Annotated in this window: 65 protein-coding genes (2 of these 65 running past the window's edge); 27 read left to right on the forward strand and 38 right to left on the reverse strand. The window is 45.6% G+C overall.

Annotated features, from left to right (window positions below; all coding sequences use genetic code 11):
- Both ICN34_RS07735 and cls read left to right on the forward strand, forming a co-directional pair.
- A protein-coding gene (locus ICN34_RS07735; protein WP_072583182.1) for an endonuclease/exonuclease/phosphatase family protein crosses the window boundary here: on the forward strand, window positions 1-227 show its end. 526 nt of this gene lie to the left of the window's left edge; 227 of the gene's 753 nt are visible here — the last part of the coding sequence; the start codon falls outside the window, past its left edge; its stop codon occupies window positions 225-227.
- The gene (cls, locus tag ICN34_RS07740; RefSeq protein ID WP_072582981.1) at window positions 224-1,702 is read left to right on the forward strand and encodes a cardiolipin synthase; all 1,479 of its coding nucleotides are present in this window, start codon (window positions 224-226) and stop codon (window positions 1,700-1,702) included. The genes ICN34_RS07735 and cls overlap by 4 nt, the downstream gene beginning before the upstream one ends.
- On the opposite strand, the gene ICN34_RS07745 is transcribed toward cls, so the two are convergent.
- Window positions 1,699-2,883, reverse strand: coding sequence for a CaiB/BaiF CoA-transferase family protein (locus ICN34_RS07745; protein ID WP_216121837.1), 1,185 nt, complete (start codon window positions 2,881-2,883; stop codon window positions 1,699-1,701). The two genes, cls and ICN34_RS07745, sit on opposite strands and share 4 nt — an antisense overlap.
- Before the next feature lie 12 nt (window positions 2,884-2,895).
- Window positions 2,896-4,065, reverse strand: a complete 1,170-nt coding sequence (locus ICN34_RS07750) for an acyl-CoA dehydrogenase family protein (RefSeq protein ID WP_072582979.1) — start codon at window positions 4,063-4,065, stop codon at window positions 2,896-2,898.
- Between the two features lie 156 nt (window positions 4,066-4,221).
- On the opposite strand from ICN34_RS07750, the gene ICN34_RS07755 reads away from it, so the two are divergent.
- Window positions 4,222-4,725, forward strand: a complete 504-nt coding sequence (locus ICN34_RS07755; RefSeq protein ID WP_072583181.1) for a YqaA family protein — start codon at window positions 4,222-4,224, stop codon at window positions 4,723-4,725.
- Here ICN34_RS07755 and ICN34_RS07760 read toward each other — a convergent pair.
- The 8 genes from ICN34_RS07760 to ICN34_RS07795 all read right to left on the reverse strand — a co-directional run bounded on the left by ICN34_RS07760 (window position 4,722) and on the right by ICN34_RS07795 (window position 11,868).
- Window positions 4,722-5,426 (reverse strand): ABC transporter ATP-binding protein, encoded by a 705-nt coding sequence (locus ICN34_RS07760; RefSeq protein ID WP_072582978.1) that lies wholly within the window; start codon window positions 5,424-5,426, stop codon window positions 4,722-4,724. The genes ICN34_RS07755 and ICN34_RS07760 overlap by 4 nt on opposite strands.
- 14 nt (window positions 5,427-5,440) lie before the next feature.
- Entirely contained in the window at window positions 5,441-6,196 is a 756-nt protein-coding gene (locus ICN34_RS07765; protein WP_072582977.1) for an ABC transporter ATP-binding protein, read from the reverse strand.
- A complete protein-coding gene (locus tag ICN34_RS07770) occupies window positions 6,196-7,155 on the reverse strand; it encodes a branched-chain amino acid ABC transporter permease (protein ID WP_072582976.1) in 960 nt (319 codons plus the stop codon). Before ICN34_RS07770 ends, ICN34_RS07765 begins: the two co-directional genes overlap by 1 nt.
- Before the next feature lie 14 nt (window positions 7,156-7,169).
- Window positions 7,170-8,024, reverse strand: coding sequence for a branched-chain amino acid ABC transporter permease (locus tag ICN34_RS07775; protein WP_237767747.1), 855 nt, complete (start codon window positions 8,022-8,024; stop codon window positions 7,170-7,172).
- Window positions 8,025-8,141: 117 nt separating this feature from the next.
- A complete protein-coding gene (locus tag ICN34_RS07780; RefSeq protein WP_072582974.1) occupies window positions 8,142-9,377 on the reverse strand; it encodes an ABC transporter substrate-binding protein in 1,236 nt (411 codons plus the stop codon).
- Window positions 9,378-9,451: 74 nt separating this feature from the next.
- Window positions 9,452-10,693, reverse strand: a complete 1,242-nt coding sequence (locus tag ICN34_RS07785) for an FAD binding domain-containing protein (RefSeq protein ID WP_215292726.1) — start codon at window positions 10,691-10,693, stop codon at window positions 9,452-9,454.
- 9 nt (window positions 10,694-10,702) lie between these two features.
- Window positions 10,703-11,161: a glyoxalase gene (locus tag ICN34_RS07790; protein WP_216121839.1), complete on the reverse strand. Its 459-nt coding sequence runs from the start codon at window positions 11,159-11,161 to the stop codon at window positions 10,703-10,705.
- A gap of 14 nt (window positions 11,162-11,175) precedes the next feature.
- Entirely contained in the window at window positions 11,176-11,868 is a 693-nt protein-coding gene (locus tag ICN34_RS07795; RefSeq protein ID WP_216862554.1) for a TetR/AcrR family transcriptional regulator, read from the reverse strand.
- Window positions 11,869-11,980: 112 nt separating this feature from the next.
- Between ICN34_RS07795 and ICN34_RS07800 the strand changes: the two genes are divergently transcribed.
- The 7 genes from ICN34_RS07800 to ICN34_RS07830 all read left to right on the forward strand — a co-directional run bounded on the left by ICN34_RS07800 (window position 11,981) and on the right by ICN34_RS07830 (window position 18,602).
- Entirely contained in the window at window positions 11,981-12,457 is a 477-nt protein-coding gene (locus ICN34_RS07800; protein ID WP_216121841.1) for a CoxG family protein, read from the forward strand.
- A gap of 76 nt (window positions 12,458-12,533) precedes the next feature.
- Window positions 12,534-13,388 (forward strand): xanthine dehydrogenase family protein subunit M, encoded by an 855-nt coding sequence (locus tag ICN34_RS07805; RefSeq protein ID WP_215292724.1) that lies wholly within the window; start codon window positions 12,534-12,536, stop codon window positions 13,386-13,388.
- Window positions 13,389-13,430: 42 nt separating this feature from the next.
- Window positions 13,431-13,940, forward strand: a complete 510-nt coding sequence (locus ICN34_RS07810) for a (2Fe-2S)-binding protein (protein ID WP_072582968.1) — start codon at window positions 13,431-13,433, stop codon at window positions 13,938-13,940.
- A 20-nt stretch (window positions 13,941-13,960) separates the two neighbouring features.
- Window positions 13,961-16,357 carry a xanthine dehydrogenase family protein molybdopterin-binding subunit gene (locus tag ICN34_RS07815; RefSeq protein WP_072582967.1) on the forward strand — a complete coding sequence of 799 codons (2,397 nt, stop codon included), beginning with the start codon at window positions 13,961-13,963 and terminating at the stop codon, window positions 16,355-16,357.
- A gap of 127 nt (window positions 16,358-16,484) precedes the next feature.
- The gene (locus ICN34_RS07820) at window positions 16,485-17,261 is read left to right on the forward strand and encodes a 3-hydroxybutyrate dehydrogenase (protein ID WP_072582966.1); all 777 of its coding nucleotides are present in this window, start codon (window positions 16,485-16,487) and stop codon (window positions 17,259-17,261) included.
- 140 nt (window positions 17,262-17,401) lie between these two features.
- Entirely contained in the window at window positions 17,402-17,980 is a 579-nt protein-coding gene (locus ICN34_RS07825) for a superoxide dismutase (protein ID WP_216121844.1), read from the forward strand.
- A gap of 28 nt (window positions 17,981-18,008) precedes the next feature.
- Window positions 18,009-18,602, forward strand: coding sequence for a urate hydroxylase PuuD (locus ICN34_RS07830; RefSeq protein WP_072582964.1), 594 nt, complete (start codon window positions 18,009-18,011; stop codon window positions 18,600-18,602).
- A gap of 76 nt (window positions 18,603-18,678) precedes the next feature.
- Here ICN34_RS07830 and ICN34_RS07835 read toward each other — a convergent pair whose 3' ends face one another.
- The 3 genes from ICN34_RS07835 to ICN34_RS07845 all read right to left on the reverse strand — a co-directional run bounded on the left by ICN34_RS07835 (window position 18,679) and on the right by ICN34_RS07845 (window position 20,680).
- Window positions 18,679-19,848: an NAD(P)/FAD-dependent oxidoreductase gene (locus ICN34_RS07835; RefSeq protein WP_216121846.1), complete on the reverse strand. Its 1,170-nt coding sequence runs from the start codon at window positions 19,846-19,848 to the stop codon at window positions 18,679-18,681.
- Window positions 19,849-19,905: 57 nt separating this feature from the next.
- On the reverse strand, window positions 19,906-20,073 hold the full coding sequence (locus ICN34_RS07840) for a rubredoxin (RefSeq protein ID WP_068321654.1): 168 nt from the start codon (window positions 20,071-20,073) through the stop codon (window positions 19,906-19,908).
- Window positions 20,074-20,134: 61 nt separating this feature from the next.
- Window positions 20,135-20,680: a rubrerythrin family protein gene (locus ICN34_RS07845; RefSeq protein ID WP_255538610.1), complete on the reverse strand. Its 546-nt coding sequence runs from the start codon at window positions 20,678-20,680 to the stop codon at window positions 20,135-20,137.
- 85 nt (window positions 20,681-20,765) lie between these two features.
- Here ICN34_RS07845 and ICN34_RS07850 point away from each other — a divergent pair, with 85 nt between their 5' ends.
- Together ICN34_RS07850 and ICN34_RS07855 are read left to right on the forward strand one after the other, a co-directional pair.
- Window positions 20,766-21,671, forward strand: coding sequence for a hydrogen peroxide-inducible genes activator (locus ICN34_RS07850; protein WP_216121848.1), 906 nt, complete (start codon window positions 20,766-20,768; stop codon window positions 21,669-21,671).
- A gap of 71 nt (window positions 21,672-21,742) precedes the next feature.
- On the forward strand, window positions 21,743-22,843 hold the full coding sequence (locus ICN34_RS07855) for an alkene reductase (protein ID WP_072582960.1): 1,101 nt from the start codon (window positions 21,743-21,745) through the stop codon (window positions 22,841-22,843).
- A 55-nt stretch (window positions 22,844-22,898) separates the two neighbouring features.
- On the opposite strand, the gene ICN34_RS07860 is transcribed toward ICN34_RS07855, so the two are convergent.
- The 5 genes from ICN34_RS07860 to ICN34_RS07880 form a co-directional block, all read right to left on the reverse strand.
- Window positions 22,899-23,084 carry a hypothetical protein gene (locus ICN34_RS07860; protein ID WP_072582959.1) on the reverse strand — a complete coding sequence of 62 codons (186 nt, stop codon included), beginning with the start codon at window positions 23,082-23,084 and terminating at the stop codon, window positions 22,899-22,901.
- Window positions 23,077-23,613: a cytochrome b gene (locus ICN34_RS07865; protein ID WP_216121850.1), complete on the reverse strand. Its 537-nt coding sequence runs from the start codon at window positions 23,611-23,613 to the stop codon at window positions 23,077-23,079. Before ICN34_RS07865 ends, ICN34_RS07860 begins: the two co-directional genes overlap by 8 nt.
- A gap of 97 nt (window positions 23,614-23,710) precedes the next feature.
- Window positions 23,711-23,902 carry a hypothetical protein gene (locus tag ICN34_RS07870; RefSeq protein ID WP_216121852.1) on the reverse strand — a complete coding sequence of 64 codons (192 nt, stop codon included), beginning with the start codon at window positions 23,900-23,902 and terminating at the stop codon, window positions 23,711-23,713.
- Window positions 23,903-23,925: 23 nt separating this feature from the next.
- Entirely contained in the window at window positions 23,926-24,534 is a 609-nt protein-coding gene (locus ICN34_RS07875; protein ID WP_255538611.1) for a hypothetical protein, read from the reverse strand.
- 192 nt (window positions 24,535-24,726) lie between these two features.
- A complete protein-coding gene (locus tag ICN34_RS07880; protein ID WP_216121854.1) occupies window positions 24,727-25,872 on the reverse strand; it encodes an L-lactate dehydrogenase in 1,146 nt (381 codons plus the stop codon).
- 148 nt (window positions 25,873-26,020) lie between these two features.
- On the opposite strand from ICN34_RS07880, the gene ICN34_RS07885 reads away from it, so the two are divergent.
- The gene (locus tag ICN34_RS07885; RefSeq protein ID WP_072582954.1) at window positions 26,021-26,923 is read left to right on the forward strand and encodes a DMT family transporter; all 903 of its coding nucleotides are present in this window, start codon (window positions 26,021-26,023) and stop codon (window positions 26,921-26,923) included.
- Between the two features lie 115 nt (window positions 26,924-27,038).
- On the forward strand, window positions 27,039-28,187 hold the full coding sequence (locus ICN34_RS07890) for an aminotransferase class V-fold PLP-dependent enzyme (protein WP_072582953.1): 1,149 nt from the start codon (window positions 27,039-27,041) through the stop codon (window positions 28,185-28,187).
- Between the two features lie 78 nt (window positions 28,188-28,265).
- Here ICN34_RS07890 and ICN34_RS07895 read toward each other — a convergent pair whose 3' ends face one another.
- Window positions 28,266-28,895, reverse strand: coding sequence for an FABP family protein (locus ICN34_RS07895; RefSeq protein WP_216121855.1), 630 nt, complete (start codon window positions 28,893-28,895; stop codon window positions 28,266-28,268).
- Window positions 28,896-28,976: 81 nt separating this feature from the next.
- Between ICN34_RS07895 and ICN34_RS07900 the strand changes: the two genes are divergently transcribed.
- Entirely contained in the window at window positions 28,977-29,255 is a 279-nt protein-coding gene (locus ICN34_RS07900) for a protein tyrosine phosphatase (protein ID WP_216121857.1), read from the forward strand.
- Window positions 29,256-29,275: 20 nt separating this feature from the next.
- Here ICN34_RS07900 and ICN34_RS07905 read toward each other — a convergent pair whose 3' ends face one another.
- From ICN34_RS07905 to ICN34_RS07920, 4 genes are all read right to left on the reverse strand, one after another.
- On the reverse strand, window positions 29,276-30,253 hold the full coding sequence (locus ICN34_RS07905) for a DMT family transporter (protein ID WP_216121859.1): 978 nt from the start codon (window positions 30,251-30,253) through the stop codon (window positions 29,276-29,278).
- 6 nt (window positions 30,254-30,259) lie between these two features.
- The gene (locus tag ICN34_RS07910; protein WP_216121861.1) at window positions 30,260-31,141 is read right to left on the reverse strand and encodes an NAD(P)H-hydrate dehydratase; all 882 of its coding nucleotides are present in this window, start codon (window positions 31,139-31,141) and stop codon (window positions 30,260-30,262) included.
- Between the two features lie 60 nt (window positions 31,142-31,201).
- On the reverse strand, window positions 31,202-31,942 hold the full coding sequence (locus tag ICN34_RS07915) for an ABC transporter substrate-binding protein (RefSeq protein ID WP_216121863.1): 741 nt from the start codon (window positions 31,940-31,942) through the stop codon (window positions 31,202-31,204).
- 139 nt (window positions 31,943-32,081) lie between these two features.
- Complete coding sequence (locus ICN34_RS07920) at window positions 32,082-32,285, reverse strand: hypothetical protein (RefSeq protein WP_072582947.1); 204 nt, start codon at window positions 32,283-32,285, stop codon at window positions 32,082-32,084.
- A gap of 166 nt (window positions 32,286-32,451) precedes the next feature.
- Between ICN34_RS07920 and ICN34_RS07925 the strand changes: the two genes are divergently transcribed.
- Genes ICN34_RS07925 through ICN34_RS07935 form a run of 3 tightly spaced genes read left to right on the forward strand, consistent with a single transcriptional unit; the run spans window position 32,452 to window position 35,069 of the window.
- Complete coding sequence (locus tag ICN34_RS07925; protein ID WP_216121865.1) at window positions 32,452-33,309, forward strand: LOG family protein; 858 nt, start codon at window positions 32,452-32,454, stop codon at window positions 33,307-33,309.
- Between the two features lie 26 nt (window positions 33,310-33,335).
- Complete coding sequence (locus ICN34_RS07930) at window positions 33,336-33,848, forward strand: hypothetical protein (RefSeq protein WP_215359697.1); 513 nt, start codon at window positions 33,336-33,338, stop codon at window positions 33,846-33,848.
- A gap of 3 nt (window positions 33,849-33,851) precedes the next feature.
- On the forward strand, window positions 33,852-35,069 hold the full coding sequence (locus tag ICN34_RS07935; protein ID WP_216121866.1) for an aminoacetone oxidase family FAD-binding enzyme: 1,218 nt from the start codon (window positions 33,852-33,854) through the stop codon (window positions 35,067-35,069).
- Between the two features lie 20 nt (window positions 35,070-35,089).
- On the opposite strand, the gene ICN34_RS07940 is transcribed toward ICN34_RS07935, so the two are convergent.
- Window positions 35,090-35,851, reverse strand: coding sequence for a TerC family protein (locus ICN34_RS07940; protein ID WP_202816828.1), 762 nt, complete (start codon window positions 35,849-35,851; stop codon window positions 35,090-35,092).
- 80 nt (window positions 35,852-35,931) lie between these two features.
- A complete protein-coding gene (locus ICN34_RS07945) occupies window positions 35,932-36,321 on the reverse strand; it encodes a group II truncated hemoglobin (RefSeq protein WP_072582943.1) in 390 nt (129 codons plus the stop codon).
- Window positions 36,322-36,425: 104 nt separating this feature from the next.
- Between ICN34_RS07945 and ICN34_RS07950 the strand changes: the two genes are divergently transcribed.
- Window positions 36,426-36,953 (forward strand): phasin family protein, encoded by a 528-nt coding sequence (locus ICN34_RS07950; protein WP_072582942.1) that lies wholly within the window; start codon window positions 36,426-36,428, stop codon window positions 36,951-36,953.
- 48 nt (window positions 36,954-37,001) lie between these two features.
- On the opposite strand, the gene ICN34_RS07955 is transcribed toward ICN34_RS07950, so the two are convergent.
- Window positions 37,002-37,223, reverse strand: a complete 222-nt coding sequence (locus ICN34_RS07955; RefSeq protein WP_072582941.1) for a TIGR02450 family Trp-rich protein — start codon at window positions 37,221-37,223, stop codon at window positions 37,002-37,004.
- 473 nt (window positions 37,224-37,696) lie between these two features.
- Between ICN34_RS07955 and ICN34_RS07960 the strand changes: the two genes are divergently transcribed.
- On the forward strand, window positions 37,697-38,746 hold the full coding sequence (locus tag ICN34_RS07960; protein WP_072582939.1) for a fumarylacetoacetate hydrolase family protein: 1,050 nt from the start codon (window positions 37,697-37,699) through the stop codon (window positions 38,744-38,746).
- Between the two features lie 39 nt (window positions 38,747-38,785).
- Here the strand turns inward: ICN34_RS07960 and ICN34_RS07965 are convergent, their stop codons facing one another.
- Window positions 38,786-40,375: a rhodanese homology domain-containing protein gene (locus ICN34_RS07965; protein WP_216121868.1), complete on the reverse strand. Its 1,590-nt coding sequence runs from the start codon at window positions 40,373-40,375 to the stop codon at window positions 38,786-38,788.
- A gap of 359 nt (window positions 40,376-40,734) precedes the next feature.
- On the opposite strand from ICN34_RS07965, the gene ICN34_RS07970 reads away from it, so the two are divergent.
- The 3 genes from ICN34_RS07970 to mmsB all read left to right on the forward strand — a co-directional run bounded on the left by ICN34_RS07970 (window position 40,735) and on the right by mmsB (window position 42,338).
- A complete protein-coding gene (locus ICN34_RS07970) occupies window positions 40,735-40,923 on the forward strand; it encodes a hypothetical protein (protein WP_072582937.1) in 189 nt (62 codons plus the stop codon).
- Window positions 40,924-41,164: 241 nt separating this feature from the next.
- Window positions 41,165-41,434: a cupin gene (locus tag ICN34_RS07975; RefSeq protein ID WP_216121870.1), complete on the forward strand. Its 270-nt coding sequence runs from the start codon at window positions 41,165-41,167 to the stop codon at window positions 41,432-41,434.
- A gap of 25 nt (window positions 41,435-41,459) precedes the next feature.
- Window positions 41,460-42,338 (forward strand): 3-hydroxyisobutyrate dehydrogenase, encoded by an 879-nt coding sequence (gene mmsB / locus ICN34_RS07980; protein WP_072582935.1) that lies wholly within the window; start codon window positions 41,460-41,462, stop codon window positions 42,336-42,338.
- 13 nt (window positions 42,339-42,351) lie between these two features.
- Here the strand turns inward: mmsB and selD are convergent, their stop codons facing one another.
- From selD to ICN34_RS08015, 7 genes are all read right to left on the reverse strand, one after another.
- A complete protein-coding gene (selD, locus tag ICN34_RS07985) occupies window positions 42,352-43,422 on the reverse strand; it encodes a selenide, water dikinase SelD (protein ID WP_216121871.1) in 1,071 nt (356 codons plus the stop codon).
- Window positions 43,423-43,456: 34 nt separating this feature from the next.
- Window positions 43,457-44,008 (reverse strand): TlpA disulfide reductase family protein, encoded by a 552-nt coding sequence (locus ICN34_RS07990; RefSeq protein ID WP_216121873.1) that lies wholly within the window; start codon window positions 44,006-44,008, stop codon window positions 43,457-43,459.
- A gap of 19 nt (window positions 44,009-44,027) precedes the next feature.
- Window positions 44,028-45,137 (reverse strand): transglutaminase family protein, encoded by a 1,110-nt coding sequence (locus ICN34_RS07995; RefSeq protein ID WP_216121875.1) that lies wholly within the window; start codon window positions 45,135-45,137, stop codon window positions 44,028-44,030.
- A 53-nt stretch (window positions 45,138-45,190) separates the two neighbouring features.
- Entirely contained in the window at window positions 45,191-46,471 is a 1,281-nt protein-coding gene (locus tag ICN34_RS08000; protein ID WP_216121877.1) for a DEAD/DEAH box helicase, read from the reverse strand.
- A gap of 135 nt (window positions 46,472-46,606) precedes the next feature.
- Window positions 46,607-47,185, reverse strand: a complete 579-nt coding sequence (locus ICN34_RS08005; protein ID WP_216121879.1) for a hypothetical protein — start codon at window positions 47,183-47,185, stop codon at window positions 46,607-46,609.
- A gap of 20 nt (window positions 47,186-47,205) precedes the next feature.
- Window positions 47,206-47,640 carry a YbgC/FadM family acyl-CoA thioesterase gene (locus tag ICN34_RS08010; protein WP_072582931.1) on the reverse strand — a complete coding sequence of 145 codons (435 nt, stop codon included), beginning with the start codon at window positions 47,638-47,640 and terminating at the stop codon, window positions 47,206-47,208.
- Between the two features lie 11 nt (window positions 47,641-47,651).
- Window positions 47,652-48,083, reverse strand: a complete 432-nt coding sequence (locus tag ICN34_RS08015) for a GNAT family N-acetyltransferase (RefSeq protein WP_237767745.1) — start codon at window positions 48,081-48,083, stop codon at window positions 47,652-47,654.
- 163 nt (window positions 48,084-48,246) lie between these two features.
- Between ICN34_RS08015 and ICN34_RS08020 the strand changes: the two genes are divergently transcribed.
- A complete protein-coding gene (locus ICN34_RS08020) occupies window positions 48,247-48,828 on the forward strand; it encodes a hypothetical protein (protein WP_072582930.1) in 582 nt (193 codons plus the stop codon).
- A gap of 84 nt (window positions 48,829-48,912) precedes the next feature.
- On the opposite strand, the gene ICN34_RS08025 is transcribed toward ICN34_RS08020, so the two are convergent.
- Window positions 48,913-49,737: a substrate-binding domain-containing protein gene (locus tag ICN34_RS08025; protein ID WP_072582929.1), complete on the reverse strand. Its 825-nt coding sequence runs from the start codon at window positions 49,735-49,737 to the stop codon at window positions 48,913-48,915.
- Between the two features lie 89 nt (window positions 49,738-49,826).
- On the opposite strand from ICN34_RS08025, the gene modA reads away from it, so the two are divergent.
- Window positions 49,827-50,585: a molybdate ABC transporter substrate-binding protein gene (modA, locus tag ICN34_RS08030; RefSeq protein WP_216121881.1), complete on the forward strand. Its 759-nt coding sequence runs from the start codon at window positions 49,827-49,829 to the stop codon at window positions 50,583-50,585.
- 7 nt (window positions 50,586-50,592) lie between these two features.
- Here modA and ICN34_RS08035 read toward each other — a convergent pair whose 3' ends face one another.
- From ICN34_RS08035 to ICN34_RS08045, 3 genes are all read right to left on the reverse strand, one after another.
- Window positions 50,593-51,219, reverse strand: coding sequence for an FMN-binding negative transcriptional regulator (locus ICN34_RS08035; RefSeq protein WP_216121883.1), 627 nt, complete (start codon window positions 51,217-51,219; stop codon window positions 50,593-50,595).
- Window positions 51,220-51,287: 68 nt separating this feature from the next.
- Window positions 51,288-52,052: a hypothetical protein gene (locus tag ICN34_RS08040; RefSeq protein ID WP_202816827.1), complete on the reverse strand. Its 765-nt coding sequence runs from the start codon at window positions 52,050-52,052 to the stop codon at window positions 51,288-51,290.
- Complete coding sequence (locus tag ICN34_RS08045) at window positions 52,049-52,390, reverse strand: cupredoxin domain-containing protein (RefSeq protein WP_072582927.1); 342 nt, start codon at window positions 52,388-52,390, stop codon at window positions 52,049-52,051. The genes ICN34_RS08040 and ICN34_RS08045 overlap by 4 nt, the downstream gene beginning before the upstream one ends.
- Before the next feature lie 91 nt (window positions 52,391-52,481).
- Between ICN34_RS08045 and ICN34_RS08050 the strand changes: the two genes are divergently transcribed.
- Both ICN34_RS08050 and ICN34_RS08055 read left to right on the forward strand, forming a co-directional pair.
- Entirely contained in the window at window positions 52,482-52,727 is a 246-nt protein-coding gene (locus ICN34_RS08050) for a FeoA family protein (RefSeq protein WP_072582926.1), read from the forward strand.
- Window positions 52,720-54,166 carry the 5' portion of a ferrous iron transporter B gene (locus ICN34_RS08055; protein ID WP_216121885.1) on the forward strand. The gene runs 467 nt beyond the window's last position, so 1,447 of the gene's 1,914 nt are visible here — the first part of the coding sequence; its start codon is at window positions 52,720-52,722; the stop codon falls past the right edge of the window. Before ICN34_RS08050 ends, ICN34_RS08055 begins: the two co-directional genes overlap by 8 nt.

Consider the following 54,166-nt stretch of genomic DNA (forward strand, 5'->3'; position numbering starts at 1 on the left):
ATGATTGGCGCAATCGGGTAAGCGCCCCCATGAAGGCTGCTGGCTTCGATGAGGTGTTTGAATTACTGACCGGCTCCCCGGCAAAAACATTTCCTAGTGTGAAGCCGTTGCTTGCAATGGATAGAATTTATGTTCGAGGAATAAAAGTACATTCAGCAGAAATTTTGCATGAATGGTTAACGTTATCAGATCACCTAGGTATTACTGCTGAATTGGAGCTTGAATGAATGATTTATTAGGCATTTTTATTAATACACAATCTCCTTTTAATTTGAGATTGATTTTATTAATCCATTTCTTATTGGTAACGTATTTTATTCTCCTTATTATTTCTGTAAGAAGGCCTGTTGGCGTAGCTTTTGCATGGATATTTATTGTGATGACGTTCCCGCTGCTGGGAATAGGTTTGTATATTTTGATTGGTGAGCGCCCGGTTGGAAGAGCCTTGACTCGAAAAATTATTCGCATGAATCGTGAATACCAGGAAACCACTGAGCTAATGAGGAAGCAATTTATTGGCGATAGAGAGGAATTACCCCTGGAAGGAAAGGCCTTGAGTCTGCTTGCTGAATCTAAGAACGGTTCACCCGTGGTTGCTGGCAATAAGATTAAATTGCACACGGAATCTTTAAAAATTCTACAAAATTTTATTGATGAAATTAACTCAGCAAAGAAAAGTCTCCATCTGGAGTTTTATATCTGGGCATTGGGCGGTGATGCCGATCGGGTTTGTGAAGCCTTGATAACCGCAGCCAAGCGTGGGGTTGCATGCCGCGTTTTGTTAGACTCGCTCGGAAGTAAAGATTGGTTTAAGTCTGCTTGGCCCAAACGTTTTAAAACGGCTGGCATTCAGGTCACTGAGGCATTGCCGATTCAGATTGGCCGTTTCCAGTTCCGCCGTGCAGATTTACGCTTGCATCGAAAAATATTTGTGGTGGACGGTTCTGTGGTGTGGACTGGCAGCATGAATATGGTTGACCCTCGTACTTTTAAGCAGGACTCTGGAGTGGGAGAGTGGGTTGATGCCATGGTGCGCATCGAGGGCCCAGTTGCATCTCAGTTTGAACTTACGTTTTCCTTAGACTGGAGTATTGATAACCCTAAAATTACCCACTTCAATGATCGTGAGCCACCAGTATCGCCACATGAAGGTGGTGTTTTAGCTCAGGAGTTTTCATCTGGCCCGGTATACCGAGACGATATTCTTTATCAAGTACTCTTGTCGGCCATTATGGATGCTAGACAGGAGTTAACCATTACTACGCCATACTTTGGCCCAGATGATGGTTTACTTCAGGCATTGATGGCGGCTGCGGCCCGTGGAGTAAACGTTACGCTGATCGTTCCCAAATTGAATGATTCCAAATTGGTTGCCTGGAGTAGTAGAAGTTTCTATGGCGATTTAATGAATGCAGGCGTCAAAATCGCAGAGTTCCATGGGGGGCTCTTACATACCAAGAGTTTGCTGATCGATAAACGGATTGCAATCTTTGGTTCAGTGAATTTTGATCAACGTAGTTTGCGACTCAACTTTGAAATTAGCTTGATTGTGTATGACGATGACTTCTGCGCCAATCTAGAAAGGCTGATTCAGTCCTACTTAGCGCAATCAGATTACGTTGATCCTAAGGCCTGGGCGAAGCGCCCGCGCTGGCATCGCTATCTTGAAAATGCAGCGCATCTTACTTCGCCGCTGCTTTAAATCGCGCCACTTGCCCTCATGCTGGCAATATCAGTCTCGTCCAGCCCTAATTCTTTAAGGATGGAGTCGGTATGATCTCCAACCGCTGGGATGGGATCCATACGATAGTCATAGCTACTATTTAAGCCGGGGGGCAGTAGGGCTGCAATCGCACCGTTGGGGGTATCTACCTCAGTCCAGCGATTACGCGCTTTAAGCTGCTCATGCTTCCAAAGACCCTCCATATCATTGAGGTGGGCATTTGCAATCTGTGCCTTTTCTAGTCTTGTAATTAATTGCTCGGAAGTAAGCTTGCTAAAGCAAGCGTCAATAATTTCTAAAAGCTCAGTGCGCTTTTCATTGCGCTTAAAGTTACGATCAAAGCGTTCATCTTGGGCAAGCGCAGGGTTTTCTAAGACGGTTTCGCAAAATTGCACCCACTCACGTTCATTCTGTAAGCCCAGCATGACCGTCTTACCATCACCCGCCTTAAAGGGGCCATATGGATAGATGGTGGCATGGGAGGCGCCATTGCGTGGTGGCGGCTCTGCGCCTTTGTAGGCGTAGTACAGAGGAAAACTCATCCATTCAGTGAGCGACTCGAGCATAGAGATATCGATGACAGATCCTTTACCTGTTTTTCCTCTTTGCAAGAGGGCCGCCAAGATATTGGTATAGGCATACATGCCGGCTGCAATATCAGCAATCGAGTTTCCCGCTTTGCTAGGGGTTTCAGGTGTACCCGTGACCGATAAGAATCCGGCCTCACTCTGAATAAGTAAGTCGTAAGCTTTTTTATCTCGATAGGGGCCGTTATTGCCGTAGCCCGAGATATCACACAGAATGAGTTTTGGATTGTCTTTCTGCAAAATCTCGGCTGTGAGTCCCATACGTGCAGCAGCACCTGGGGCAAGGTTTTGTACTAAGACATCTGCCGTCTTTAGTAATGTCTTAAGCGCTGCAATTGCTGATGGCTGCTTAAGATCTAGCGTCAAACTTTCCTTAGAGCGATTGACCCAAACGAAGTGAGAGCATAGCCCATCTACCTGCGTGTCATACCCTCTAGCAAAGTCACCTCCACCAGGCCTCTCAACCTTAATGACTCTTGCCCCTAAGTCTGCTAATTGGCGTGTGCAGAAAGGTGCTGCTATAGCATGCTCTAGAGAAACAACGGTAATGCCATCCAATGGGCGAATGCTCATATTAATGTCTTCTTAGAAAGATCTTGGAAGACCAAGAACATGTTCGGCAATATAGGAATAAATTAAATTCGTTGAAATAGGTGCCACTTGATAGAGGCGAGTTTCTCTAAATTTACGCTCAACATCGTATTCATTGGCAAAGCCGAAGCCACCATGGGTTTGTAAGCAGACGTTTGCTGCTTCCCAAGATGCTTTGGCCGCTAGGTATTTGGCCATATTAGCCTCTGGACCACAGGGTTGGTGATTGTCAAATAACTCGCATGCTTTAAAGCGCATGAGATTTGCGGCTTCGGTTTCAATATAGCTATCCGCAATCGGAAATTGAATCCCTTGGTTTTTACCAATTGGGCGATCAAAAACGACTCGGTCATTAGCATAGCGGCGGGCGCGATCAATAAACCAGTAGGCGTCACCAATACATTCAGCAGCGATCAAGACTCGCTCGGCATTCAAGCCATCCAAAATATATTTAAATCCTTGACCTTCGGTGCCAATGAGATTCTCTGCAGGGATTTCTAGGTTATCGAAGAACACTTCGTTAGTTTCGTGGTTCACCATATTAGCGATGGGTCGCACTTCCATGCCTTTGCCAATGGCGTCAGCGAGATTAACGATAAAGATCGACATGCCTTCTGACTTGCGTTGTACTTCACTAAGTGGAGTAGTGCGCGCCAGCAAAATCATTAAGTCAGAGTGCTGAATTCTGGAGATCCATACCTTTTGACCATTCACTACGTACTTGTCACCTTTTTTAACGGCAGTTGTTTTTAGTTTGGTGGTATCTGTTCCTGTGGTGGGCTCTGTGACTGCCATGCTTTGAAGACGTAATTCACCCGAAGCAATTTTGGGAAGATACATTTTTTTCTGAGCATCTGAGCCATGGCGAAGTAGGGTGCCCATGTTGTACATCTGTCCGTGACATGAACCTGAGTTACCCCCAGAAAAATTAATCTCTTCCATGATTACGGAGGCTTCCGCTAAGCCTAAACCAGAGCCAGCATATTCTTCTGGAATTAAGGCAGCCAGCCAGCCGGCCTTAGTCATCGCATCCACAAAAGCCTCTGGATAACCTCGTTCGTGATCAATCTTTTGCCAATAGGCGGAATCAAAAGAGCCGCAGAGATCACGCAATGCTTCACGGATTTCTTGATATTGGTCTGGCTTGGGAATAGGGTGATTCATGAAAGTCTCAATTTATAGGTTTTATGGTGTATTTACCGTTTCAAGCATTAGTTTAAGCAAGATTTGAAATTCCTGGAGATTGGCCAAAACAAGGCAAAATAGACTGATTGGGGTTAATGAATCCCTAGAAGGCATTACATAAGGGGTATGCGTTTTATGGAGCACGCACTTTCACATTTTTTTAGCTGGTTTGGAATGCCTTCAGTTGGCTTACCTGCGGTGTTTATCAGCGCTTTTGTTTCAGCAACTTTATTACCGGTTGGTTCGGAGCCAATTCTGTTTGGTTACACCGCCTTGAATCCAGATTTATATTGGGTTGCAATTTTTGTGGCCACTGTTGGAAATACCTTGGGGGGCATGTTCGACTGGTGGCTTGGTCTCATTGCCCGTAGAAGTATGAAGTCTGTTGGTGAGCCAAAAAATGAACGCCTCAAAGATTGGCTAGAAGCTTGGGGTCCAAAAATTCTGTTACTTTCATGGCTGCCTGGGCTTGGTGATCCCCTATGCCTTGCCGCTGGATGGTTGAAACTTGCTTGGCAACCTTGCATAATTTATATGTTCATTGGCAAGTTGCTGCGCTATCTGACCCTAACCTGGTTGCTGACTTTGGTGCCAGATAGTTTTTGGCACCAGTTGGGTCACTGGCTACATCTCATCTAAACGGCGCAATACTTCTGCTGAACCTCATCATTGTTCAAGAGGTTCTGTGCAGTGTCATGAAAAACAATCTCACCCTGATCGAGAATATAGGCCCGGTCAGAAATTTTCAGAGCTTGTTGAACGTTTTGCTCAACCAGGAGAATGGTTAGACCTTCTTGCTTTAGTTTGGCAAAAAGCTCAAACATCTCTTCAACCAAGACTGGCATGATGCCTTCTGAAGGCTCATCAAGCAGAATGACTTTAGGTTTGCCAATCATTGCTCTGGCAATGGCAAGCATTTGTTGCTCACCTCCGGACATCGATGTGCCGTCTTGATGTAAACGCTCTTTCAGTCTGGGGAAGGTTTCGGCAATCTCATCAACTAATGCACTCATGTCGCCTGAATTCTTCTTGGCGATCACCCCAAGCTCTAAGTTTTCTTTGACGGTCAGCCCAGGAACAATGCGACGATCCTCTGGAACATATGCCAGGCCTAGATGAAAGCGCTCATGAGCGGGTAAATCTAAAAATGAAGTGCCATCAATGGATGCTTTACCTTGGCGTTTAGATAGCAGGCCCATTAGAGAGCGTAGGGTGGTGGTTTTGCCAGCGCCATTACGACCCATCAAAGTAACGATCTCTCCTTTATTTACTTCCAGTGAGACGCCTTGCAATACGTGACTACGGTCATACCAAGCGTTTAAGTTTTCAACACGCAACATAGTTTGCTTTCTGTTTAACCTTGACCTAGGTACACACGACGTACCTCTGAATTATTTTGGATTTCTTCTGGAGTGCCTTCTGCCAAAAACTCACCATGGTGCAGCACGATGATGCGCTTGCAAAGACCCATGATGAGTTTCATCTTGTGCTCAACCAAAATCACTGTCCGCTCGCTAGCGAGTGTGCGAATCAATTCCATCATCACTAATGTTTCTTCTGGAGACATGCCAGCAGTGGGCTCATCTAGCAAAAGTAGGCTCGGGTTGCAGGCCAATGCCATCGCAATTTCAAGAGCGCGCTGCTGACCATGCGCTAAGTCACCTGTTTTCTTATTCCGTAAGTGCTCCAGATTGACTCGATGCAGCAATTCATCGGCAATCTCAATTGGCTTTGGATAGCTTTGCGCATTCCGGAGGAAGTTGTAACGTGCTGTTTCCATCTGTGCGGCCACCCGGACATTCTCATGAACGCTGAGTTGCTTAAACACATTGGTGATCTGAAAGCTTTTAGAAATTCCGATGCGAGCAAATTCATGCTGCTGCATGCCGGTGATATCTTTGCCATTAAATAGAATTTGACCGCTCGATGGTGGAAACGCGCCACTCAAGACATTAAAGAAGGTGCTTTTACCTGCACCATTCGGGCCAATAATTGCCGTAAGTGTTCCAGGCATAAAGCTAGTGGATACGTCCTGTAATGCCTTGAACTTACCAAAGCTCTTGCTGACATGACGCGCTTCAAGAATAGGGGTTGTAGTTGCGCTATTCATTATTTCGAATCCTGATTAATTTGTAGCTTGCTCAGAATGGTTCCCCAGATACCTTTAGGGAAGAACAGCACAAAGAACATGAACACTAAACCAACGACAGCCATCCAATGCTTAGTGAAGGTGGTGACGACGTCTTCCAAGTAGAGCATGACTGCTGCGCCGATGAATGGGCCAAAGAAGGTGCCCATTCCACCAAGAATGCTCATCATGACCGCCTGACCAGACTGTAGGTAGTGCAGAGAATCAATCGGCACGATGGAGAGGTGCAGCGCGCGCAATGAGCCCGCTAAGCCACAAATTGCCGCTGACAATACAAAAACCAATAGTTTGGTACGGGCTACGTCAAATCCACAAGCTGCTGCGCGCTTCTCATTCTCGCGAATCGCCTCCATTACGGCACCTAAAGGTGAGCTTAGGATGCGGGAAATAAGCCAAATGGCAATCACCACAAAGAAAAGAATGATGTAGTACTTCACTAATGGATTTAAGAAGTCAACTGGGATGCCTAAGATGTTGAATTCATCTACGCGGACACCTCGTAAACCATTCTCACCACCAGTAAGGCTCTCTGCCTTATAGAAGATGTAGTACACAATTTGGCCAAGCGCTAAGGTCACCATGGAGAAGTAGATGCCACGAGTACGAATTGCAAGGAAGCCCATGATGAGGCCGCCAATAGCGGCGCCAATAACGCCCACCAGAATGGCAGCGCCCCAAGGTAGGCCATAGTGAACAATGGCTATGCCGGTGATGTAGCTACCAATGCCTAGGAAGGCTGCATGACCAAAGGATAGTAGTCCCATGTAACCAAACAGTAAGTTAAAGCCCATGGCGAATAAACCAAAGATCAAAATATTGATCGCCAGAGCTTCATACGGCATGATGAATGGGAAGATTGCTAAGAACAGCGTGCTAGCTAGTACGCGATGACGTGCAATAAGTTGGAAAAATGAATTCATAAATATTCGGAGCCTTAGCCCATCGCTCCTGCTTTACCAAATAAACCCTGTGGGCGAATTAACAGCACTACGGCCATCAGTACAAAAATGGAAAGCTCTGCTAAGTCGGGGAAGAAGAGGGAAGTCATGCTGTAGACCACGCCCACTAACAAGCCGGCTACCACTGCGCCAACTGGTGAGCCCATGCCGCCAACAACAGTCACTACAAATGATTCCGCCAGAATGGGAATGCCCATCTCTGGATTGACAGAGCGTGTTGGTGAGGCAAGAATTCCGGAAAGGCCGGCGATTGCGCAACCCAATCCAAAAACCAAAAGCCACACCTTGGCGATATCGACACCCAAGACCTTCACAATTTCTTGGTCGGCAGCACCGGCTTTAATGATGAGGCCGTAACGTGTCTTTTGAATGAAGAACCAAACGCCTAAAATAACGACCGCAGTTGCTGCAATGAGGAAGAGGCGGTATTTAGGGAAGTAACCAATGCCTACATTCACTGTTCCACCAAGACCTTCCGGGGTGATTGAGGGTAAGCCTTCGATTCCAAAGGTAACGCGCATTACTTCAATCAGGACGTATGACAGTCCGAAGGTGAGTAGTAAAGGGTAATCTAGCCCGCGTCCATAGAGTGGTCTGACCAAAAAACGCTCAGTGACAAGCCCTATGCCGCCTGTAAGCAATGGCGTTAGTACTAGGCTGAACCAAAAGCTTCCAGTGATGCCTAAGAAGTACGCGCCTAAAAATGCGCCCACCATAAAGAAGGCGCCATGTGCAAAGTTCACCACGTTCAGCATGCCAAAAATGAGGCAAAGGCCAAGGGCTAAAAGTGCATAAATACTCCCTAAGGCGATGCCTGTAAGCAGTTGCATGCAAAGAAGTTCAAATGAAAGACCGGTCATAAATGTACTCAGAAAAAACTCCCCTTTACCAAATGGTGCGGGGGAGTGGATCAAGGTGAATGGGTCATCCACCTTGAAATTTTAAGATTAGGCTTTGTGACCTAGCTCCGCGCATGAACGCATATTTTTCTCGGTAGTAGGTTCGATTGTCAGAATATTAAAGACGTCATACTTATCTTTCATATTCTTAGATTTGGACTCTACGATGATGACGGTTTGCACGGCCTGATGGTCGCACTTACGATAGTACTCAGGACCTTTGTACCAGTCATACTTGAGGTTTTCCATTGCGGAAACTACTTTCAAAGTTTCTGTAGACTTGGCGATCTTAATAGAAGCCAATACACTCTTAACGCCTGCATAACCTAATGCACCATAGTCAGACGGTACTGAGCCGTTATACATTTTGCGGAAAGCATCGTTAAATGTTTTTGCAGTTGGGATGCGATCTTCTAGACCCCAGTAATAAGATGTGCCACCAATAATGCCTTCAAAGGCTTCTGGCCCACCTGCAAGGCGTGAGGTATAGAGGAGTACTGGCGTAACAATCTTCATGCTGGATTTAAGGCCAAAGTCAGTACATTGTTTTGCTGCATTGACCAAGTCGCGACCAAAGTTACAGAGCACCAAAATATCTGGATTCAAAGCTTTGATACGTGGCAAGAAGGCGGAGTAATCGGATGCGCCTAATGGGTGACGGATGTCAGCCAGGGTAGTGGCACCCATTTCTTTGCCAGCACGCTCAAACGCACGAACCATTTCATGGCCGTATGCATAGTCAGCCGTTAAGAACACAATTTTTTTACCAAAACGTGGGATGGAGTAACGCGCTACAGCGCCAGCAGTCATCGTTGGGTTCAGGGCCTCGTGGAATGTATAGACGCTCCAGTCTTTCGCTTCGTTAATCGCATCGGATTGGCTGATGGAATTAAAGAGAACCTTACGCTCCTTACAAACGGCATTGATCGAGAGTTGGGTTGCTGCAGAAAGTGAGCCAACTACAAAGTTTACCTTGTCTTTTTCAATTAATTCCAATGTACGTGTTGCTGCTTCGCCAGGATTGAGTTTGTCGTCACGCACTAAGAGTTCTGCTTTGCGTCCATTAAAGCCGCCTGCATCGTTAAATTCTTTAATGGCTAATTCAGCAGCTTTCACCTGATCTTGAGCTTCTGCTGAGAAGGGCCCTGTCAACGGCGTCGGAAAGCCGATCTTGATAGTGTCAGCCTGAGCATTTGCTACGTTTAACCAAAGTGGGGTGCTTGCTGCTGCGGCTCCACCAATCAACATCTTGCGTCTCGTTTGATTCGTTACTTTTTGTTTCATGGTTGTCTCCTCCATATAAAACTTTGTTAAATAAGAATATTTTTTATTTTTTAAATCTTAACTGAATGCGCCATTTAGTGCGCAGATTCAGGCACTGCTTTCCCTTGAGCTAATAGATCGCTGATATCAATCGCAGTTTCCGCCATCACAGTATCGGCATTTCTTTTCAACTTCTCGTTATCCCTATTACCCTTGCTTCCTTGGGCTTGCATATAGCGACCCAAATACTGGGCTCTAGCCACTACTTGTTGACCTAGCTTTAAGCGCTCTTCGCTATATGCATTGAGTGCTGCTGGAGTAGCGCCATGGGCGGCAACATGCTTGGCTATCACAATAGCTTCATCACCAGCCTTAGTGACACCCATTCCTACGTGCGGTCTACCAACAAAAGCAGCATCACCCATGAGTGCGATTCTGCCAAAGACAATTTGTTCGGAGCGCACGTCATAAATGGCTTGTAAAAATGGTGCAGTTGTTTTTTCTAATATTTCTGAGTACTGTGGCGCCAAGATCTCCTGTGCGACTTTACGCATGTGGGCAATATGCTTCCAAGACACCTTGAGGGGCGGGATACCAGTGGGGTAATAATGACCATCATCGTCTGTCAGAAGGCTTATTAAGTCTTCATGCTCTGAAGCTGGGCGATACCAAACAAAGTTATAGCGACGCTTTCCAGGGCGCGTGTCATTGCCAGAGCCAGCAACTGGGTAACCCAGCATTTGCTCGCCATTAGGCAAACAAAAGCCAAAGCGATTAAATAGAGTGTCTAAGGTGTTCCTTGATAGGCAGGCTTCGTCACATACGCCACGCCAAGCTATATAGCCGGCATATTCAGGTTGAATCTGTGGTGCGACTTGCGCTCGCACTGCAGAGCGTATGCCATCGGATGCAATGAGCAATTCAGCATCATATTGGCTGCCGTCTTCACAAAGCACCTGTACAGCGTGCGCATCTTGGGTGGCCGACTTTACTGTCTTACCTTGAAGATAGCGCTCGCTTGGAAAGCTTTCTTTGAGCATGTGATACAGGCGACTCCAAGAGGTTAATACTTGAGGTAATTCCATTTCGCCCAAGCTTTGACCGTCAGCACCCAAAGTGACGCGCTTAGTCACAGGTACGCCGAGTGTTTCGTCAACAGTCACTCCAGCAGCGCGTAGCGCTTCAGCCAAAGCATCATGGGTCACAATGCCAGCGCCACGACCGTCTAAGGATCCAATAGTCTTTTCTAGCAAAGTAACGTCATGCCCTTGGCGCAGCAAAATATTTGCCACAAACAAACCGCCAAGAGAGCCGCCTACAACTAGAATTTTTGCCATCAATAGCCCCTATGCTGCTTTCGTATCCAGAGCAGCCTTTTCTTCAGCCGGGTAGTTGAGTTCAATAACCACACCATTAGGATCGTCCAAAAATATTTGGTGGAGCTTCAGGACGGGTACAGTGCGCTCGCGATAAGAAACATTGAGTTTCTTTAGGAGAGCAATTTTTTCTTCTAGTCCGGTTGCAAAAAAAGCAATGTGATCTACTGCACCTGACCCATGGAGTGTGCTGGGGTCGCGTTCACCTAAATATTTTTTCAGTCCGTTCGGATCATTTTTGTCGATAGCAATGAGATGCAGGACCGCATTAGCCCAACTACTCTCATCACCGTTGTATAGCCAAACACCTGGGAAAGGGAACTCAGGTCTTGGACCAACAGTTAAGCCAAGGAGCTTGCAAAAAAATTCAGTCGTTTTTTCAATCTCTAGACTGCGGATGGAGAAGTGATTCAGGCTTAAGTTAGACATGGATACCTTTTGAATTAAGCAAACAGTGATTTAGCGGAATGGAGATAAGACTGCACTCGGTCGCGAATAATTTCTTGTTCTGTGTTGGGGCTTTCGGCGGCATATATGGCTTGTCCATAGATCCAGCGCCTCATGCCAATGTAGAAGACGCCACCATGCAATCCCATGAGGAATTCAAGCTCACGCTGGGTGGGCTTTGATGTATCAGACCTGCCGCAATACTTGCGAGTTTCGCGAATGAGTCTTGGTAATAAGCGCGTGCGCAAGAGCTCGAAGAAGCGATCGCTAATAGAGTGATCACTTAAGCCAGAAAAAATCAAAATGCGCACAAAGTCATAAGTTAAGACTGTGTTGGAGTAGTCCAAATAGAATGCATTGAATTTTTCTTCGGGAGTGAGGGAGTCATCATCCAGCAACTCTTCCCACTCTGGCTTCCAGCGAGATTCAAAGACCTCTTTATAAACTTCTTGAATCAGCGCATCCTTAGTGGGGAAGTAGTGATAAAGCAGGGTATGGGTGATGCCTAGTTCTTTAGATAAATTTCTTAATTGACCATCGATACCATTTCTAGCAAAGAACTGAATAGCGCTATCCAATATTTGGCGTTTACGCTCGGCTGTACCCATTCTTTTTCGGATGGGCGCCAAAGGGCCTTCTGAACTTTCAGTAGTATTTGGGCTGGAAACGCTATCTTCAGTAAAACGCATGGATTCTCAGGGTTTATCCGAATTTGGACTTATTGACCAAAAGTTAAATAATGGTACATTGTTGAACAATTGGTAGATAAGACTCTATTCGTACAAACCCCAAGGAGATCAAATGGAATTAAATGGCGAGCAACTCATATCCGCTCCAATCCCTGAAGTATGGAAGGGTTTGAACGATATTGACGTGTTGGCCAAGTCCATTCCTGGCTGCGAGGAGATCAGTCGCATCTCCCCAGAAGAGATTCATGCCAAGGTGATGTTCAAAATTGGGCCCGTTAGAGCCCGTTTTGCAGGGAAATTGCTCCTAAGTGACATCATCCCGGACCAATCTTGCTCTATGGCCTTTGAAGGGTCTGGTGGGGCGGCAGGGTTTGCCAAAGGTAAGTCACGAGTGGAGCTAAAGCAAGCCGAAGGAGGTACTTTGGTCTCTTATACGACGGAAGCCTCGATTGGTGGCAAGTTAGGTCAAATTGGCGGTCGCTTAATTAGCGCATCGGCAAAAAAGATTGCAGATGATTTTTTTCAGAAATTCGCAAAAGAATTAGGCGGGGAGACGCTGGCGTTGGAGTCAGACGCTGGTGGTAAATAAAAAAGGGGTAATAAAAAAGTAGCGCAAAAAATAAAAAGCTAGAAAAGCTTAATACATTGGTGGTGGAGGAGACTTAATGAAATCTGCAGCATTCGATTATGTAAAGCCCAAGGCCTTACAAGAGGCCTTGTCTTTGCTTGAGCAGGGCGGTGATGATGCTCAATTAATTGCGGGTGGGCAAACTTTATTAGCCACTTTGAATATGCGTTTGTCTGAGCCCGCAGTGTTAATCGATATCACTGATATCGCTGAGCTCAAAGGTATTTCAGTTGTTGGTGATAGTTTGCGTATTGGCGCGTTAGTGACCCATACTGAAATTGAAGATTCAGAATTAGTCGCAAAACATGCCCCACTTTTAAAAGCAGCAGCCCCACATATTGCCCATCGCGCCATTCGCAATCTAGGAACCTGGGGAGGCTCACTGGCATATGGTGACCCAGCGGCTGAATGGCCCGCTTGCAGCTTAACTTTACGGGCGACGATGATTATTCATGGACCAGCAGGCGAGCGCCGAATTTCTGCAAACGATTTTTTCATTGACCTGTATACGACCTCATTAGAGCCCGATGAAATTCTCGTGGCGACTGAGATTCCATTGGCAAGCAAGCAAGAAGTTTTCTATTTTCATGAGCTGGCTAGACGTCATGGCGACTATGCGGTTGCTGGTTTAGCTGCAGTTGCACAGAAGCAAGGTGATGTTTTGACTCGCTGTGCCTTTACATTCTTCTCTGTTGGCGCTACGCCAGTAATGGCAACTAAAGCGCAGGATTTAATCAATGGCCAAAAACTCAACGATGAGTTGATTGCTAGGGCTGTAGCAGAAGCGCGTGATGAAATCGAAGCAATTGCAGACATAACTAATAGCGCAGAAGCGAAACAACATTTAATTGGTGTATTGCTCGAGCGTGGACTCAAGCACATGATTGCTTAATACTCAAATAGTAAGTATTGGCAAAAGAATTCGGAGATCAAAATGAGTTTGAAGAAAAAAATTTCAATGACCGTGAATGGTCGACTCGTCAACGCAGAGATTGAACCGCGCAGACACCTAGTGGATTTTTTACGCGAAGATTTGCATTTAAAAGGCCCTCACTTGGGTTGTGAGCAGGGCGCGTGCGGGGCTTGTACCGTCAAGGTGGATGGGCAAATCATTCGCGGATGCCTATTTCTGGCAGTACAGGCGGATGGTAGTGTGGTTGAAACGGTCGAAGGTCTCACCAAAAATGGTGTTTTGACAGATCTACAAGAATCTTTTATGCGCCACAACGCTATGCAGTGCGGCTTCTGCTCCTCTGGCATGTTGTTAGCTGCAGCAGAGTTGATTGAGAAGCAACCAAAAGCAACGCGCGAACAAGTGCGCGAATGGATCTCAGGTAATTACTGTCGTTGCACTGGCTACCACTCTATTGTCGATGCAATCATCGATGTATTAGATGCTCGTGCCAAGGGCCAAAAAATTAAACCTGTCCTTGCTAACGCTTAAGGTATTGAGGAAAACGCATTATGAATAAGCCAAGTGATTTAAAAGGAATGGTGCTCGATCCCGTAACAAATGATCAGCGTTATATTGGTCACAGTGAACCAAGACATGGTGCTCGACGCCTGCTTGAAGGCCAGGGCACCTACATCGATGATATTCAACTGCCTCGTATGGCGCATGTGGTGTTCTGGCGCTCCCCAGTAGCACACATGAAAATCGGCAAAATTCATATAGAGCATGCTAGTAATATGCCCGGTGTTCTTGCGGTTGTAGATGGCGTGCAAATGGCGAAAATTTGTAAGCCTTGGGTAGCCACTTTAGGTCACCTAGCTGGTATGAAGTCTGCTCCTCAACACGCCTTAGCAATCGATCGCGCTTGTTGGCAGGGTGAGCCGGTGGTGGCGGTGGTTGCAGAAACTAGAGCGCAGGCGGAAGACGCTCTGCAGCATATCGATGTTGAGTGGGAAGAGTTGCCGGCAGTCGTTTCCATGGAAACTGCGCTTGATGCAGATACTCCGGTTATTCATCCCGACCTTGGTGATAATTTATGTTTTACCCGTAGCCTCGATGTTGGTAATGTGGATGAAGTATTTGCAACTGCTGACGTGGTAGCAGAAGCTACTTTTGGATTTGGGCGCCATACCGGTGTAACGCTTGAGCCGCGCTGTCAGATTGCAGATTACAACCCAGGCGATCGTCGTCTCACTGTGTACCATTCGCAACAAGCGCCACACATGATGCAAGATCTGTATTGCCGTCAGTTTGGTCTTTCAGAATCAGATGTGCATGTCATTTGCAAGGATGTGGGTGGGTCTTTTGGAATTAAGGTTCATGCCTATCCAGATGACTTCGCTACCGTAGGGCTTGCCATGATGCTTGAGCGCCCCGTGAAGTTTGTAGCAGACCGTCTTGAATCATTCACTAGTGATATTCATGCGCGTGAGCATCGCATTAAAGGACGTATAGCCGCCAATAAGGCAGGTGATATCTTAGCCTTTGAGATCGATGATCTGACTGCAATTGGCCCATACTCCATGTTCCCTAGAACTAGTGCTATTGAAGGCAATCAAGTCGTGAACTTGGTCGGTGGTCCTTATAAGCATCAAAACTATCGCGCTAAGCTCAATGTTGTTTTTCAGAATAAAACACCAACTTGTCAGTATCGTGGCGTAGGCCATCCGATTGCTTGCGCTGTGACCGAAGGCTTAGTAGATTTGGCTGCGGAAAAATTGCAAATGGATCCACTTGAGTTCCGTAAGCGTAACGTGATTCCGGATGACGCTTATCCTTGCTCCGGAATTTCTGGAATTAAGTTAGAAGTTCTCTCGCATGAACAATGTTTGCGAACCATTGAAAAAATGATGGACTATTCCACCCTGCGTAAAGAGCAGGCTGAGTTGCGCAAAAAAGGAATCTATCGCGGCATTGGATTTGCAACTTTGATTGAGTTAACCAATCCAAGTCCCGCTTTTTATGGTGTGGGTGGCGCACGTATTGCGTCGCAGGATGGCGCTACTGTTCGTATGGATCCTAGCGGTGTGGTTTCGGTATTGATTGGTGTTGGGGAACAAGGTCAAGGCACTGAAGGTATCTATACCCAGATTGCCGCTGATGCTGTTGGCGTTCCAATCGATCAAGTACGTGTTATTACTGGTGATACCGATGTCACTCCTTACGGGGGCGGTACCTGGGCATCACGTGGAGCCGGTGTTGGCGGTGAAGCAGTTCTCTTGGCTTCTCAAGCACTGCAAGAAAACATCATTAAACTTGCGGGTGCTATTTTGAATCGACCTGTTGCTGAATTAACTGCGCGTCGTGGACATATCCTTGATAAAGCGACTGGTGAGCAATTATTGCCCTTTAGTGAAGTGGGTAGAGTGGGTTATTTCCGCACCGATACTTTACCGGCTGGATTTTCTGCTGATCTCATGGTGACGCGTCACTACACACAAAAAGAATATCCATTCATCTTTACTAATGGAGTGCAAGCGTCTTACGTTGAGGTTGACCCAGACACAGGCTTTGTGAAGCTATTGAAACATTGGGCGGTAGAAGACTGTGGTCGCGTTATCAATCCAATGTTGGTCAATGAACAAGTGCGCGGCGCAATCGTACAGGGCATTGGTGGCGTTCTGTTCGAAGAGTGTCTCTATGATGAAAGTGGTTTGTTGCGCAATGGCAGCATGGCGGATTACTTAGTGCCGATGGCTAATGAGATGCCGGATATTGAGGTTGCTCACGTTGAGACGCCTACCCAATCTTCCAAATTGGGCGCTAAAGGAGCAGGTGAGGCTGGTACAGCCGGAGCGCCAGGTGCAGTTCAAAACGCTATTAATGATGCCTTGGCACCATTAAATGCATCCGTCTTTGATCAGCCCATCACCTGTGAAAAGATCCTGCGGGCTCTTAAGAAAATCTAATATTTATAGGTTCTGACCACCCTGGTGCATCACCTCCGGGGGTGGTTCAGCACATCCTGTAACATCCAGTTTTGGGGCCCATAAAGCGTTTTGCAGCCCTTTTAATTAACTTGATACGGTAAATGATATGTCCACATTAAAAGGTAAAACAGCTTTAGTTACTGGCTCCACTAGCGGTATTGGCTTAGGAATGGCTATTGCACTGGCTAAACAAGGCGTCAACATCATGGTCAATGGTTTTGGCGAGAAAGATGAAGCCATTGCTCAAATTAAAGCCTGTGGTGTAGAGGTTGATTACCATGGTGCTGATATGAGCAAGCCCGCTGAGATTGAAGACCTGATCAAGCAAACAGAGAAGCGTTTTGGTTCGCTTGATATCTTAATTAATAATGCGGGTATTCAGTACACCGCGAACATTGAAGAGTTTCCAACAGATAAGTGGGATGCCATCATTGCTATTAATTTAAGTTCGGCATTTCACACAACACACCATGCCTTACCCGGTATGAAAAAACGCAACTGGGGCCGCATTATTAATATCGCCTCAGTACATGGCTTAGTAGCTTCTACTCAGAAGGCTGCCTATGTTGCTGCTAAGCATGGCATTGTCGGATTAACTAAAGTGACGGCTTTGGAAAATGCGCGCACTGGCATTACTTGCAATGCAATTTGCCCGGGTTGGGTATTAACCCCTTTAGTTCAGAAGCAGGTAGACGCTCGCGCAGAACGCGAAGGCATTTCTAATGAGGCCGCCAAGAATGCCCTGGTATCCGAAAAGCAGCCCTCTGGAGAGTTTGTGAGTCCAGAGCAATTGGCAGCCTTGGCGGTTTTCCTTTGTGGGCCAGACGCCTCTGAAGTTCGTGGAGTGGCTTGGAACATGGATGGCGGCTGGACCGCTCAATAAACCTTTATAAACAGAGTTGAAGTTAATGCCGGCAGGCTGCTTTGCCGGCATTTTTCTTGGATCAAACAAAAACCCCAGAATAGTCTATAGTTATTCAAAATTAATCTAACTTTGGCGCAATGTAATTAAAAGGAATATAAATGGAACATACCTTACCTCAGTTGCCATATGCACTCGATGCTTTGGCTCCATATATCTCCAAGGAAACTTTGGAGTACCACTATGGTAAACATCACCAGGCTTATGTCACTAATTTAAATAATTTGATTAAAGGGACTGAGTTTGAAAATTCATCTCTTGAAGATATCATTAAGAAATCTACAGGTGGTGTATTTAATAACGCCGCACAAGTTTGGAACCATACCTTTTATTGGTCAAGCATGAAGCCAAATGGTGGTGGAGCTCCTAGCGGCCCATTGGCTGATGCTATCAATACCAAGTGGGGCTCGTTTGATAAATTCAAAGAAGAGTTTACAAAGTGTGCTGTAGGAACTTTTGGTTCAGGTTGGGCATGGCTGGTTAAAAAAGCAGATGGCAGCCTTGATCTTGCTTCTACCAGTAATGCTACAACTCCTATCACCACAGATGCTAAGCCGCTGATGACATGTGATGTTTGGGAGCATGCTTACTATATTGATACACGCAATGCGCGACCAAAATATGTAGAAAATTTTTGGAATGTAGTGAATTGGGATTTTGCTAGCCAAAATTTTGCTTAATTTAATTTATCTTATTTAGGAAAATCTAATGACATCAATCTTGACCTCTTTAGGACGCACCGTTTTTGCGGGTTTTGTCCTCCTCGCCCTCATTATTTTGGCTTTAGGCGGCAACTTTAGTTCTGCCGAGCTCCCATTTATTTTCCGTTGGTTGCATGTGATGTTTGGTGTGATGTGGATTGGTTTGCTCTGGTACTTTAACTTTGTGCAAATTCCTTCAATGCCAAAGATTCCTGATGAGCAAAAGCCAGCAATTGGAAAAGTGATTGCTCCAGCAGCCTTGTTCTGGTTCCGTTACGCAGCTTTGTTTACTGTACTAACCGGTTTGATTGTTGCCGCTTTAAATGGTTACCTACACCAAGCATTTACATTGCAAGCCCCATTCCGCGCAATTGGTTTAGGTATGTGGATTGCTTTGGTAATGGCCTTTAATGTTTGGTTCATTATTTGGCCAAATCAAAAGCGCGCTCTTGGCATCGTTGCCGTTGAAGCTGACGTTAAGGCAAAATCTGCTCGCGTTGCGATGTTAGTATCCCGTTTAAACACATTGTTATCCGTACCAATGTTGTTCTTGATGGTTGCTCAATCACACAACACTACATGGTTTGTGATCGTTTCTTAATTATTACCAGCTGCATAAATAAAAGGCCCGCATCGCGGGCCTTTTTGTTTGATCAATCAAATAAATTTCAGAGGATTTAAGTCAAAATAGCTGGCAGCTCCTTGGTGAGTGCGCCACGTTGTGCGGTAGCGGTACCCATCAATACAAAGCCCAACAACTTGCCATTAGTGGATTCAAAGCGAGACTCCATACCACCCTCAATAGGTGATGTGGTCCATTTACCTTCGGCACCATTAGCTGGCGGAGAAACTATGGTAGCCAAAGTGGGGGTTTTGACCATTACCGGCATCGCTGGATAGGTAAGTGCGGTAGTTTGTCCGATTAAGGTGGGTGCTAATGCTCTTGCTGCTTGCATGATGGGCATCACGTAAGGCAGAACTAAGCCGTCCACCTCTGCACAATCTCCAATAGCAAAGATGTTTTTAATATTGGTTTCGAGTTCGCGGTTTACCTGAATGCCGGTCCCCGTACTAATGCCGCATGCTTTAGCTAATTCAATTCTGGGCTTCAGACCAACAGCCGATAAAAATACGTCACAAGAGATTATGTTGCCATTAGCTAGCGTGACCTGCAAAGAGCCTCCGTGACGATCAATTACTTGCACGGTTGTAGATAGGTGCCAACGCACGCCAGCTGCACTGAGTTTCTCCTGTAGCTCTAGAGCTGCAGCTTCAGGCAAGAGGCGACCCAGGGCCTGTGGAGCCAAGTCAATCACATCTACTTCATAGCCGCCCAGCACAAGATCGTTGGCAAATTCACAACCAATCAGGCCTGCACCCAGAATAGCAACTTTCTTTTTTCCATTGATTGCATTGCGAAAGCGTGCATAGTCCTCCAGATCATTTACTGTGATGACTTCGTTCGCGGCGCTCCCTTGAAGTGGGAGGCGAATTTGATCGGCACCCAAAGCCATTACCAGTTTTCCATAAGGCACTTCACCTTTGCTGGTATGAATAGTTTGTGAGCTAGGATTGATTGAGCTTACGTCACACTCACCCAAGACAGTCATCTCTAGTTGCGTTGCCATGCCATCTGCTGGCGTGGAGATTAATTGCGCTGCTTCTTTCTTGCTCGCAAGAGCGGTGGAAAGCATAGGCTTTGAATAAAAATATCCAGGCTCACGCGTTACTAGCGTTATCGGAACTGCTTTATCCAGTTTACGAATTTCCCGAATGACAGTGTAGCCAGCCAATCCACTGCCAATGATGACAATTGCGGATTGGGATTGAGGGGTAGTTTGATCCAAAGCTGGGCTCTCCAAGTGACGAATAGGTAAACAGGGTAAAGGGATGTTGAAGCGGTCTTAGCTTACCTGAACCATTTCGAAGTCTGCTTTTGCTACACCGCAATCAGGGCATTCCCAATCTTCTGGTACATCAGCCCAGAGTGTGCCGGCTGGAATGCCATCTTCTGGGATTCCTTTGGCTTCGTCATAAATATAGCCGCACACGATACATTGGTAAGTTTTCATTTTGATTCCTTAAATAGTCTGTTGATTTTAAATTTAATTTCTAATTCTTTCTGGGCTCATCTTATTGGGCTGCAAAAACCTTAGCCTTTTCCAAAGCTTGCTTGTAATGGTTCGCATGACGCTCTTCAACGTTTGCTAACGCTGCGAAGCGTTTTGCTGCTTTGGCCAATACCGCCTGAAATTGCTCAGCATGCTCTTTAGATTCCGCAATTTGCTCATCGATTTCTTGTATGGCCGCAGCATTGCCTTCTTCAACTGCCGTTTTCCGAAAGGATGGATACATTTCTGTGTATTCATAGGTTTCGCCTTCAATGGCAATCTCTAAGGCTCTTGCTGGAGTAATTGTGCCGGCAGGGTAGAGTAAGTCTAAGTGGCCAAAGGCATGCATCACTTCTTGGTCAGCGGTTGCTTCAAAGATTTTTGCGGTTTCTTCGTCGCCAGCCGCGCGAGCCAATTTAGCAAAGTAACGATACTTAATATGAGCCATGGATTCACCGGCAAAGGCGGACTCTAAGTTTTGGATGGTTTTGATTTCTGGGCGTGTCATTTTGATTCCTTTATTAAGACATACGGTTTGTTGAGTATTCTTTGCTGCTTTTTCAACCATGAATGCAGTGTGCGCCTTATTTATTAATCAGTCTAATGAATCATTATGATAGTATTTATCTAATTATTCGATAATGGAGGGAAAAATGGCTTATTTGCCGTCTTTAAGGCAACTGGGGTATTTCGTTGCATTGGCGAAAGAGCTCAATTTCACGCGCGCGGCTCAAGCCTGTTTTGTTGGTCAGTCGACTTTAAGTGCTGGCCTTAAGGAGTTGGAGGATGCATTGGGGATCCACTTGGTGGAACGTGATCGACAGAATGTATCTATCACTCCAATAGGTTTGGAGGTTCTTGAGCGTGCCAAGCTAATCTTGGCGGCATCTGAAGATTTAGTGGAGTATGCAGGCGCCACTGGTAAACCCATGACTGCCACAATTCGTTTGGGCGTCATACCAACTATTGCACCATTTCTATTGCCAACGGTGCTTCCGGAAATTCGCAGTCGTTTTCCAGAACTTAAAATTACACTCAGAGAAGATCTCACTGCTAATCTGCTCTCTAGATTAGCTGAGCATAAATTGGATTTTGCTTTGATAGCGCTTCCATATGATGTTGAGGGTCTTCTCGTTCAGGAATTATTTGACGACCATTTTTGGTTGGTTGCCAAGGAGGGGGATCCCGCCTTGAAGGGAAAGGAAGTGACCTTGCCTGCCAAGATGGCCGAGCGCCTCTTGCTACTCGAAGAAGGGCATTGTCTACGAGAGCATAGTTTGCAAGCGTGTAAGCGCACTGACATTCGTAAGGCTGAGGGGATGGAAGCTACTAGCTTGTTGACCTTGTTGCAAATGGTGGAGTCTGGACTTGGTATTGCCTTGCTTCCTGGAATGGCGGTCAAAAGTAGTCTATTAAATAACTCTGAGTTAGTCGCAAAAGAGTTGGCCTCACCAGCACCCAAAAGAGTGATTGCTTTAGTTGCGCGACCCTCTACGGCACATACTCAAGAATTTAACGCGCTAGCAGATTGCATACGCGAACAATTTGGCGTCGCTTAATCACATGTTCAGCAAAATTTACCAATCCTTGTTACAGTCAACCCTCTTTTTACTTATTTAAAAGGCAGCAAATGTCAGGCAAAGAAATCATGTTCACTCCGGTAAATCTGGGGGCACTTCATTTAAAAAATCGTTTAGTAATGGCACCACTCACACGAATGCGTGCGATTGATGGTGATGTTCCTAATCCGTTAGCGAAAACCTATTACGCACAACGTGCGAGTGCCGGACTCATTATTACTGAGGCAACACAGATTTCTCCACTGGGTAAGGGTTACCCAGCGACGCCTGGAATCTATTCGGCGGAACAAACCGCTGCATGGAAAGAGATTGTTGAGGCAGTTCATGCCAAGGGTGGTGCGATTGTTGCGCAGCTGTGGCACGTAGGCCGCATCTCGCATTCTTCCTTGCATCCAGAGCAGGGTGTACCTGAGGCGCCCTCTGCAATTGCTGCGGCTGGTCAAACGTATGGCGCAGATTGGAAGTTGCATGATTATGAGACTCCAACGGCAATGAGTTTGGAAGATATTGCTCGCTTGCTCAAAGAGTTTGAGGCGGCAGCACAGAATGCAAAAGCTGCAGGCTTTGATGGTATTGAAATTCACTCGGCCAATGGCTACTTGTTAGATCAGTTCTTGCAAGATAAAACTAATCAACGTATGGATGAATATGGCGGCTCGATTGATAATCGCCTGCGCCTATTGGGTCAAGTGATCGAGGCTGTAAGCAAAGTATTCCCGAGCGATAAAGTGGGCGTTCGCCTTTCACCATACGGCACTTTCAACGATATGGGTGATAGTGATCCGGTAGCATTATTTACTGCCGCAATTAAGAAGCTTAATGGCTATAACTTAGCTTACGTGCATATGATTGAGCCTCGCTCAACCAGTGCCGGCGGCGGCGATCAAGTCTTTGAAGATGCTCCTATTACCTCAGAGATGTTCCGTGCTGCTTATCAAGGCAAATTTATCACCGCCGGTGGGTATGACCAAGCTATGGGTGAAAAAGTATTAGAAGAAGGTCTGGCTGATGCAGTAGCTTATGGACGACTCTATATTTCTAATCCAGATTTAGCGGAGAGATTTCAGCAGGGTGCCGCTCTGAATGCTTATAACCGCGCTACTTTTTATGGTGGCGAAGAGGCGGGTTATACGGACTATCCGGCCCTCTAATGGAGCCCCAGAATCTTGGGGCACCTAACAATTAATCCCGCCCAAACCGGCGGGATTATTTTTTGTCTTCTGGGTCTTTAAGAAGGTCGTAATGATTGGCTACGAGCAACATGGCAAGAGATGCGAAACCCATGGCAAAAAATTGCCATTGATGCAGCATCGCGGTGCCCGCTACAGTCATTAAGACTGTCCAGCCTATTGCCATCTTGGCTTTTTTAGAGAGAGGTTTCATTTTAGGCATCAACTTTATTCAGCATACGACGAAGTGTATCGTCCTTTACGACGTAATGTTGCCACAAGCCTGCTAAAGCATGAATGCCAATCAAAAAATAGAGTGAGTTTCCTAGGAATTCATGGATCCCTTCAACTACTTTTTTCATTTCTGGATTGGGGGTGACTAGCTGAGGCCATACCAAGCCAAAGAAGTGGATTTCTTTGCCGCCATACTGGAAATACAAGATGCCAAAAATAGGTGATATCAAGAGCAGGGCATACAGCAGCCAATGCATTACCTTAGCTAATGAAATGAATAAAGTCTTTGGGTTTGTGGGCTCAGGAACGCCATAAGTCAAACGGATGATGAGGCGAAGAGCCATAGCTATAAAAATGAGCTGTCCAATAACGCCATGGATTGATTTGCACAGCTCACGAGGCTCGCTGCCTTTGGGAAACTGTCCTTTGAGTTCAATCACTGCAAAAGCAGCGACAACTAGGAAGAAAACAAGCCAATGAAAGAAGATAGAGGCGGGGTGGTATTTGATTTTCGGCATTGCATATGGATGTTAAGTGAATTCATCACAAATGATAATGAATCTCATTAACAACAAGAACGCCAGGGGCTTTACCCCTTAAAAAGGTAAAGCAAAGTCAGTTGTTAAGTCTAACCTTAGCGCTGAGCTCATTTGCTAAGCCACGCTTGTCTATTTGCGAGAGCCTAAGGGCTTCAACTTCGAAATCTAGTTGCCCAGGATGGAATTCTTCATCATTCTGAAGGTGGATGACATAAGTCCACACGAGTTCGCGGCCACGGTTTTTAAAAACATCCACTACTCGTTTCATCTGGACCGCCTTTACGCTGAAGCTTATTGATTGCCGATCAATGGACTGGCAATTTTCATCTGTTGGGTGAGGTTGTTTTTTAGTGCTACTAAGTTTCTAGCTTCGATCCGAATGACTCCGCCTCTTGGGCTATCAATGTCCGCAATCAAAAAGAAAGATACTGAGATAACAAAAGGAAAGATCATGAATAGACCGACGTTCTTCTCAAAATTCCGCGCGCCAAATCCAACCAAAAGATTGGCGCAAATAGCGATTGCTGCCATCAATGCCCAAGCCGTAAGAGGGATGCGATTCCACCAAGCTGCTTGTACATAGCCTTGAGAATTCAAAACATCATTCATACCAGCAGCAACCAATGCAATAGAAGCAGTGTGTTGCGTGCGAACGGTTGGAAGAATCTCATTCCAGAGGGCAGTTTGCAATTGATCTGTTTTACTACGAATCTCTTCAATCTTTTCGGGGCTCTGTTTTGAGTAAAACAGAATGCGTTGATCTGTATATTGAAGTAAGAGGTCCTTGGTAGCCGCTGCAGCCTTTGGGAGCAGCAGATCAGCTCTTAAGAATTCGGTACCAATGGCATTTGCCTCGCCTTCCTCAAAGAGCTCTCGCTGATCATGGCGATTGATAGCCATTGAGAAGGTAAAGCCAATAATTAAGGCTAGCAAGGTTAAGGTGGCGGTCTGAATAATGCCAAGATCTGCAGATGTCTCAGTATCTTTTGTACGGTAGCGACTCAGTGCGGCATATCCAAACCAAACAGAGAAGGCAAATACTGTAAGTGAGACGCCAAAGACAGCAAGAGGGTGGTTGAGGATGGGAAAAATTTAAAAGGTTCCTGGATACAAAATATCTTTAGTCACATTCTGAATATCGCGATGACCTGTTAATGCCATAGTGATATCCAACTCATTGTGAATTAACTCTAAACACTTGGTGACACCAGCCTCACCCATGGCGCCTAAGCCATATAGGAAAGGGCGACCAATCATCGTGCCGCGCGCACCCAAAGCCCATGCTTTTAAAACATCTTGACCTGAGCGAATGCCGCCATCCATCCATACTTCAATATCTTTGCCAACAGCATCCACAATTCCAGGTAAAGCCTGAATGCTAGAAATCGCGCCATCTAATTGACGGCCGCCATGGTTGGAGACAATTAAAGCATCGGCGCCCGAGTTTGCTGCCAAGCGCGCATCACCTTCATCTAAGATACCTTTGATAATGAGCTTTCCACCCCAGAGTTTTTTAATCCATTCCACATCACCCCAATTGAGGCCCGGATCAAATTGCTCTGCAGTCCAAGAAGACAGTGAAGACATATTGCCGACACCAGTAGCGTGACCAACAATATTGCGAAAGGTTCTGCGTGGCGTCATAGCCATACCCAAGCACCAGCGTGGCTTAGTCGCCATATTGATCATATTGGCAATCGTCAGCTTAGGAGGGGCGGAGAGGCCATTCTTAAGATCTTTATGACGCTGACCTAGGATTTGCAAATCCAGAGTCAGAACTAGTGCGGAACATTTGGCTGCTTTAGCGCGCTCAATTAAGCGCTCAATAAAGCCGCGATCTTTCATGACGTAAAGTTGGAACCAAAATGGTTTTGTAGTGTGCTCCGCCACATCTTCAATTGAGCAAATACTCATAGTAGATAAGCAAAATGGCACACCAAACTTTTCAGCAGCCTTGGCTGCCAAAATTTCACCATCGGCATGTTGCATGCCAGTAAGACCTGTAGGTGCCAGCGCCACTGGCATTGCAACCTCTTGGCCAATCATGGTTGTCTTGGTGGTGCGGTTAGTCATATTGACCGCTACACGCTGACGCAATTTAATCTTTTGAAAATCGGATTCATTGGCACGGTATGTTGACTCAGTCCACGATCCCGAGTCTGCATAGTCGTAGAACATCTTAGGGGTGCGCTTTTGATGGAGGACCCGCAAGTCTTCTATATTGGTAATGATTGCCACAATGTATCCTTCTTTTTGATGCTATTTTGTAGAAGCAAAAGCTTAATTTAAGCTCTATCTTAGCAATACCGGGGATTTGTTTCTACAATGCTAGGGTATCCCTTGCTTGGAGACCTCAAATAACTACTTCCCCATTAAGCCCCTCTGTATGTACCAACTGAATTTCGCCACCATTGCCTACTTGCTCACAGCTACCGCTTTATGGGCAGGTAATGCAATCGCTGGGCGAGTATTGGTTGGAAGCATCTCCCCAATTACCTTAAGCGCAGTCCGCTGGGGATTGGCTGCCTTACTGTTACTTCCTTTGGGTTGGCGTGTACTGATGCCGGGAAGTGCTTTATGGCAAAACAAGAAACGTTTCCTCCTCTTGGGTTTATTCGGGGTAGGTAGCTATAACGTACTGTTATATCTCGCCCTTCAAACATCTACCGCTATTAACGTCACCTTGATCGGCGCTAGCATGCCCATCTGGATGCTATTCATTGGCGCTGTGTTTTATCAAGTAAAGCCCGGCATCTTGCAGATGATTGGCGCAGTAGTGAGCTTGCTCGGTGTTGGCATTGTGCTTACTCGTGGAGACCTGTCGGCCTTACTGTCTATGCAAATGGTAGTAGGCGATCTTTTAATAATGTTAGCCACTATCTTGTGGGCCTTTTATAGTTGGATGTTAAGTCGTCCAGGCACCAGCACAGAACGCCAATGGCCATGGGCTGAATTTTTAATGGCGCAAGTAACAGTGGGTCTGTTGTGGACGGGATTTTTTGATGGTTTTGAAATTGCAGCTGGGCATGCTTTTCTGCATCTCAATTGGTGGACCGCCTCTTTAATTGTCTTTGTAGCAATTGGCCCCTCCTTAATTGCTTATCGCTTCTGGGGTCTGGGCGTGAATGGAGCAGGACCTACGGTTGCCGCTTTTTTTGCTAATTTCATACCCTTATTTACTGCGCTTTTATCGGCTGCCATGCTGGGTGAGCCTCCCCAACTATTTCATGGGCTCGCCTTTGGTCTGATTGTGGCGGGTATTGTTATCTCCTCGAAAAGAGGAGGGTAAAACTGCCAAAACTGGCAAAAACGCCCTTTTAAGCAGGGTTTTGGGGTCTAGACCACAAGAAAGCCTTAAATCGGTATCATTTAGGGCTAATCACTGAAATCCCTAGGAAATTACTATGCCAGGCTTACTCCCCAATGTTGATCCAGATGGATTATTGGAGTTCTCGGTTGTTTATACCGACCGCTCCTTAAATCACATGTCTGAAGAGTTCAAGCGCGTGATGGTTGATATTTCGAGTGTCCTTAAAGATGCTTATAACGCTAGCTCTGCAGTCATTGTTCCCGGTAGCGGAACTTTTGGCATGGAAGCAGTAGCCCGCCAATTTGCTAATAATAAGAAATCCCTAGTGTTGCGCAATGGCTGGTTTAGTTATCGCTGGACACAAATTTTTGATTTGGATAGCTCTTTCAAAGATGTCTCTATTTTAAAAGGCCGACAACTAGATAACTCTGCACAAGGCGCTTTTGCACCTGCTCCGATTGAAGAGGTAGTGGCATTTATCAAGAAAGAAAAGCCTGCGGTTGTTTTTGCGCCGCACGTTGAAACATCAGCTGGCATCATCCTTCCGGATGATTACATTAAAGCCGTTGGTGAAGCAGTGCGCTCAGTGGATGGTATTTTTGTATTGGACTGCATTGCCTCTGGCGCAATGTGGGTTGATATGAAGGCATGTAATGTTGATGTGTTGATTTCAGCGCCACAAAAAGGCTGGAGCAGTTCACCATGTTGTGCCTTGATTGCGCTCGGTGAAAGAGGTCGTGAACGCATTGACTCAACTCAAAGTACTAGCTTCTCGATGGACTTGAAAAAATGGTTACAGATTATGGAGGCCTATGAAAAAGGTGGTCACGTATATCACACCACTATGCCTACTGATGCTTTAAAGATTTTGCGCAGTGTAATGAAGGAAACTCAGTCACTTGGTTTTGCAGCATTAAAAGCCAAGCAAATTGAATTGGGTACCAAGGTCCGCGATCTATTGGTGTCTAAGGGTTACCCTTCGGTGGCGGCTAAAGGGTATCAATCCCCAGGCGTAATAGTGAGCTTCACCAAAGATCCTGATATTCAATCTGGTAAGAAATTCATTGCTCTGGGCTTACAAACTGCAGCGGGTGTACCGTTGCAATGTGACGAGCGTCCAGATTTCCGGACCTTCCGCCTTGGTTTGTTTGGCCTGGAAAAATTAACGCATGTTGACCGCACAGTTGGACATCTCGCAACTGCGTTAGAAAAAATTACCGAGGCTGAAGCGCAGCCTGCGTGATCAACTTAAGTGGTTCAGCATTAAGAAATAAAGGCCATCATCTGATGGCCTTTATTGCATTCTAGGGTGATACTGCTTTTATCTAGCCAGGGGATTAGGAGTGGCTTCACCGATCTTATGCAGGGTGTTGTTATCAACGTGATGAAATAACTCTGCTTGATCTTTAATCTTCATCACGGTGTCTTGTTCATAAGACCAAGTACCATCATCGTGAATTGAAACCTGAATGCGAAACTCAATCGTTCTAAAGGCGTAATCCAAAAATGGATTGGATGATATGCCTGCGCAGCGATCATCTTCCTTTGCATGCAGTTCAAATTGCCTTGCATTTGCAGCAGCGTTACCAGAAGCCATCGTAATCATGCCTCGAGGAATACTCAGCGTATGAATGATGTTGCCAGTTGCGGGCTCCCATAACCAATACCCTACTTGGTCATGATAGGTCTTTACTTGATCGGGTTTAGTGATGTGGGTATGGTATCTCAAGCCATAAAAAAGCTGAGGGCCATTGGTTTGGGGGTCAATTGGTTGGAGCTCAATTCGCTCCACATAAGCTTGCTTCTTAGGGCCTTCGGCTTTGGGCTTTACGTCCAAACCACGAACACCTTCCCAAATCCCAGCCATGCCAGTCAAGGGTCCGAGCTGTTCTAGGGTATTGACGGAGTAGCCTTGGGGCTCAGTAAAAATGTCGTTCGGAAAACCACTCATAAGCAACCTTTAAAAAATGAAGCATTTTTCTCAAATTTTTGAGTATTATTAAATTATCCACAAACTATCTTGGAGAATTACATGATTTCTCGTATCGCGCGCTTGAGCCTGGCAACCCTTATTTCTGCTGCTATCGGCATTGCCCCCATCTCTGTGATGGCTGCTGATCCAGCTCCTGCACCTGCACCAGTGGCCGCACCTGCTGCCGCTCCAGTGGCCGCACCTGCCGCCACTCCGGCTGAGAAGTCAGCTGAGAAAAAAGCAAAGAAAAAAGCAAAGAAAGAAAAGAAGGCTGAGAAAAAAGCAAAAAAGAAATCCAAAAAGAAAGCTAAGGCAGCAGCTGAGGCCGCAGCTCAGTAATACGCTTAAATGAGTCGCCTTTAGTTGAGGGGCTCTGCACCATCGAAGTCATCAGATCTTTTGGGGTTTGGTGACTTTTTTCTTTGGGGTTCATTGCGCACTAACAACCACATTGCAGCCATCACCAAAGTCATACCGCTAATTTGCGTCCAAGTGATTGGCTCCGCCAGAATGAGATATCCCATAAAGATGGTGGAGACTGGGCCAAGTATTCCAGCTTGAGCTACAAGTGGAGATCCGATGCGGTTGATGGCAATCATAATCAGCAGCATTGGAATGACCGTGCATAAGCTGGCATTCAGAAGGCTAAACCAATAAATGGGTAGAGGCTGTTCAAATATAGCCATTGGGTTATGGATGGTTGATTGCGCTATGCTCAAAAATGCCGAGGCTGAACTGGCATAGACCACTAAGCGCACGCTACCAATACGCTTCACCATTTCTCCAGCACCAATCATGTAGGCCGCATAGGAGCAGGCACTGCCAAACACAAGAGCCATGCCTAACCAGGCATTAATGCCGGTGGAGCTCGCATCTTGAATAAAGACGATAAACACTCCAATGTAGCCAACGATGAGCGATATCCACTGTAGTTGAGATACGGGTTTCTTTAAAACAAAATAAGAGATTATTAAAACAATGGTTGGCGTGAGGTAAAGAACAATTCTCTCAAGGCCAACCGAGATGTATTGAAGTCCCAAGAAATCAATATAGCTTGATAGGAAGTAACCTAAAAATCCAAGGAAGAATAATTTTGCGCGATCAAGCCAAGTGATAGGGTCCATCGCCTTACGGCGAGACTCCCACCAGAATATTCCCCAGAACAGAGGAAGCGCCATGAGCATACGTAAGGCAAGAAGAGTCTCCGCATTTGCACCATAACCAAAGGCGAGTTTTACCAAAATCGCTTTGCCGGAAAATAGCATAGAACCTACTCCGGCCATCAAGATGCCATGGAGGTAACGTCGGTGATGATGTGCTGCGCTTGCTGAATGCATATCGATTTATAACAGCTTATTGAGTAGCGCTCGCATTTCTAAAATGGTCTCGGAGGGCGTTAGGCCTATCGGACCAATCCCATTACTCACTAAGCTATCTGCCGCACTGGCATGCAGCTCAACTGCAATCCCAGTAGCTTGCCATAGATCTAGTTGATGCCGAATTCCTTGGGCAGCAATGGCAGCAATGCTTCCCGTCAGAATATCCCCCATGCCTCCAGTACCCATTCCAGGATTTCCGGCAAGACATTGAACTAGAGGGTGCTGTGGTGAGGCAATCAGGGTATGTTGTCCTTTGAGGACAACAATCGATTGGGTTAATTCAACTAACTTTTGAATAGCGCCCACGCGATCTGATTGCACTTCTTCGGTTGTGATCTTCAAAAGTTTGGCTGCTTCACCAGGGTGAGGCGTGAGAACAGTCAATTCTGGAAGAGTGTGATTGCGCGCTTGTAGTTGTTCAAGCAACACAGTGGATTCGCTGATTAAATTGAGGGCATCAGCATCAACCACCAATGGTATGTTTGGGTATGAGAGTGACGCACGCAGGCATTCAATCGCTAAAGCGGATTTTTCAAGACCTGGTCCAATAGCAATAACATCGGGCTGAGTGGTATTCAGAGTCTCATAAATATTATTTGTAGCCTGACGAATCATGAGCTCGGGGTGATCGACATCTGCACGTGCTGAAGCAGGATCTAAGATTTCTAGGATAGTCCAGCCTGCGCCTAGATGAAGGCAGGCATTGCCCGCCAAAATCAGGGCGCCCGCCATTCCTGGAGCGCCGCCAATTAAAACGACTTTGCCTGCATTGCCTTTATGCTCTGCAGGCTCTCGTTTTAGGTGTACCACAAGAGGAAGGGTATTCAGTTGAGCGGGAAAATTCATGAGTACAGTATCGTACTAAATTGCATGCATACACGTTAATCTACACCAACCCAATTAGCTTTATTGGTCAGCTACTTTTGCGCCTTGGATATTGTGACGTTTCATAGCGTCTGCCACAAACCCAGACTGCTTGAGTTCTGCGATGACATTGCTTAAATAGGCGCTTGTACTTTCATAATTGGCTCTAGCCTTCGGAATGCCAATCGCCTGATTAATCACCATGAATCGACCAGGTAGCATGCGCAATCCCGGATAGCGCTTGGCATCACTTTCTAGCTGCTGTTTTACACCTGCCGCAACATTGCCCGTTCCAGACATGAAGTCATCAATCACTGTCTGTGAGCTTGCAGCTCTTAGAAGAGCGGCATTCTTAATTTCGCGCGTAAGGTAAAGATCATAGGCGCTACCTTTGCCAACGACAATTTCATTGCCGGCAGCATCTACTTCATCGTTAGTCTTTAATGGAGAAGAGACTTTTACCATATAAGCACCTTCAATTTGTATATAGGCTGGGGTATAGCTGATGTCTGCGCCCCGGACTGGATCAATCGCCACAAAGACTAAGTCAATTTCTCCGGTCTTCACTGCATCTACTGTTGCACCTGCCGATTTAAAGGGGATTAATTGCACGGGCAATGAAATGCGTTTTCCAATCTCATTGGCAATATCAATGGTTACCCCATATAGGTTTTTTGAGATCGGATCTTCATTAGCAAGAACCGGATTTCCCAAATTAATGCCAACACGCAAAACACCGGTTGGGGCAAAAGAAGATAAGGTGGGCTGATCAATGGTTTTCATGGGCTTGGATGATTGACTAATAGCAAGTTGCGATACACATAAAAGTGTAAGAGACAGGAGTGACGAAAATATCAGCTTCATTAAAATATGGAGATAAAAAAACCGCGGCGGGCCGCGGTTTTATCGGCAAAAGAAGAAATTACTTCTTAGCATCAGCCGCTGGAGCAGCAGCAGGTGCTGTTGGAGCGGCGGCAGGAGCATCTTTCTTAGCTTCTTCCATATGAGCAGCTTCTGCACCATGCTTTTCGCCGCCCATATCAACGTTGCCGTCGCCTTTGAGGAGTAAGTAGGCAGTAGCACCAATTAAGACTAGTACCATGATGATGATTGAACGGTTGCTCATTGCTTTTCCTTCGATTTAGTTGAAATTCTGGCAATATTAACTCGCCTTTAGTACTAGGTAAATCCCAACAATCCCTAGAAGCCATATTCTTCGAGAGAACTAGGTATTAACACTAAGTTAATACGCGGGTTAAGATTGATCTATACATGCCCTCAAAGGTTGCAATATGAGTCCAAAACTCCCCATTAATAACTCGCAGACGATTACTGAGTTTTTAAATCTACACAAGAGCCAAATATCGGAAGAAGATTCCGAGGATTCTTATAAGTTTGCTTTTGGTGACGAAGCCTTTTTAGCTCGAAGAGAGACTATGGGCATTCGTTTTGAGTTGGAGTTACTCAAGCCCAATGTTCTGCTAAATGAGCAAGGCATTGAGCATACGATTACCGTCTTTGGCTCAACGCGATTTATTAGTCATGTTGAGGCGCTGACTCAAAAGGAAAAAGCAAAGACTCCAGACGAGATTGCAGAAGCAAACAAAGCACTTTTGCACAGTAAGTACTACGAATCAGCCCGAGAGTTCGGGTCATTAGTGGCTCACTATAACGCTACTCAAGAGAGCAACTTTAATAAACTTCATATTTGCACTGGAGGCGGCCCTGGAATTATGGAGGCCGCTAATCGAGGTGCATTTGAGGCGGGTGATAAAACCATCGGTTTTAATATCAGCCTACCTAGAGAGCAGCACCCGAATCCTTATGTTAGCCCTGGCTTAAGTTTTCGCTTTCATTACTTCGCGTTGCGCAAGATGCACTTTATGTTACGTGCTAGAGCGATCGTTGCCTTTCCTGGCGGGTTTGGCTCCTGTGACGAGTTATTTGAGGTGTTGACACTGATCCAGACTAAAAAAGTCGTCCCCATTCCCGTTATTCTGGTGGGTAAAGAATATTGGAATGAAATGATTAACTTTGATCACATGGTGAAGTTTGGCGTGATTAATGAGGAGGATATGCAAACTATCCACTTCTCTGAAAGCGCCCAGGAGGCTTGGCAGGTGATTCGGGATTGGTATCAATTGGGTTAACAAGCGCTCGCCTGTAAAATCCCCTTATGAATCCTTCGCAAACTAGCATCGCCACATCTCTAGATCTTCCAGGCTATCTCTTGGGCGGCGCCATGCTCTTGTTGATCATGGTTTTTCATGGGGTAGCGTTACTGCAGATTGCCAAGCGCTATGAAGTGAAAACTTTTCTGTATTTGGCTGAGAAAAAATACTCTGCTGTAGCTCTCTGTTTTTACGTGAGCGTCTTCTGCTTATTCTTAACACATATCGCTGAAATATTAATTTGGGGTATAGCTTTGTACGCATTCAGGTTACTACCCGCTCTGGGGCAAAGTATTTTATTTAGCGGTAGCACCTATACGGCAATGGGATTTATGGAGGACATTCTTCCCGATGGCTGGAAGATGCTGGCAGTGATCATCGCTTTTTCTGGAATGTTTTCCTTTGCATGGACTGCATCAGTCATGATTTCCATGACCAAGAACTTCCGCCAAGCCTATACCAAGCTCCATATGAGAAAACTTAACATCTCATCTGACATCATTGATCGTTTTGAGTAATCGATGAGTAAAACTTGGGATGCCATCATTATCGGCGGCGGGGCAGCTGGCCTATTTTGCGCAGGAATTGCTGGTCAGTTAGGAAAAAAAGTACTTGTGCTGGATCACGCAGAGGTTTTGGGCGAAAAGATTCGTATTAGCGGTGGTGGACGTTGCAACTTCACCAATCTCCATAGTAGCCCAGCTAACTTCTTATCTCTCAATCAGCATTTTGTAAAAAGTGCACTCGCTAGATACCCCTCAACAGAATTTATCAAGCTAGTTACATCTCATGGCATTAATTATCATGAGAAACACCAAGGCCAATTATTTTGCGATGATTCTGCCAAACAAATCATTGAGCTATTGTTTGCAGAGTGCGCCAAAGGAAATGTGACCATACGTCATCCAGTCTCCGTGCAATCAATTGAGCAAGAGGATGATCGATGGCTCATCCAAACGAATGCTGGCACCGAAAAAACCAAGTCAGTAGTCATGGCAACGGGTGGTTTACCAGTGCCCGCCATTGGAGCCACTGCTTATTCCTTGGATGTTGCAAAGCAGTTTGGATTAAATGTGGTTGATCCTAGGCCTGCTTTAGTGCCACTCTCATTTACTGCAGATAACTTCGGTGATCTCAGTGAGTTGGCCGGTCTAGCTGTATCAGTCAGAATTGCCTCCGGTTCAAAGGGCCATCGATATGGCGCCTGTAGATTCAATGAGGATTTGCTTCTGACTCACAAAGGATTATCAGGGCCTGCCGTTCTTCAGGCTAGCAGTTATTGGGAAGAAGGCGAACCTATTCACATCGATTGGCTTGGTGCAATTGAGCGTCCTGGAGGATTTAATTGTGATGAACTCTTTAATAACGAAGAGAATCGCTTAAAGCTTACCGAAACGATTTTGGCTTCTGTGCTTCCTCAGCGCTTAGCTAAAGCATTTGCAGAGCAGCGCAATCTAATGGGCCGCAAATGGGCCGAAGTCTCTAAAAAAGACCGTCAAGCTCTTAAGGAGCTGCTCACGAACTGGTCTGTAAAGCCTGCGGGTACCTTAGGTTGGAAAAAGGCAGAGGTGATGTTGGGCGGGGTAGATACCAAAGAGCTCGACGGACAAACGATGATGTCGCGTAAGCATCCGGGATTATTCTTCATTGGTGAGTGCGTGGATGTCACCGGTCATTTAGGCGGACATAATTTCCAATGGGCATGGGCTAGCGGTTTTGCTTGCGCCCAATCCCTATAAATTTCTTGTCAAATCAAGGCTTACCTCGACTGTTTTTTCTTTTCACGTGAGCGGATATTTAAAAGCTCAACCGATAAAGAAAATGCCATAGCAACATAGACATAACCTTTAGGAATATGAACGCCCATTCCTTCTGCGATCAGTACTACGCCTACAACGGTCAGAAACGATAAGGCCAATACTTTGATAGAAGGATGGCGCTGAACAAAATCCCCGATAGGTTTAGCGGCGATGAGCATGATGAGGACTGAAGCGAGAACCGCTGCGATCATCACGCTAATTTGATCAACCATGCCCACTGCCGTAATGACGCTATCCAGAGAAAAAATAATATCTAGTAAGCCAATTTGTAAAACAGAGCTAATAAATAAAGAGACCATTGACTTGGCGCGGTCTTTCCCCTGAGAGTCAATTTGTTCATCGCCATGCTCACCCACCTCTACTTCAATATAAATTTCTTTGGAGGCCTTCCAGATTAGGAAGAAGCCGCCAAGCAATAAGATTGAATCTCTGCCACTAATCAGGTGGTCGGAGATGCTGAAGAGGGGTGTTGTGAGACCCATTACCCACGATAGACTTAGCAATAAAAGAATGCGAGTGACAAGCGCAAACAAAAGACCGAAGCGGCGAACCCTCTCCCGAATTTCAGAAGGGAGTCTGTTGGCGATAACGCTAATAAAAATGATGTTATCAATGCCGAGAATAATCTCAAGGGCAGAGAGCGTTAGAAAGGCAATCCAAGCATTGGGATCGCTCAGGAGCTGCATCGTGCTTTCAATCATTTTTTACTTTGCGAATGGAGCTATTAATTAGAGTTTAGCGAATAACACCAAACCACTATTCCCGCTTAATGACCACATCATTAGTTGGGTTGATTTCTCATCCAATCCGCAGTGTTCAGAAAAGACTCTTCAAGTTGTTTCGCGGCATCACCAGTTATTCCGCAATCTTTCATAGCCTTATACATACAAGCTAACCATTGATCTCGTTCTTTTAAACCAATTTTGAATGGCAGATGTCGAGCCCTAAGCATGGGGTGGCCGTACTTCGGGGAGTAGATATCAGGACCTCCCATCCAGCCGGTGAGGAAGAACTTGAGTTTTTCCCTAGAGCCGGAAAGGTCCTGAGGGTGCATGGACCGTAGATCCTCAAAATGGGGTTCTAGGGCCATTAAATCGTAAAAACGGTCTACTAATGCGTCAATTTGATCTATGCCGCCTATAGACTCATAAATGGATATTTTTTCACTCATCTTGTCATTTTAATGCGGTAAATTCGGGGAATTGGCAGTTCGTCTATTTCGGTATAGAGTTAAATGCCAAAGCTTTATTAACCCTTGTTTATAGGAGCGTAAAAATGGATGCAAAAGAACTTCAAAAATGGCAGCGTGAAAAAGCAAAGGAATTGTTTGATTATTCACATACTTTGCTTGAGGCAGCAAAAAAATTAAGTGAGCATCATATGGCGGAGATTGAGTGGGGTATGAAAAATGCCCTCGATAGCGCCAAGTCAGCCGCTAAGAACGATTTAGCTAAATTAAAAGACTTGCAGGAAGAAGCTGCAAAAGAAACTGCGAAACGTGCAGCTGCATATCAAAAGAAGGTAAAAGCAGTTTTAAAAGATCTCGGCGAAGGTGCTGCTGATGAAACTGAGAAGCATCTTGAAAAGGTTCGTAGCTCTTTGGTAACTTGGCTTGAGGACGCTGAAAATAAAATCCCAGCGCATGCTGAAAAGCTATCTAAGGTAGTTCATGAAATGTCAACGACTGGTCAGAATATGTTTAAAGAAGGGCGTCGCATTGTGAACCAAGTGGCCGAGACTGCCGAAAAGAATATCGATGACCTGGTTAAAAAATCTGGTGGTAAGAAGAAGTCTGATGAATAGCTCTGATTAAACCAAACAAAAAAACCGCCTCATGACTGGGGCGGTTTTTTATTTCCAGCCTTGTAGCCATAGCTCGCTATTGGTGAGATCACGCCATGCAATTTGCGTAGTTTGCTTCGAGTAGACCGCCTCAATTTCGACGAACTCAATTTTCTCGTTTGGTGGTTCTGGCAGAATTACTTTACTCACCAAGAAATGCTTTTGCTTGGCAATCGGTTTAACTGCGGTCCATTTGGTGAGGAGTAATTTCTTAGGGCTGAGTCGATTCATCGGTAATGCATTCCTATTCTTTTTATAAGGCGGTGCACTGGAATTCTTGACCATTGATCAAAAGCAATCCTGAGGAGGGAGAAAATATGGTCTTCGATTGATTGGTTTGACCTGAGCATTTCTCATCAAAGTAGCTTTGGGTACCCAAACTACCGCAATAATCCAGTGCCGCCCCCTTAAATTCCATTTGGGCCTTTCGGAGCACCATGGTAATTTTAGACTCGGAAGGGGAGCTACAACTCCAAGTGGTGTATGTCTCTCGACCGCAGGCACTGAGCCCGAGAAGGATCGCAAGGTAGAAGGCTAGGCGAATTTGGGGAGGGATTCTCAAGGATTGCACCCCTAGAGGATAGCGATATTTCCAATATTTCGCCTAAGAAACAGGTTTGGTATTAATATTTACAGCAGATTGTTTAATAAACAACAAATAAGTCTTGATAAGACATTTAAAACAAAATATTGAAGGAGACGCTGTGGATACAAATCGGAGAGATGCGCTTAAATTGGGTGCATCTGCTGCTATTAGCGGTATGTTTATTTCTAATGCAATTGCTGCTACTGATGGTCAGCCGCCGATTGTGGTGGAGCCATTGACTGGTAAAGCAGGCCTTAGAATTGCAAACTATCTGCCTAAAATGGGTGCCACCTCAAGATTAGGTTTGGTTACCAATGACGGTATGGTGGTTGATATCCCTGCAGAAGCGGCTCGTCAAAAAGTACAGCTCTCATTTGATCCTACTTCAATGATTTCATTGGCTGCCTCTGGCAACAAAGGCTTGCTGGAGTTGGCTACATTATTTAAAGGTCGCGGAAGTAATTTGGCGAATGTGAATAATGTGATCTTGCTATCACCTATTCCTAAGCCACAAAGCAATATTTATTGTGTGGGCTGGAATTACCTAGACCATTTTGAAGAGGGCCTCAAGCATCGTGCCGATACTGCTGTGAAGGAGTATCCAAAGGTTCCTGTGCTCTTTACTAAAGGCACGCAAACCATGAATGGCCCGTTTGATAACATTCCTTATGATGCTGGCATCTCCACCATGATTGACTGGGAGGCTGAGCTAGCAGTGGTGATTGGTAAAAAGGGTAAGAATATTTCTGAAGAGAATGCAATGGACTATGTCTTTGGCTATTCTGCCTTCAACGATACTACGGCGCGTGATATTCAGCAAAAGCGTCAGTCCGGCCAATGGTTTAAAGGCAAGAGCTTGGATGGTCACGGCCCAATGGGTCCATGGGTTGTTACTGCAGGTGGCGTCAATTTGGATGACACTCGCATTATTTGCCGTGTGAATGGTGTTGAAAAGCAAAACGCTAGTTACAAGCAAATGTATTTCAAGATCCCAGCAATTATTGCTGAGCTATCGCGTGGCTTAACATTACTGCCAGGCGACATCATTGCGACCGGTACTCCTTCTGGGGTTGGCGCAGGCAGAACGCCTCAGGAGTTTATGAAGCCAGGTGATGTTATGGAAACAAACATCACTGGCATCGGCATCATCCGCAACAAGATTGTTTAACTGATCAACTTAGTAAGCTTTTAGAACAACAGCAAGGACTTAGAGAACCCAGAAGTGATGGGTTCCGTCCTTGTCCAGTTGTTCCACTAAACCAAACTCCCAATCAAGATATGCCTGCATCGCTGCAGGATCTACGCTAGTGCCTTCATAGGGGCGCTTATAGCGATCCAGAGGAGGCGAGGCTAAATGACTCGGACCTTTCTCCAGCTCAAATCCTGCTTTTACCCAGGCAGTATTGCCGCCCTCTAAAACGAGTACCTCGGCTTCAGTCAATGCTTGTACTTCCTGAGCAGCAAAGAGGCTTAATTCAGCTGGTGTACTGGTAATGACATAGCGATCTACCTGAGGAATTTTTTTCATTGCTTCTGCCATTTGTGATCGAAGGGCATACCAACTTCCAGGGACGTGTCCTTTAACATAGTTAGCATGGGTGCTGAAATCAATTGCAATCGTATTGCTATCACTCTTAAGCCAATTGGAAACGGTTGCGGCATCTACGCTTTCAATGGTTGGAAGAGCGGGTAGGGGCGCCTTCCAAATACCTTTTTCTGTGAGATCGGAGGCATTGACTCCATCAAGAACATAGATATCCCAAGCCATTTGCGCTAACCAAGATGCGGGCATATTGGCGCGTACTCCGCCGCCACTGGGGTCTACCAACACTACCCGTGCGCCACGAACTGGAGAAACCATCTCCGTTTCTTGTACAAGCTGTCCACCAGGTACCGATCTAAAGCCAGGAAGATGACCTGCTTCATATTCTTCTGGAGTGCGCGTATCAAAGAAATAAGTCGTTCGATCAGATTGCGTTTTCCATGTCTGCAAATCGCTGAGGCTAGCGCGCTTTACCCCTGCACGATCAGCAACGCTACGAGCGCGAATTGCCGCCCCATTTCTTGTGTCGTCACTCACTTCTTGAAACTTTCTGCTTTGCCCTTTATCCAATTCTTGACCAGCAAGCGTCCAGCCAATCGTGCCATTACGTAGCGCATTGACTTCGTTTGGAATGCCGGCATTAATTAGCGACTGCGTGCCAATAATGCTGCGAGTTCTACCGGCGCAGTTCACAATCACTTTTGTCTTTGGGTTAGGCGCTAATTCTGGGAGACGCAAAACTAGCTCTGCGCCTGGAACGCTAATGCCGGTTGGAATACTCATGGTGTTGTATTCATCAAAGCGGCGTACATCAACAACAACGACATCTTCCTTGTTATCGATTAATTTTTTTACTTCTTGCGCTGATAAAGAGGGGGTATGGACCTTGGATTCTACAAACTCACCAAATGATTTACTGGGAACATTCACATCTTTAAATACTTCACCACCAGCTGCTTTCCAGCCTTGCACACCTCCCTCAAAAACCGATACATCGGTGTACCCAAGATTGATTAAGCGTTGCGCAGCTAGCTGAGCAAAACCTTCACCATCATCAAGGGTGACGATAGGTACGTTTTTCTTTGGTAGCTTTGCGTAAGCATCAATCTCTACTCTGGAAAGAGGTAGATTTGCGGCAAACAGGGGATGCTCTTGCGCATGAGGATCTTCCTCGCGGACATCTAAAAATGCAATTTCTTCTTTATTAAGAAGTTTGTTGCGAACGAATGAATGATTTTTAGTTTGAATGGTCATACCGTCTCTAGGATCTTTTATGGAGTCATTATCTTTTAATCTGACTGTTCATTGAATTATTGGAGGTCAGAATGCCTTTACCAAAGACTGTCCATGGAGAGCCGCAGGCCAGTTAAAAGAGCGGCCAAGCGCTCATTTTGGGGTAAGCGGACAGCCCAATAAGGCGGCAAATAGGCGACAAAGGCGATTTTCTGGGGATTTTTAACCTTTTTAGGTAATTTTGGTTCAATAAGGCTATTTTGAATTAACCCGCAAATATAAGAGTTATCCCTGATTTAGGGGGCGATTTTCTATGGTTTTTATGGGGATATACTGACCGGGCTGTCAGTATAAATATTCATTTGTTAATAGGAGACGAGATGTCACAACACGATACATTGTTGGCTGCTTTTGAAGCTTACAAAGCTGAAAACGAAAAATTTATTGAAAAAGGTATTAAGGCATCTGCTGCTCGCGCACGTAAAGCCTTGCAAGAAATTGCCGGTGCCTGCAAGGAGCGCCGCAAAGAAATCACTGCTGCTAAAGAGGCGATGGAAGCCAAGAAGTAATTCTCACTCCAGACTGATTGATAAGCCTGGCTTTTACGAGCTAGGCTTTTTTATTGGGGGCTTGTACTTTCAGTGCTGCGCTTAGATAGCAATGCTAAACAAAGTGAGTTTCATTGCCTGGCTGCGAATAGTTGCTAGCGCTTCGATCCATTAGCTCCATCAGCCCAATGACTTTCACCATCATGACTTTTTATATAAATTACCTCATGCTAAGAGAGTATATCCACGCTATAGTTAGACCATGAATACAGAGCAATTTCAACGGTTACTTGAGCAGGAAGGATTTCCTGAGCCGGTAGAGGTTCAGCAAGTTCCTAATGGAGAGCTTGGTAATCACGAGCATCCTTTTGAAGTGAAGGCGCTAGTAATTGAAGGCAGTATCGATATCGTCATACATGGGGAGAGCGGGACCTACAAAGCTGGTGATGTATTTGAGCTGGGATTGAAAGAAGTGCATTCCGAGTCCTATGGGCCTGAGGGCGTCAAATATCTCGCTTCTAGAAAACAATAAACAATATTAAGAAATTGGGATCGATATGAAAATCGGATTTATTGGACTTGGCAATATGGGCTTGCCGATGGCCCTGAACTTATTAAAAGCAGGACATCAAGTTACAGGCTTCGATTTGGTAAACAGTCAGCTTGATGTTTTTGCAGCTGCAGGAGGTAGCGTTGCAGCAAATGCAAACGACACCGCAAAAGATGTCGATGTTTTGATCAGCATGCTGCCCGCCTCTCGTCATGTGGAGGGCTTGTATATTGGTGATGCCGGTTTGTTGGCAAGCGCGAACCCTAAAACGTTGCTTATTGATTGCTCAACGATTTCACCAAAGGCAGCACAAACCGTTGCTGCTGCCGCTAAGGCAAAAGGGTTTGCCATGGTTGATGCGCCAGTCTCGGGTGGAACTGCAGGCGCGCAATCGGGCACTTTAACGTTTATGGTCGGCGGGGAAACGAGTGCTGTTGAGTGCGCGCGTCCTTTGTTGGAGGCGATGGGCAAGAACATCTTTCACGCTGGAGGCAATGGAGCGGGGCAGACTGTCAAAGTCTGCAACAACATGCTTTTAGGTATTCAGATGCTGGGGACGAGTGAGGCGCTGCGATTAGGTATTGCTAATGGCCTGGACCCCAAAGTTCTTTCTGACATCATGTCTAAGAGTTCGGGTCGCAACTGGGCTTTGGAGTTATATAACCCTTGTCCAGGCGTCATGGAAAACGTGCCATCTTCAAAAGGTTACGCTGGTGGTTTTGGCGTGGATCTCATGCTCAAAGACATGGGGCTGGCAGTTGAGAATGCAGAAGATCTAGATGCTAGTGTTCCTCTTGGGAAATTAGCGCAACAGCTTTATGAGAGTCATAGCAAAGCAGGTAATGGCCAGCTAGATTTCTCAAGCGTATTTAATTTAAAAAATTAAATTAAGAGTTGTCCTAAGAAACAACCAGGGGCTTTCCTTGAAGCTTGCTCATTTGGCCAATGACGCGGGCGCCAAGGAACTGATGTTGATTGAAGATATCCAACACCTCTTTAACGCTCTCAGGGCTGCAAGATACCAATAAGCCGCCACTGGTTTGGGGATCGGTCAATAAAGCACGTTGAGCTAGTGTGAAATCTGCAGGAATGCCTACTTCATCGCCGTAGCTAAGCCAGTTACGATCTGATGCGCCGGTAATAATGCCATCATCAGCCAGCTTTTGTACATTAGATAGCAGGGGCACTTGGCTCCAATCAATATGCGCTGTGCAGTTGGAGCCTCGTGCGAGTTCTAAAGTATGGCCAGCCAATCCAAAGCCAGTCACATCTGTTAAGGCATGTACGCCAGCTAGTTTGGCTAAATCAGGGCCGGCAGAATTCAGCTTAGTAGTATTGGAGATCATCTCTCGATAGCCATCTGGCCCCAAAAGATCTTTTTTCAGCGCGGCAGATAAAACACCGACACCTAGAGGTTTGCCGAGAATCAGTACGTCTCCCGGTTTGGCGCTAGCATTACTTTTCACGCGCTTAGGATCCACAATACCAATGGCTACCAGTCCGTATATAGGCTCTACAGAGTCAATCGTATGACCACCAGCAATAGGAATGCCGGCGCTACGACAAGCTTCAGCGCCACCCTCTAGAATTCGGGCAATGGTTTTATTGGATAAGACCTTAATCGGCATGCCGACTAATGCAAGTGCGAATAGGGGTGTGCCACCCATTGCATAGATATCGCTGATCGCATTCGTAGCGGCAATTTTTCCGAAATCAAACGGATCATCCACAATCGGCATGAAAAAATCCGTTGTGGCTACGATTGCTTGAGACTCATTAATCTGATAAACAGCGGCATCATCAGAGGTTTCAATGCCAATGAGTAACTCTTTTGGAAAGGGCAGTTGAGGTACGTTCTGAAGGATTTCAGAAAGAACGCCGGGAGCAATTTTGCAGCCGCAGCCCCCACCGTGAGAAAGGGAGGTAAGACGCGGTTCGGTAGGGAAATTTTCTGTGTTCACGGTATTCATATAGTGAGAGTATCAGATGCAGAACGGAGTCTGTTTATTGGCGTAGCAGAGATTCTATTCTCCCCTTGACCTCGTTGCTATCAACATTCTCGATAGCACCAATCCAAACTCCTTCAATTTTGCCGCTTTTGCTAACAAGAAAAGTGGTTGGTAATCCACGGGCTTTCCAGGACTTGTAGGCGGTGCTATTGCGATCAAGTAGGATTTCAAGACTGTTTTCAGGGAGACCATTACCTTTTAAAAACTGCATGACACGCGGCTTCATTTCAGCAAGATTCACTGCCAAAACTATAAGTCCTTTGGAGCTGTAGTTTTCCTGTAGCTGAATAAGCTCTTCAAATTCTTCGCGGCAAGGTTCGCACCAGCTAGCCCAAAAGTTCACCACAACAACCTTACCCTTGAGGCTGGATAGATCTACTGATTTACCAGAGAGATTATTTAGCTGTAGAGATGGGGCTGTTGATGGCAGACCCAACTGAGCTGGCGCACGCCACTCTGCTCTAGCTGAAAGGCTAAATAAGGTCAGAAAAGAAAATGCCAGCACAAGAGAAAATTCTCGGGCTGGCTTATACATAAATAACTTCATCAAATTTCTTAATGAAACGTTAGCCAATACGTCTGCTGGTAATTTTGTACTTAAAGTTATCCGGGTCAAGAGAATCAAAGCGACCTTCGTTATTTTCAGATTGTGGATACATTAAGAATGGAATATCAGCTTTACTGCCGAGCTTGGAGCCTGGCAATGTGATGTCATGGTCATAGTTATAGGCCATCCAGTTCATTTCCCAATTACCAAAGAGATAATCACGAATGGCGATCACTTTTGGATCAGTCACAGCTAGACCACCAGTTTCCTCAAGGATTACCTTGCGAACGTCGGCTGGATCAACCGGCACCCAACCATAACCTGATGCATAAAACTCAGCACGGCAATGTTGTGCTTTAGTAATATCACCTGACTTACCTAAGCTCTTGTAGCCGCGCGCAGAATCGGCAATGCGAATGCCATAGACATCACGCGCTGGTAAACCGGCTGAACGCGCTAGCGCTACAAAAACGGCGTTGATATCAGCGCATTTGCCGCCAAGGTTATTGGTTTCGAGCATGAGCTTGACATCGCCTTGACCGCAACCACGTGTTTTTGGGTCACGATGGGTGTTATCCACCACCCAGTTATAGATTGCTTTGGCTTTATCAACATCACTAGCGTTGGCTGGCAATTTGGCAAGCGCCTCTTGCGCTTTAGTTTTCACAATGCCATCGGTAGGGAGGTATTTAGTAGGGCGAGTCCAAAAGCGTTGGTCAGCTTTGGAGAGCTTGAGTGCTGGATCTGGCGCTGAGAGTTCTAGGTTGCGATTACGAGTGCTTACCAAGATAGAAACTTTGACGCTATGAGTGGTTGCTGCAGCGTCCCATTTAGTCCAAACCATGCGCGCTTGCTTATCCGGCGTCTCATACATTTGGGTTGTCGCTTTAGGATCGCTCGCTTCTGAGCGGATGGCGATAGTGCGGAAATAATCCGTATCCAAAATGAGGGGTAATGGAACCCAACTCTGTGCGATGCCCTTAGGTGACTCTAAATTGACTTCAGTCACGATCTCGTATGTAGTCCACTCGAGTGAAGATTGAGCAAATACAGAAGCAATTGGGCTGAGGGTTGGTAATGCTAATGCGCCAACAATGGTTTTGATGGCTGAGCGGCGTGATGTAGTCATATTAGATTAGTGGGGTAGTTATAAAAAATAAGATTAGTATTTTAAAGAATTAATTAACGATTAAAACTTCTTTTAGGTGAGCTACTGCGCTTGGCAGGAGCCTTCCTTGCTGGAGCTCCAGTTGTCCCAGCGGGCCTTGGCTTGCGAGATTGCTGGTGTTGCTGACTGCGCAGCTGAATCGGTTGCGCCACGGCATTTGGATCTGGTTCAAAGCCGGCAATCACCTCTTGTGGTAACTTTTGTTTAATGAGTTTTTCAATATCCCTGAGCATTTGATGTTCATCAACGCACACTAGGGAAACTGCTACGCCATTTGATCCTGCGCGACCGGTACGTCCAATGCGATGTACGTAATCTTCAGAAACATTTGGAAGGTCGTAGTTCACTACATGAGGGAGCTGGTCAATATCGATGCCACGTGCAGCAATATCGGTAGCAACCAATGCGGTTAACTTACCTGCCTTGAAATCAGCCAATGCTTTGGTACGAGCGCTTTGGCTTTTATTGCCATGAATGGCCATACTCGTAATGCCATCTTTTTCTAATTGGGTTACTAACTTATTCGCACCATGCTTAGTACGGGTAAAAACCAGTACCTGCTTCCAATCGTTACTCTTGATGAGGTGCGCCAATAAAGGGTGCTTATTTGTTCTATCAACCGGATGAATCAACTGGGCAATTGCTTCGTTGGTGCTATTACTACGAGCCACCTCAATCAACTCAGGCGAATTGAGCAAGCCGTCTGCTAATTGTTTAATTTCGGTAGAGAAGGTTGCCGAGAACAAAAGATTCTGACGCTTCTTAGGTAAGGCGGCCAAGATCTTTTTAATATCTCGTAAGAAGCCCATATCGAGCATGCGATCAGCTTCATCTAAAACCAAAATCTCAATGTCGTTTAGTGATGCGCAATTTTGTGACATGAGGTCAAGTAGTCGACCTGGCGTAGCTACCAATATATCGAGACCGCCAGCAATGGCTTTGATTTGCGGATTAGCGCCAACTCCGCCAAAAATCACAGTGGATTTTAAGCCAGTATATTTTCCATAAGTGACAACAGACTCTTGGACTTGAGCAGCTAACTCACGAGTAGGGGTCAAGATCAAAACTCGTAATAATCTTTTGCCACTAGATTTAGGGGTGCTGCTTAAACGTTGCAGAATTGGAAGCGTGAAGCCAGCCGTTTTTCCTGTGCCGGTTTGTGCGGCAGCTAAAAGATCGCCGCCTTTTAAAACGGCAGGAATCGATTTTGCTTGAATTGGGGTAGGGCTGGTGTAGCCTTCTTCAGCAATAGCACGAAGAATGGGTTCTGATAAACCAAGATCTGTAAATAACATAGGGACCAATAAAGTATTGACCCGTATTCAATTAAACGACTATCCCGGCCAATGGGGTGAGCTGCCACGCTAGAGCGTTTGCAGTAAGAGCCTCTATTTTAAGTCATCAACTCCAAAAGCCAGATAATTAGAGAATTACGCCGGATTCCAGAGGTTTGGCACGACAGTATTGGCATAACCGGATACGAATGACTTTTCTGCACCAGTTGCAGGATCAAATACCGAGCGATGAATGCGGCCGATATTGCCACCATACACGTGAATGCTGATTGAGGTTTTGTCGCTCAAACTATTCTCGACCACATGAATGTCATGCGTAACGGGTGATACGGTATCAACGTGCCCGGGCAAGCTGATACAAGCTTTGCCTGCCTTGAAACTGGAATCTGCTTGGCGATAGTAGGGGGTGCCCGTTTCTTCACCACGTAATTGACCAATCATTCCCCAAACGGTGTGATTGTGTAGTGGTGTTTTTTGCCCCGGACCCCACACGAAACTCACCACAGAGAATCGATCCAATGGGTCTGCATAGAGAAGATATTGCTGGTAGTGCTGCGGGTGCGGTTTAGTGAACTCTTCTGGCAGCCAATCATCTACTGCAATCAGTTTCTCTAGTATTTTCTTGCCTTCAGTAAAGACGATCTCTTCACTTGGCTTTTGTTCAAGCAGCAAGCTAAGCTCTTTAACGAAGGTCAGTAATTTACCATCAGACATTTTTTGCTCCATTACTTACATTACTCGTCTTGGAATACACAATCAGGCCATGCCTTAGGCTTAAGTGTGTTGGTATCAACGCAAACGATATGTAGCACGGCGCTTGCAATAACTTGGAATTCTTCGCTATCAGGGAGCTTTCTTTGCGCAGTCTGTTTAACACTCACCTGAGTGCGTCCGCGATGTTCAATCACTTGATCTATGTAAAGCAAGTCATCTAGACGCCCTGGTTTATAGAAGTTCATTGTGAGTTCGCGCAACGGCATCACCATATTAAATTCATTCTCGAGTTTGGTAGGGCTTAAGCCTTTTTGTGCAAGCCATTCTGCGCGACTACGTTCAAAAATCTCGAGATAACGTCCGTGATAGACAAAACCTGCTGCATCTGTATCTGAGTAGCAGACTCGATGGGTATAAGTAAATACGGCAGGGTTTGGATTGTGGATAGTTGTCATCGATTGGTAAGCTAGTTTGGCAATATAAGAATCATATTACGGTGGGGCATACCTGCCTCATCATATATGGGGCCTTCTGGTTTAAAGCCTAGCTTTTCATAGAAGGGGATGGCAACCACTTGGGAGTGCAACACAATCGATTTTGCCCCTTGGCTTTTTGCTAAGTCAGTCAATTTCTCTAGAATTTGAAGCCCTATGCCCTGATTTCTGAATTGGGCCAAGATGGCCATGCGTCCAATTTGAGATATCCCACCGCCTAGATCTACCAGTCTTCCAGTGCCAATACAACATGCTTCTAGATAGGCTAGGGCATGTGCTGCAAAGGGGTCAAATTCGTCCAATTCGAGCTCGGCTGGGACCTTTTGCTCCCTTACGAATACCTCCTGGCGCACCAAAAAGGCCTCTACTTCAGCCTCTTTCCAGGGTTTTATTAATATTTCCAAGATTCCAAATGCCTCCAAGCGCTAATTCCCACCCAATTTACCAAATAAACGTGAATATAAGCATGGTTCGAAACCGTACAAAAAGCGCCCCATTCCATGGTTACAATGAATTGTGGCTCTGTATTGGGCCCATCCGTAACCTTTTACTCAACTAGGAGTTATCTTGAAGAAATCTTTATTAGCCGGTTTGTTTGCCGTAGTAGGTGTGACCTTTGCAAGCTCTGTTTTTGCACAGCTTCCTGCAAAGATGTTGCCTTTAGCTGCTGATGTTGTCGTTTTGAGCGCAACCGTTGATTCAGTAGATGCAAAGAAGCGTATCGTTGTATTGAAAGATGCTAACGGCAATTTGGCGCAGATGAACGTCGCTAAGTCAGTAAATGATTTAGATAAAGTTAAAAAGGGCGACGTGTTCTTGGTTGAGCATGCGCAGGCAGTTGCTGTTGGCTTAACTGCTGTTGGTAAAGATCAAAAACCAGGTGTTTCAGGCGTTCGCTCTGTAGTGATCGCTGGCAAAGGCGCTACTAAGCCATTTGAAGAGACAACTGAAACTGTTTATGCAACTGTAAAGATCTCAACCATTGATCAAAAGACACGTATTGTGAGCTTCACATTGCCAAGTGGCGAGAAGCAAAAAGTAAAAGTAGATCCATCTGTTCTTGGTCTTGAGAAGTTCAAAGCTGGTGATGACGTGATGGTTGAGTTTGTTGACGACACAGCTATTGGTTTCGTAACACCTAAGAAGTAAGTATGAATAAGCAGTAAATAACTAGGCTGTACGCTAGTTGTAAAAAAGCCCGCATCTGCGGGCTTTTTGCTTGATGGGACTAGATTATTTTTTAGCGTTTGGAAAGAAGAGCTGCTCGCCATCAATCTTGTAGCTAGCAATGACGTCCTGCCCATTTTTAGAGATGAGCCAATCAATAAATTCTTGACCCTGTACTTTTTTCACATGAGGGAACTTGGCTGGATTAACCAACATCACACCGTATTGGTTAAATAGCTTTGGATCGCCTTGCACAAGGATGACTAGATCGCCACGATTCTTAAAGCTGAGCCAGGTGCCACGGTCAGCCAATATATAGCCATTCATAGCGGAGGCGGTATTGAGGGCAGGGCCCATACCTGAGCCTGTTTCTTTGTACCAAGACTGACTGGAAGAAGGGGTGATGCCCGCACCTTTCCAGTAACGAAGTTCTGCAGCATGTGTACCGCTTTTATCTGCACGTGACACAAAGGGAGCTTGCGCAATAGCAATTTTTTGGAGTGCCACTTGAATATCCTTACCACCAGCAATTTTTGCTGGATCTGCTTTAGGTCCAATGAGCACGAAATCGTTGTACATCACTTCGTAACGCTTAGTAGAAAAACCTTCTTCCACAAACTTCTCTTCAGCAGGTTTGTCATGAACAAACACCAGATCTGCATCACCGCGGCGGCCAATATCTAATGCTTGACCGGTTCCAACAGCCACAACCTTAACCTCAATACCAGTCTTCATCTTAAAGATGGGGAGCATGTAATTGAACAGGCCAGATTGCTCAGTGGAGGTAGTGGAGGAGACCACAATGCTTTTTTCTTGAGCAGATGCTATGGAGCCCTGCAAACAGGCAGAAAATAAGATGCTAATGGCTAAGGAGTTCAGTAATTTTCTCATACACTTCGAAATAGATTTGGTTAATTTGCATCATCGCATATAGGCATTTTAATTGCTCAATCACATTTGCTTCCGCTAGAATGGATTTCATGAGCACCATGCGCCTACTGGCTTTAGTTTCGGCATTCTTATTTTCCATTGGTACTGCCTTTGCGCAGATATCCACTATTGCCGTGGCTGCCAATATGAAAGATGCATTTAACGAGATTGCGATTGCCTTTAAGGCTGGTGGTAAGCCAGAGATAAAGGTGGTCTATGGCTCATCGGGTAACTTCGCCACACAAATTATGAATGGGGCGCCATTCAATTTATTCATTGCTGCTGATGAGCAATTTCCGCTCGAGCTTTTTAGAAATGGCAAAACAACGGATGATGGAGAAATTTATGCCATTGGTAAGTTAGCCATCATCACTAAAAATTCATCTGGCATTCGTTTGCTTGATAGCAAAGTAGATATAGCTAAGGCTATTGGTAAGGCGAATAAGGTAGCGATCGCAAAGCCTGAGCTTGCACCCTACGGTAGAGCCGCGGTTCAGCATTTAAAGGCAGAGGGGCTTTGGGATCTCGCTAAAGATAAGCTTGTTTATGCGGACAATATTGGGGCCGCTACAACTTATGTAGTGAGTGGCGCTGCGGATATTGGTTTTACTGCACTTTCTTTGGCGAAGTCGCCTGAGGTGATGAAACAAACGAGCTTCTTATTGGTTGATGCAAAATTATATGAACCCATTAAACAGCGCATGGTATTAATCAAGGGTGCACCTCAAGAGTCGGTGGATTTGTATCGCTTTATGCAGGGGCCTCAGGCCAAATCCATTCTGCAAAAATATGGATACACCACGCCTTAGTAGCTAATTACTTGGGTGCTCTCATGTACTTCAGCATCTCTTGTAAAGCTTCTTGCGGCGACTTCGCTAGTTGCTCTACTACTGCTTCATAGTCTTCGGCCGGCCGGTTCTGGCTTAGCTTGAATTTACCAACCAAGCTACTGATCTCAATCTCGATACCAATAATGGCCTTGAGCATCATTTGTACGTACTCTTCTGGAGCATCGTCTAACTTCCAGTTAGATTGATAGGTTGGTTCGTGAATATTGGTCATTTGTGATACATGACTTCTTAGCCACTGTGCATCCTCAATCAACTTAATGCTACCTTCTGCATGAACCGCAGCATAGTTCCACGTAGGCACCACTTTTCCACTCTCTTGTTTTGATGGATACCAAGATGGGGTCACATATGCATTTGGCCCATTAAAGATTGCTGTAACAGATGTCTTGTTACTGCTCGCAACTTTAACGAGTGGATTCATTCTGGCGACATGTCCGTAAAGCTTGGTTTTGTCGGCGCTCAACATGAGTGGTAGGTGGTTGATTTCAAAATGGCCATCCAGATTCGCAACAATAGTCGCCAAAGGATATTCAGAAATAAGCTGGGCTAATACCGCTTGATCTTCAGCTAAAAAATGTTTTGGTAGGTACATAAGAGACTAAGCGGAGTGGGTAAAAGGTTGTATTTAGTAAGAACATAGCAGAGATTGAGCTCATGTTCTTAAAATTCGTACTCCACCTGCATTCTGATGGTGTTTTTTGGTGATGCCGTGGTAGTTCCCCAAAGGTAGGCTACGTTGTATTTCAAGGCTTCCTTGCGGCCCAGTTTAGTTTTTCCAAAAATGGCTGGCCCCGCACTAGATTGTTGTTGTTCATTGGTGTTCCAGCTATTGACCTGTCCTAGCCAAGAGTAAATCTGAGCTCCAAGCTCCAGCTCTGGTTGAAGGCGGTACTTCACCTGGCCCTGGTAGCCGAAATAGGTCCCCTGATTTTCGGTGCCCGTGTAATGTCCTTGCATCAAGACGTTGAGATTGGCGACCCACTTTTTCCATTCGCTTTGAAATAAGAAGCCGTACTTGGCTTCATAGCCTTCATTACGATTTTGAGGACGCTCCAACTCAAGCAAGAAGCCGATGTCCACTGGGTATTTTCCAGTCTCCGTTAGTTGAAATTTGTTCTCCCATTCCACTGCATCAAATTGAGAGTTGGTGCCATCCCAAATAGCTTTTCCATAAATCTCAGTGAACCACCAGGAGTTCACGCCATACCCGAAACCAATAGAAGCGCCTGATTGTCTATTGTCTTCACCGCTTCTGGGAGTCTGGGTTCCAAACTTCGTGTCTATCTCTCTTTCACCTTCTTCCACTCTTGGGGTGTAGATGTAATCTGCTGGCCCGCTTAAGTATTCACCAGCATGAACCAAGGGGCTTGCAGAGAGAAGGGCCAGGCAACACAAGCCTTGCATTAAATTGTTTCTCATCATCATTTAACCCTCACCACACCTTGAGCAGTTTCCGGACTAAATTCGCCTTCAAATTTATAGACACCAGGACTTAAGGGTCCAATGTAGAAAGAGGCTTTGCTTTTGGCTTTGATTAATACCTCTCTGTTGAGGTCGTAGCTTTCAAATTCCTCTGGAGTGTCATCCAGGTTTTCAATCGTGAGTTTTACTTTGGTATCGGCGGGGATATCAATCTCTGATGGTAAAAATCGCCCATTTTTAATTGAAATCTGGATATCGTTGCTTGCTCCATAGGCAATATTTGTCAAATTTAACAACAAGAAAATGCTGATAAGTAACTGTTTTGTATAAGTATTTTTCATAAATGAGTGTATATATAAATGAGAACCATTCTCAAGTATAAGGTATATAATGAGAATCGTTCCTATTTATTGATAAAAGTGACAATCCTCCATGCATTTGGACCAGGTTGATTTGGAAGTTCTTTACCGAGTGAGCGCGGTTAACGCGCCTAAGGGTGCCCCTCAAATTAAAGGGCAGCTAGAAGATATTGGATTTTTACCTGGTGAACAGGTGACTCTTCTGCGCAAAGGTTTGCTTGGTAAAGGTCCATATATGGTTCGCGTCGGAGCTTCCACATTCGCATTGCGTCAAGCCGAAGCTCGCATGATCACGGTCGATGCTATTTCACATGCCTGAATCTAAAGTTCACTTTTTCTCGAGTGAGCCACTCGTAGCTTTATTGGGTAATCCCAATTGTGGAAAAACGGCATTATTCAATTTGCTGACTGGCAGTCGTCAAAAGGTGGCGAACTATTCAGGCGTTACTGTTGAGCGCAAAGAAGGGCGCCTATCGCTCGAGTCCGGAAAAAATATTCGCATACTGGATTTGCCTGGCGCTTATAGCTTGTATCCAAGATCCTTAGATGAGCGTGTGACCTGCAACGTATTGCTTGGTCGAGCTGAAGGTGAAAAACGTCCTGACCTGGTGATTTGCGTATTGAGCGCCATGAATTTGCGTCGTAACTTGCGTTTAGTACTTGCTGCAAAGCGCTTGGGGCTGCCTTGTATCGTAGTACTCAATATGCTTGATATTGCTAAGCGTCAAGGCCTGCATATAGACACTGCCGCACTTTCAAGTGAATTGGGTTTGCCGGTGCTCACTAGTATTGGCATTCAGTCTGATGGCGCTGATGAAATCAAGCAGTTCTTATCGAATCTGGACTGGCGTAATCTCAATGGATTGCGCACAGGTACTAGTGATGCGACCCTAGAGAATGTTGCCTCTCATATTGCCCATACTGAATCTGACAATATTCAAGTTCAACGAATTCTGCAAAACCTCAAGCTAGATCAAATCATTCCCGATCAATTGAGCGATCGTTTAGATGCGGTATTACTCCATCCAGTTTTTGGCCCCATCATTTTGGTGGCCTTACTCTTTTGTATTTTTCAGGCTGTGTTCAGTTGGGCTACGGTACCCATGGACCTGATTAAATCCGCAGTAGACTTTCTGGGTGATCAGATCGTCGAAGTATTGCCCAATGGATGGATACGTAGTCTATTGATCAATGGAATTTTGGCAGGTTTAGGTGGCGTGGTGATTTTCTTGCCGCAAATTCTGATTTTGTTCTTCTTTATTCTTTTGCTAGAAGAGTCGGGCTATCTTCCAAGGGCTGCTTATTTGCTAGATAGAGTGATGGGTTCTGTCGGCTTATCAGGCAGATCATTCATTCCACTTCTCTCCAGTTTTGCCTGTGCCATCCCCGGAATTATGGCCACCAGAAGCATCTCTAATGCGCGTGATCGCATGGTGACGATTCTGATTGCACCCATGATGACATGTTCTGCACGTCTACCGGTATATGCCTTATTGATATCAGCATTCATTCCAGAGCAAAAGCTATGGGCGGGCATTGATTTACAAGGCCTAGTTTTATTCTTGCTTTATCTCGCTGGAATTTTGGGGGCGATGGCAGTGGCCTGGATTCTGAAGCGCTTTACGAGTGAGCAATTTAGGATGAACGCGCTCATGATGGAGTTGCCAAGCTATCACTTGCCTCGCTTAGGCAATCTAGCTATTAGCTTGTGGCAAAGAGCAGAAATCTTTTTGCGCCGTGTTGGCGGAATTATTTTGC

It is taken from the genome of Polynucleobacter sp. Tro8-14-1 (assembly GCF_018881655.1).
Classification (GTDB): Bacteria; Pseudomonadota; Gammaproteobacteria; order Burkholderiales; family Burkholderiaceae; genus Polynucleobacter.

Excerpts from the sequence above, each read along its gene's own strand:
- ICN34_RS08005 (WP_216121879.1), bottom strand. The coding sequence starts at position 47,185 with ATGTCTGATGGTAAATTACTGACCTTCGTTAAAGAGCTTAGCTTGCTG.
- ICN34_RS07755 (WP_072583181.1), top strand. The coding sequence starts at position 4,222 with ATGGAGCACGCACTTTCACATTTTTTTAGCTGGTTTGGAATGCCTTCA.
- ICN34_RS07970 (WP_072582937.1), top strand. The coding sequence starts at position 40,735 with ATGTCACAACACGATACATTGTTGGCTGCTTTTGAAGCTTACAAAGCT.
- ICN34_RS07965 (WP_216121868.1), bottom strand. The coding sequence starts at position 40,375 with ATGACCATTCAAACTAAAAATCATTCATTCGTTCGCAACAAACTTCTT.
- ICN34_RS07920 (WP_072582947.1), bottom strand. The coding sequence starts at position 32,285 with ATGAGCAACCGTTCAATCATCATCATGGTACTAGTCTTAATTGGTGCT.
- ICN34_RS07785 (WP_215292726.1), bottom strand. The coding sequence starts at position 10,693 with ATGGCAAAAATTCTAGTTGTAGGCGGCTCTCTTGGCGGTTTGTTTGTG.
- ICN34_RS07910 (WP_216121861.1), bottom strand. The coding sequence starts at position 31,141 with ATGAATTTTCCCGCTCAACTGAATACCCTTCCTCTTGTGGTACACCTA.
- ICN34_RS07810 (WP_072582968.1), top strand. The coding sequence starts at position 13,431 with ATGAGTTTGAAGAAAAAAATTTCAATGACCGTGAATGGTCGACTCGTC.
- ICN34_RS07945 (WP_072582943.1), bottom strand. The coding sequence starts at position 36,321 with ATGAGTGAAAAAATATCCATTTATGAGTCTATAGGCGGCATAGATCAA.
- ICN34_RS07900 (WP_216121857.1), top strand. The coding sequence starts at position 28,977 with ATGATTTCTCGTATCGCGCGCTTGAGCCTGGCAACCCTTATTTCTGCT.
- ICN34_RS07895 (WP_216121855.1), bottom strand. The coding sequence starts at position 28,895 with ATGAGTGGTTTTCCGAACGACATTTTTACTGAGCCCCAAGGCTACTCC.
- ICN34_RS07775 (WP_237767747.1), bottom strand. The coding sequence starts at position 8,024 with ATGCAACTGCTTACAGGCATCGCCTTAGGGAGTATTTATGCACTTTTA.
- ICN34_RS07870 (WP_216121852.1), bottom strand. The coding sequence starts at position 23,902 with ATGAAACGAGTAGTGGATGTTTTTAAAAACCGTGGCCGCGAACTCGTG.
- ICN34_RS07905 (WP_216121859.1), bottom strand. The coding sequence starts at position 30,253 with ATGCATTCAGCAAGCGCAGCACATCATCACCGACGTTACCTCCATGGC.
- ICN34_RS07840 (WP_068321654.1), bottom strand. The coding sequence starts at position 20,073 with ATGAAAACTTACCAATGTATCGTGTGCGGCTATATTTATGACGAAGCC.
- ICN34_RS07875 (WP_255538611.1), bottom strand. The coding sequence starts at position 24,534 with ATGGCTATCAATCGCCATGATCAGCGAGAGCTCTTTGAGGAAGGCGAG.
- ICN34_RS07765 (WP_072582977.1), bottom strand. The coding sequence starts at position 6,196 with ATGAATAGCGCAACTACAACCCCTATTCTTGAAGCGCGTCATGTCAGC.
- selD (WP_216121871.1), bottom strand. The coding sequence starts at position 43,422 with ATGAATACCGTGAACACAGAAAATTTCCCTACCGAACCGCGTCTTACC.
- ICN34_RS07790 (WP_216121839.1), bottom strand. The coding sequence starts at position 11,161 with ATGTCTAACTTAAGCCTGAATCACTTCTCCATCCGCAGTCTAGAGATT.
- ICN34_RS07995 (WP_216121875.1), bottom strand. The coding sequence starts at position 45,137 with ATGACTACATCACGCCGCTCAGCCATCAAAACCATTGTTGGCGCATTA.
- ICN34_RS07990 (WP_216121873.1), bottom strand. The coding sequence starts at position 44,008 with ATGAAGTTATTTATGTATAAGCCAGCCCGAGAATTTTCTCTTGTGCTG.
- ICN34_RS07820 (WP_072582966.1), top strand. The coding sequence starts at position 16,485 with ATGTCCACATTAAAAGGTAAAACAGCTTTAGTTACTGGCTCCACTAGC.
- modA (WP_216121881.1), top strand. The coding sequence starts at position 49,827 with ATGAGCACCATGCGCCTACTGGCTTTAGTTTCGGCATTCTTATTTTCC.
- ICN34_RS07885 (WP_072582954.1), top strand. The coding sequence starts at position 26,021 with ATGTACCAACTGAATTTCGCCACCATTGCCTACTTGCTCACAGCTACC.
- ICN34_RS07750 (WP_072582979.1), bottom strand. The coding sequence starts at position 4,065 with ATGAATCACCCTATTCCCAAGCCAGACCAATATCAAGAAATCCGTGAA.
- ICN34_RS07890 (WP_072582953.1), top strand. The coding sequence starts at position 27,039 with ATGCCAGGCTTACTCCCCAATGTTGATCCAGATGGATTATTGGAGTTC.
- cls (WP_072582981.1), top strand. The coding sequence starts at position 224 with ATGAATGATTTATTAGGCATTTTTATTAATACACAATCTCCTTTTAAT.
- ICN34_RS07955 (WP_072582941.1), bottom strand. The coding sequence starts at position 37,223 with ATGAATCGACTCAGCCCTAAGAAATTACTCCTCACCAAATGGACCGCA.
- ICN34_RS07850 (WP_216121848.1), top strand. The coding sequence starts at position 20,766 with ATGGCTTATTTGCCGTCTTTAAGGCAACTGGGGTATTTCGTTGCATTG.
- ICN34_RS08035 (WP_216121883.1), bottom strand. The coding sequence starts at position 51,219 with ATGTACCTACCAAAACATTTTTTAGCTGAAGATCAAGCGGTATTAGCC.
- ICN34_RS07825 (WP_216121844.1), top strand. The coding sequence starts at position 17,402 with ATGGAACATACCTTACCTCAGTTGCCATATGCACTCGATGCTTTGGCT.
- ICN34_RS07800 (WP_216121841.1), top strand. The coding sequence starts at position 11,981 with ATGGAATTAAATGGCGAGCAACTCATATCCGCTCCAATCCCTGAAGTA.
- ICN34_RS07935 (WP_216121866.1), top strand. The coding sequence starts at position 33,852 with ATGAGTAAAACTTGGGATGCCATCATTATCGGCGGCGGGGCAGCTGGC.
- ICN34_RS07760 (WP_072582978.1), bottom strand. The coding sequence starts at position 5,426 with ATGTTGCGTGTTGAAAACTTAAACGCTTGGTATGACCGTAGTCACGTA.
- ICN34_RS07940 (WP_202816828.1), bottom strand. The coding sequence starts at position 35,851 with ATGATTGAAAGCACGATGCAGCTCCTGAGCGATCCCAATGCTTGGATT.
- ICN34_RS07925 (WP_216121865.1), top strand. The coding sequence starts at position 32,452 with ATGAGTCCAAAACTCCCCATTAATAACTCGCAGACGATTACTGAGTTT.
- ICN34_RS08000 (WP_216121877.1), bottom strand. The coding sequence starts at position 46,471 with ATGTTATTTACAGATCTTGGTTTATCAGAACCCATTCTTCGTGCTATT.
- ICN34_RS07930 (WP_215359697.1), top strand. The coding sequence starts at position 33,336 with ATGAATCCTTCGCAAACTAGCATCGCCACATCTCTAGATCTTCCAGGC.
- ICN34_RS07860 (WP_072582959.1), bottom strand. The coding sequence starts at position 23,084 with ATGCCTAAAATGAAACCTCTCTCTAAAAAAGCCAAGATGGCAATAGGC.
- ICN34_RS07770 (WP_072582976.1), bottom strand. The coding sequence starts at position 7,155 with ATGAATTCATTTTTCCAACTTATTGCACGTCATCGCGTACTAGCTAGC.
- ICN34_RS07855 (WP_072582960.1), top strand. The coding sequence starts at position 21,743 with ATGTCAGGCAAAGAAATCATGTTCACTCCGGTAAATCTGGGGGCACTT.
- ICN34_RS07950 (WP_072582942.1), top strand. The coding sequence starts at position 36,426 with ATGGATGCAAAAGAACTTCAAAAATGGCAGCGTGAAAAAGCAAAGGAA.
- ICN34_RS08010 (WP_072582931.1), bottom strand. The coding sequence starts at position 47,640 with ATGACAACTATCCACAATCCAAACCCTGCCGTATTTACTTATACCCAT.
- ICN34_RS08040 (WP_202816827.1), bottom strand. The coding sequence starts at position 52,052 with ATGATGATGAGAAACAATTTAATGCAAGGCTTGTGTTGCCTGGCCCTT.
- ICN34_RS07915 (WP_216121863.1), bottom strand. The coding sequence starts at position 31,942 with ATGAAAACCATTGATCAGCCCACCTTATCTTCTTTTGCCCCAACCGGT.
- ICN34_RS08050 (WP_072582926.1), top strand. The coding sequence starts at position 52,482 with ATGCATTTGGACCAGGTTGATTTGGAAGTTCTTTACCGAGTGAGCGCG.
- ICN34_RS07830 (WP_072582964.1), top strand. The coding sequence starts at position 18,009 with ATGACATCAATCTTGACCTCTTTAGGACGCACCGTTTTTGCGGGTTTT.
- ICN34_RS08045 (WP_072582927.1), bottom strand. The coding sequence starts at position 52,390 with ATGAAAAATACTTATACAAAACAGTTACTTATCAGCATTTTCTTGTTG.
- ICN34_RS07780 (WP_072582974.1), bottom strand. The coding sequence starts at position 9,377 with ATGAAACAAAAAGTAACGAATCAAACGAGACGCAAGATGTTGATTGGT.
- ICN34_RS07865 (WP_216121850.1), bottom strand. The coding sequence starts at position 23,613 with ATGCCGAAAATCAAATACCACCCCGCCTCTATCTTCTTTCATTGGCTT.
- ICN34_RS07815 (WP_072582967.1), top strand. The coding sequence starts at position 13,961 with ATGAATAAGCCAAGTGATTTAAAAGGAATGGTGCTCGATCCCGTAACA.
- ICN34_RS07745 (WP_216121837.1), bottom strand. The coding sequence starts at position 2,883 with ATGAGCATTCGCCCATTGGATGGCATTACCGTTGTTTCTCTAGAGCAT.
- ICN34_RS07805 (WP_215292724.1), top strand. The coding sequence starts at position 12,534 with ATGAAATCTGCAGCATTCGATTATGTAAAGCCCAAGGCCTTACAAGAG.
- mmsB (WP_072582935.1), top strand. The coding sequence starts at position 41,460 with ATGAAAATCGGATTTATTGGACTTGGCAATATGGGCTTGCCGATGGCC.
- ICN34_RS07845 (WP_255538610.1), bottom strand. The coding sequence starts at position 20,680 with ATGGTTGAAAAAGCAGCAAAGAATACTCAACAAACCGTATGTCTTAAT.
- ICN34_RS07975 (WP_216121870.1), top strand. The coding sequence starts at position 41,165 with ATGAATACAGAGCAATTTCAACGGTTACTTGAGCAGGAAGGATTTCCT.
- ICN34_RS07795 (WP_216862554.1), bottom strand. The coding sequence starts at position 11,868 with ATGCGTTTTACTGAAGATAGCGTTTCCAGCCCAAATACTACTGAAAGT.
- ICN34_RS08025 (WP_072582929.1), bottom strand. The coding sequence starts at position 49,737 with ATGAGAAAATTACTGAACTCCTTAGCCATTAGCATCTTATTTTCTGCC.